General features: G+C 36.1%; 68 protein-coding genes and 1 riboswitch (1 of these 69 running past the window's edge). Of the genes, 62 read left to right on the top strand and 6 right to left on the bottom strand.

Going from position 1 to position 57,671, the window contains the following annotated elements; all coding sequences use genetic code 11:
- The 5 genes from SPK86_RS13430 to SPK86_RS13410 all read left to right on the top strand — a co-directional run.
- A protein-coding gene (locus SPK86_RS13430) for a spore germination protein (RefSeq protein ID WP_284141321.1) crosses the window boundary here: on the top strand, positions 1–618 show its 3' portion. 810 nt of this gene lie to the left of the window's left edge; only the last 618 of its 1,428 coding nucleotides appear in the window; its start codon lies beyond the left edge, outside the window; its stop codon occupies positions 616–618.
- A 131-nt stretch (positions 619–749) separates the two neighbouring features.
- Positions 750–2,057: a diaminopimelate decarboxylase gene (gene lysA, locus SPK86_RS13425; RefSeq protein WP_330949592.1), complete on the top strand. Its 1,308-nt coding sequence runs from the start codon at positions 750–752 to the stop codon at positions 2,055–2,057.
- A 79-nt stretch (positions 2,058–2,136) separates the two neighbouring features.
- On the top strand, positions 2,137–2,571 hold the full coding sequence (locus tag SPK86_RS13420; protein ID WP_330949591.1) for a peptidylprolyl isomerase: 435 nt from the start codon (positions 2,137–2,139) through the stop codon (positions 2,569–2,571).
- Positions 2,572–2,580: 9 nt separating this feature from the next.
- Positions 2,581–3,033 (top strand): site-2 protease family protein, encoded by a 453-nt coding sequence (locus SPK86_RS13415; protein WP_284141243.1) that lies wholly within the window; start codon positions 2,581–2,583, stop codon positions 3,031–3,033.
- A 247-nt stretch (positions 3,034–3,280) separates the two neighbouring features.
- Positions 3,281–3,640 carry a GNAT family N-acetyltransferase gene (locus tag SPK86_RS13410; protein WP_284141244.1) on the top strand — a complete coding sequence of 120 codons (360 nt, stop codon included), beginning with the start codon at positions 3,281–3,283 and terminating at the stop codon, positions 3,638–3,640.
- Between the two features lie 87 nt (positions 3,641–3,727).
- Here SPK86_RS13410 and SPK86_RS13405 read toward each other — a convergent pair whose 3' ends face one another.
- A complete protein-coding gene (locus SPK86_RS13405; protein ID WP_284141245.1) occupies positions 3,728–3,817 on the bottom strand; it encodes a YjcZ family sporulation protein in 90 nt (29 codons plus the stop codon).
- A 142-nt stretch (positions 3,818–3,959) separates the two neighbouring features.
- Between SPK86_RS13405 and SPK86_RS13400 the strand changes: the two genes are divergently transcribed.
- From SPK86_RS13400 to SPK86_RS13340, 13 genes are all read left to right on the top strand, one after another.
- Positions 3,960–4,709, top strand: a complete 750-nt coding sequence (locus SPK86_RS13400) for a segregation/condensation protein A (RefSeq protein WP_284141246.1) — start codon at positions 3,960–3,962, stop codon at positions 4,707–4,709.
- Positions 4,710–4,734: 25 nt separating this feature from the next.
- The gene (gene scpB / locus SPK86_RS13395) at positions 4,735–5,343 is read left to right on the top strand and encodes an SMC-Scp complex subunit ScpB (protein WP_284141247.1); all 609 of its coding nucleotides are present in this window, start codon (positions 4,735–4,737) and stop codon (positions 5,341–5,343) included.
- Between the two features lie 125 nt (positions 5,344–5,468).
- Positions 5,469–6,560, top strand: a complete 1,092-nt coding sequence (locus tag SPK86_RS13390; RefSeq protein ID WP_330949590.1) for a D-alanyl-D-alanine carboxypeptidase family protein — start codon at positions 5,469–5,471, stop codon at positions 6,558–6,560.
- Between the two features lies 1 nt (position 6,561).
- Positions 6,562–7,149: a nucleoside recognition domain-containing protein gene (locus tag SPK86_RS13385; RefSeq protein WP_330949589.1), complete on the top strand. Its 588-nt coding sequence runs from the start codon at positions 6,562–6,564 to the stop codon at positions 7,147–7,149.
- A gap of 1 nt (position 7,150) precedes the next feature.
- Positions 7,151–7,681: a spore maturation protein gene (locus SPK86_RS13380; RefSeq protein WP_284141250.1), complete on the top strand. Its 531-nt coding sequence runs from the start codon at positions 7,151–7,153 to the stop codon at positions 7,679–7,681.
- A gap of 112 nt (positions 7,682–7,793) precedes the next feature.
- Entirely contained in the window at positions 7,794–8,534 is a 741-nt protein-coding gene (locus SPK86_RS13375) for a pseudouridine synthase (protein WP_284141251.1), read from the top strand.
- A 55-nt stretch (positions 8,535–8,589) separates the two neighbouring features.
- Positions 8,590–9,168, top strand: coding sequence for a thiol-disulfide oxidoreductase ResA (gene resA, locus SPK86_RS13370; RefSeq protein WP_330949588.1), 579 nt, complete (start codon positions 8,590–8,592; stop codon positions 9,166–9,168).
- Between the two features lie 19 nt (positions 9,169–9,187).
- Positions 9,188–10,828 (top strand): cytochrome c biogenesis protein ResB, encoded by a 1,641-nt coding sequence (gene resB, locus SPK86_RS13365; protein WP_330949587.1) that lies wholly within the window; start codon positions 9,188–9,190, stop codon positions 10,826–10,828.
- 25 nt (positions 10,829–10,853) lie between these two features.
- Entirely contained in the window at positions 10,854–12,044 is a 1,191-nt protein-coding gene (ccsB, locus tag SPK86_RS13360) for a c-type cytochrome biogenesis protein CcsB (RefSeq protein ID WP_284141254.1), read from the top strand.
- Between the two features lie 143 nt (positions 12,045–12,187).
- Entirely contained in the window at positions 12,188–12,904 is a 717-nt protein-coding gene (locus SPK86_RS13355; RefSeq protein WP_284141255.1) for a response regulator transcription factor, read from the top strand.
- Positions 12,904–14,670, top strand: a complete 1,767-nt coding sequence (locus tag SPK86_RS13350; protein ID WP_330949585.1) for an ATP-binding protein — start codon at positions 12,904–12,906, stop codon at positions 14,668–14,670. Before SPK86_RS13355 ends, SPK86_RS13350 begins: the two co-directional genes overlap by 1 nt.
- A 48-nt stretch (positions 14,671–14,718) precedes the next feature.
- Positions 14,719–14,906, top strand: a riboswitch (cobalamin riboswitch).
- A gap of 150 nt (positions 14,907–15,056) precedes the next feature.
- Positions 15,057–15,503 carry a DUF4430 domain-containing protein gene (locus SPK86_RS13345; protein ID WP_330949584.1) on the top strand — a complete coding sequence of 149 codons (447 nt, stop codon included), beginning with the start codon at positions 15,057–15,059 and terminating at the stop codon, positions 15,501–15,503.
- A 5-nt stretch (positions 15,504–15,508) separates the two neighbouring features.
- The gene (locus SPK86_RS13340; protein WP_284141258.1) at positions 15,509–16,033 is read left to right on the top strand and encodes an ECF transporter S component; all 525 of its coding nucleotides are present in this window, start codon (positions 15,509–15,511) and stop codon (positions 16,031–16,033) included.
- 54 nt (positions 16,034–16,087) lie between these two features.
- Here SPK86_RS13340 and SPK86_RS13335 read toward each other — a convergent pair whose 3' ends face one another.
- Positions 16,088–16,345 carry a ferredoxin gene (locus tag SPK86_RS13335; protein ID WP_284141259.1) on the bottom strand — a complete coding sequence of 86 codons (258 nt, stop codon included), beginning with the start codon at positions 16,343–16,345 and terminating at the stop codon, positions 16,088–16,090.
- Between the two features lie 189 nt (positions 16,346–16,534).
- Between SPK86_RS13335 and SPK86_RS13330 the strand changes: the two genes are divergently transcribed.
- From SPK86_RS13330 to SPK86_RS13315, 4 genes are read left to right on the top strand one after another with little or no spacing between them, the layout of a single operon-like run.
- A complete protein-coding gene (locus tag SPK86_RS13330; RefSeq protein WP_330949583.1) occupies positions 16,535–17,602 on the top strand; it encodes a helix-turn-helix domain-containing protein in 1,068 nt (355 codons plus the stop codon).
- On the top strand, positions 17,580–19,124 hold the full coding sequence (locus SPK86_RS13325; protein ID WP_284141261.1) for a RecQ family ATP-dependent DNA helicase: 1,545 nt from the start codon (positions 17,580–17,582) through the stop codon (positions 19,122–19,124). Before SPK86_RS13330 ends, SPK86_RS13325 begins: the two co-directional genes overlap by 23 nt.
- Positions 19,121–19,696, top strand: coding sequence for a CPBP family intramembrane glutamic endopeptidase (locus tag SPK86_RS13320; RefSeq protein WP_284141262.1), 576 nt, complete (start codon positions 19,121–19,123; stop codon positions 19,694–19,696). Before SPK86_RS13325 ends, SPK86_RS13320 begins: the two co-directional genes overlap by 4 nt.
- 2 nt (positions 19,697–19,698) lie before the next feature.
- Positions 19,699–20,031: a hypothetical protein gene (locus tag SPK86_RS13315; RefSeq protein ID WP_284141263.1), complete on the top strand. Its 333-nt coding sequence runs from the start codon at positions 19,699–19,701 to the stop codon at positions 20,029–20,031.
- Positions 20,032–20,386: 355 nt separating this feature from the next.
- On the opposite strand, the gene SPK86_RS13310 is transcribed toward SPK86_RS13315, so the two are convergent.
- From SPK86_RS13310 to SPK86_RS13300, 3 genes are read right to left on the bottom strand one after another with little or no spacing between them, the layout of a single operon-like run.
- Positions 20,387–20,956: a manganese catalase family protein gene (locus tag SPK86_RS13310; RefSeq protein WP_284141264.1), complete on the bottom strand. Its 570-nt coding sequence runs from the start codon at positions 20,954–20,956 to the stop codon at positions 20,387–20,389.
- Between the two features lie 41 nt (positions 20,957–20,997).
- Positions 20,998–21,261, bottom strand: a complete 264-nt coding sequence (locus SPK86_RS13305) for a spore coat protein CotJB (RefSeq protein WP_284141265.1) — start codon at positions 21,259–21,261, stop codon at positions 20,998–21,000.
- The gene (locus tag SPK86_RS13300; RefSeq protein ID WP_330949582.1) at positions 21,254–21,478 is read right to left on the bottom strand and encodes a spore coat associated protein CotJA; all 225 of its coding nucleotides are present in this window, start codon (positions 21,476–21,478) and stop codon (positions 21,254–21,256) included. Before SPK86_RS13300 ends, SPK86_RS13305 begins: the two co-directional genes overlap by 8 nt.
- Before the next feature lie 124 nt (positions 21,479–21,602).
- Between SPK86_RS13300 and SPK86_RS13295 the strand changes: the two genes are divergently transcribed.
- The 4 genes from SPK86_RS13295 to SPK86_RS13280 all read left to right on the top strand — a co-directional run bounded on the left by SPK86_RS13295 (position 21,603) and on the right by SPK86_RS13280 (position 25,624).
- The gene (locus SPK86_RS13295; protein ID WP_330949581.1) at positions 21,603–22,379 is read left to right on the top strand and encodes a metallophosphoesterase; all 777 of its coding nucleotides are present in this window, start codon (positions 21,603–21,605) and stop codon (positions 22,377–22,379) included.
- Between the two features lie 103 nt (positions 22,380–22,482).
- A complete protein-coding gene (locus tag SPK86_RS13290; RefSeq protein WP_284141268.1) occupies positions 22,483–23,067 on the top strand; it encodes a genetic competence negative regulator in 585 nt (194 codons plus the stop codon).
- 206 nt (positions 23,068–23,273) lie between these two features.
- Positions 23,274–24,554, top strand: coding sequence for a Glu/Leu/Phe/Val family dehydrogenase (locus tag SPK86_RS13285; protein WP_284141269.1), 1,281 nt, complete (start codon positions 23,274–23,276; stop codon positions 24,552–24,554).
- A gap of 92 nt (positions 24,555–24,646) precedes the next feature.
- Entirely contained in the window at positions 24,647–25,624 is a 978-nt protein-coding gene (locus SPK86_RS13280) for a YpdA family putative bacillithiol disulfide reductase (RefSeq protein WP_330949580.1), read from the top strand.
- Positions 25,625–25,685: 61 nt separating this feature from the next.
- Here the strand turns inward: SPK86_RS13280 and SPK86_RS13275 are convergent, their stop codons facing one another.
- Positions 25,686–26,654 (bottom strand): asparaginase, encoded by a 969-nt coding sequence (locus SPK86_RS13275; protein ID WP_330949579.1) that lies wholly within the window; start codon positions 26,652–26,654, stop codon positions 25,686–25,688.
- A 103-nt stretch (positions 26,655–26,757) separates the two neighbouring features.
- Between SPK86_RS13275 and prsW the strand changes: the two genes are divergently transcribed.
- From prsW to SPK86_RS13095, 36 genes are all read left to right on the top strand, one after another.
- Positions 26,758–27,405 (top strand): glutamic-type intramembrane protease PrsW, encoded by a 648-nt coding sequence (gene prsW, locus SPK86_RS13270; protein ID WP_330949578.1) that lies wholly within the window; start codon positions 26,758–26,760, stop codon positions 27,403–27,405.
- Between the two features lie 177 nt (positions 27,406–27,582).
- Positions 27,583–28,416 (top strand): spore cortex-lytic enzyme, encoded by an 834-nt coding sequence (gene sleB, locus SPK86_RS13265; protein ID WP_284141273.1) that lies wholly within the window; start codon positions 27,583–27,585, stop codon positions 28,414–28,416.
- 15 nt (positions 28,417–28,431) lie between these two features.
- Positions 28,432–29,775, top strand: coding sequence for a germination protein YpeB (ypeB, locus tag SPK86_RS13260; protein ID WP_284141274.1), 1,344 nt, complete (start codon positions 28,432–28,434; stop codon positions 29,773–29,775).
- 146 nt (positions 29,776–29,921) lie between these two features.
- Positions 29,922–30,578 (top strand): flagellar brake protein, encoded by a 657-nt coding sequence (locus SPK86_RS13255; RefSeq protein WP_330949577.1) that lies wholly within the window; start codon positions 29,922–29,924, stop codon positions 30,576–30,578.
- A gap of 285 nt (positions 30,579–30,863) precedes the next feature.
- Positions 30,864–31,550 carry a (d)CMP kinase gene (gene cmk, locus SPK86_RS13250; protein WP_330949576.1) on the top strand — a complete coding sequence of 229 codons (687 nt, stop codon included), beginning with the start codon at positions 30,864–30,866 and terminating at the stop codon, positions 31,548–31,550.
- A gap of 12 nt (positions 31,551–31,562) precedes the next feature.
- A complete protein-coding gene (locus SPK86_RS13245) occupies positions 31,563–32,138 on the top strand; it encodes a lysophospholipid acyltransferase family protein (protein ID WP_330949575.1) in 576 nt (191 codons plus the stop codon).
- Positions 32,139–32,263: 125 nt separating this feature from the next.
- The gene (gene rpsA, locus SPK86_RS13240) at positions 32,264–33,394 is read left to right on the top strand and encodes a 30S ribosomal protein S1 (protein ID WP_284141278.1); all 1,131 of its coding nucleotides are present in this window, start codon (positions 32,264–32,266) and stop codon (positions 33,392–33,394) included.
- Positions 33,395–33,508: 114 nt separating this feature from the next.
- Positions 33,509–34,108: a YphA family membrane protein gene (locus tag SPK86_RS13235; RefSeq protein WP_330949574.1), complete on the top strand. Its 600-nt coding sequence runs from the start codon at positions 33,509–33,511 to the stop codon at positions 34,106–34,108.
- Between the two features lie 82 nt (positions 34,109–34,190).
- Positions 34,191–35,501 (top strand): ribosome biogenesis GTPase Der, encoded by a 1,311-nt coding sequence (der, locus tag SPK86_RS13230; protein WP_284141280.1) that lies wholly within the window; start codon positions 34,191–34,193, stop codon positions 35,499–35,501.
- Positions 35,502–35,554: 53 nt separating this feature from the next.
- On the top strand, positions 35,555–36,592 hold the full coding sequence (locus SPK86_RS13225) for an NAD(P)H-dependent glycerol-3-phosphate dehydrogenase (protein WP_330949573.1): 1,038 nt from the start codon (positions 35,555–35,557) through the stop codon (positions 36,590–36,592).
- 59 nt (positions 36,593–36,651) lie between these two features.
- On the top strand, positions 36,652–36,912 hold the full coding sequence (locus SPK86_RS13220) for a stage VI sporulation protein F (protein WP_284141282.1): 261 nt from the start codon (positions 36,652–36,654) through the stop codon (positions 36,910–36,912).
- Positions 36,913–37,140: 228 nt separating this feature from the next.
- The gene (locus SPK86_RS13215; protein ID WP_284141283.1) at positions 37,141–37,338 is read left to right on the top strand and encodes a DUF2768 domain-containing protein; all 198 of its coding nucleotides are present in this window, start codon (positions 37,141–37,143) and stop codon (positions 37,336–37,338) included.
- An 18-nt stretch (positions 37,339–37,356) separates the two neighbouring features.
- Positions 37,357–38,082, top strand: coding sequence for a hypothetical protein (locus tag SPK86_RS13210; protein ID WP_330949600.1), 726 nt, complete (start codon positions 37,357–37,359; stop codon positions 38,080–38,082).
- A gap of 229 nt (positions 38,083–38,311) precedes the next feature.
- Positions 38,312–39,790 carry a stage IV sporulation protein A gene (gene spoIVA / locus SPK86_RS13205; protein WP_284141284.1) on the top strand — a complete coding sequence of 493 codons (1,479 nt, stop codon included), beginning with the start codon at positions 38,312–38,314 and terminating at the stop codon, positions 39,788–39,790.
- 513 nt (positions 39,791–40,303) lie between these two features.
- Positions 40,304–40,576 (top strand): HU family DNA-binding protein, encoded by a 273-nt coding sequence (locus SPK86_RS13200; protein WP_284141285.1) that lies wholly within the window; start codon positions 40,304–40,306, stop codon positions 40,574–40,576.
- Between the two features lie 119 nt (positions 40,577–40,695).
- The gene (gene mtrB / locus SPK86_RS13195) at positions 40,696–40,908 is read left to right on the top strand and encodes a trp RNA-binding attenuation protein MtrB (protein ID WP_284141286.1); all 213 of its coding nucleotides are present in this window, start codon (positions 40,696–40,698) and stop codon (positions 40,906–40,908) included.
- A 93-nt stretch (positions 40,909–41,001) separates the two neighbouring features.
- Entirely contained in the window at positions 41,002–41,793 is a 792-nt protein-coding gene (locus tag SPK86_RS13190; RefSeq protein WP_330949572.1) for a heptaprenyl diphosphate synthase component 1, read from the top strand.
- The gene (gene menG / locus SPK86_RS13185) at positions 41,790–42,491 is read left to right on the top strand and encodes a demethylmenaquinone methyltransferase (RefSeq protein WP_330949571.1); all 702 of its coding nucleotides are present in this window, start codon (positions 41,790–41,792) and stop codon (positions 42,489–42,491) included. Before SPK86_RS13190 ends, menG begins: the two co-directional genes overlap by 4 nt.
- A 20-nt stretch (positions 42,492–42,511) precedes the next feature.
- Entirely contained in the window at positions 42,512–43,483 is a 972-nt protein-coding gene (gene hepT, locus SPK86_RS13180) for a heptaprenyl diphosphate synthase component II (protein ID WP_284141289.1), read from the top strand.
- An 83-nt stretch (positions 43,484–43,566) separates the two neighbouring features.
- Complete coding sequence (gene ndk / locus SPK86_RS13175; protein ID WP_284141290.1) at positions 43,567–44,013, top strand: nucleoside-diphosphate kinase; 447 nt, start codon at positions 43,567–43,569, stop codon at positions 44,011–44,013.
- Positions 44,014–44,088: 75 nt separating this feature from the next.
- Positions 44,089–44,862, top strand: a complete 774-nt coding sequence (locus SPK86_RS13170) for a CheR family methyltransferase (RefSeq protein ID WP_330949570.1) — start codon at positions 44,089–44,091, stop codon at positions 44,860–44,862.
- 154 nt (positions 44,863–45,016) lie between these two features.
- Positions 45,017–46,183, top strand: a complete 1,167-nt coding sequence (aroC, locus tag SPK86_RS13165; RefSeq protein WP_284141292.1) for a chorismate synthase — start codon at positions 45,017–45,019, stop codon at positions 46,181–46,183.
- Positions 46,183–47,256 carry a 3-dehydroquinate synthase gene (gene aroB / locus SPK86_RS13160; protein WP_284141293.1) on the top strand — a complete coding sequence of 358 codons (1,074 nt, stop codon included), beginning with the start codon at positions 46,183–46,185 and terminating at the stop codon, positions 47,254–47,256. Before aroC ends, aroB begins: the two co-directional genes overlap by 1 nt.
- Positions 47,253–47,633, top strand: a complete 381-nt coding sequence (gene aroH / locus SPK86_RS13155) for a chorismate mutase (RefSeq protein ID WP_330949569.1) — start codon at positions 47,253–47,255, stop codon at positions 47,631–47,633. Before aroB ends, aroH begins: the two co-directional genes overlap by 4 nt.
- Complete coding sequence (hisC, locus tag SPK86_RS13150; protein ID WP_330949568.1) at positions 47,633–48,730, top strand: histidinol-phosphate transaminase; 1,098 nt, start codon at positions 47,633–47,635, stop codon at positions 48,728–48,730. Before aroH ends, hisC begins: the two co-directional genes overlap by 1 nt.
- Positions 48,731–48,733: 3 nt before the next feature.
- Positions 48,734–49,834 carry a prephenate dehydrogenase gene (locus SPK86_RS13145; protein WP_284141296.1) on the top strand — a complete coding sequence of 367 codons (1,101 nt, stop codon included), beginning with the start codon at positions 48,734–48,736 and terminating at the stop codon, positions 49,832–49,834.
- 32 nt (positions 49,835–49,866) lie between these two features.
- On the top strand, positions 49,867–51,150 hold the full coding sequence (gene aroA, locus SPK86_RS13140) for a 3-phosphoshikimate 1-carboxyvinyltransferase (protein WP_443089786.1): 1,284 nt from the start codon (positions 49,867–49,869) through the stop codon (positions 51,148–51,150).
- A gap of 105 nt (positions 51,151–51,255) precedes the next feature.
- Entirely contained in the window at positions 51,256–52,503 is a 1,248-nt protein-coding gene (locus SPK86_RS13135) for a tetratricopeptide repeat protein (RefSeq protein WP_284141297.1), read from the top strand.
- Positions 52,504–52,547: 44 nt separating this feature from the next.
- Positions 52,548–53,111, top strand: coding sequence for a ReoY family proteolytic degradation factor (locus tag SPK86_RS13130; RefSeq protein ID WP_284141298.1), 564 nt, complete (start codon positions 52,548–52,550; stop codon positions 53,109–53,111).
- Positions 53,112–53,202: 91 nt separating this feature from the next.
- Positions 53,203–53,664 (top strand): YpiF family protein, encoded by a 462-nt coding sequence (locus SPK86_RS13125; protein ID WP_284141299.1) that lies wholly within the window; start codon positions 53,203–53,205, stop codon positions 53,662–53,664.
- Positions 53,665–53,810: 146 nt separating this feature from the next.
- Positions 53,811–54,323 (top strand): QcrA and Rieske domain-containing protein, encoded by a 513-nt coding sequence (locus tag SPK86_RS13120; RefSeq protein ID WP_284141300.1) that lies wholly within the window; start codon positions 53,811–53,813, stop codon positions 54,321–54,323.
- A 6-nt stretch (positions 54,324–54,329) separates the two neighbouring features.
- A complete protein-coding gene (gene qcrB, locus SPK86_RS13115; protein ID WP_284141301.1) occupies positions 54,330–55,004 on the top strand; it encodes a menaquinol-cytochrome c reductase cytochrome b subunit in 675 nt (224 codons plus the stop codon).
- Between the two features lie 17 nt (positions 55,005–55,021).
- Complete coding sequence (locus SPK86_RS13110) at positions 55,022–55,798, top strand: menaquinol-cytochrome c reductase cytochrome b/c subunit (RefSeq protein ID WP_284141302.1); 777 nt, start codon at positions 55,022–55,024, stop codon at positions 55,796–55,798.
- 142 nt (positions 55,799–55,940) lie between these two features.
- The gene (locus SPK86_RS13105; protein ID WP_284141303.1) at positions 55,941–56,525 is read left to right on the top strand and encodes a DUF1405 domain-containing protein; all 585 of its coding nucleotides are present in this window, start codon (positions 55,941–55,943) and stop codon (positions 56,523–56,525) included.
- Between the two features lie 62 nt (positions 56,526–56,587).
- Complete coding sequence (locus tag SPK86_RS13100) at positions 56,588–56,842, top strand: sporulation protein YpjB (RefSeq protein WP_284141304.1); 255 nt, start codon at positions 56,588–56,590, stop codon at positions 56,840–56,842.
- A gap of 68 nt (positions 56,843–56,910) precedes the next feature.
- Positions 56,911–57,600 (top strand): zinc metallopeptidase, encoded by a 690-nt coding sequence (locus SPK86_RS13095; RefSeq protein ID WP_284141305.1) that lies wholly within the window; start codon positions 56,911–56,913, stop codon positions 57,598–57,600.
- Positions 57,601–57,671 lie beyond the last annotated feature (71 nt).

The following is a 57,671-nucleotide window of genomic DNA, read 5'->3' as shown; positions in this document are numbered from 1 at the left end:
CGATGGATAAGATTATTAGCTGTTTTATCATCGTTATATTTATTACCACTTTGGCTACTTTTTACAATGGATCCTTCCTTACTACCTAAATCATTATCATTCATAGGTCCGAATGAAGAAGGAAATGTGGCTATCTATTTACAAATTATTTTCGCAGAAATAGGAGTAGAATTTCTACGTATGGCCGCAGTCCATACACCTACACCATTAGCTACAGCTTTAGGTCTAGTAGCCGCAGTGCTAATTGGACAAATTGCAGTAGATGTTGGATTATTTAGTCCAGAGGTAATTTTATATGTTGCGATTAGTACGATTGGTTCCTATGTAACGCCAAGCTATGAATTGAGTGTTGCAAACAAAATTATGAAGCTTTTTCTTGTTATAACGACGGCTATATTCGGTGTTCCAGGATTTGTCGTAGGCGTTACGATTAGCCTTTTATTTTTAATCAGCTTAAATGCATTTAAAACACCATATTTATGGCCATTTATTCCATTTAATGCTAATGCTTTATTCCGGTTTATTTTAAGGTTACCGACACCTTTATTAAACAGACGCCCTAGTATAGTTCATCCAAAAGATGAATATAGTCAACCCGTTAAAAGAAATAGAAAATAATAGCTGCAAAACACGGCAAATAAGCCGTGTTTTTGTTTAACTATCTTTTATCCACATAATAAAAATTCTTTTGTTTTAGAATATTGTGTGGTAAAGTGTTTTTATTCAAAAAAGTCATACGGAGGATTGCCATGTCAATAAAAAATTTTCCTTTTGAGATAAATAAAGAAAACCATTTAATGATTGGTGGATTAGATACAATTGAATTAATTAAAGAATTTGGTTCACCGTTGTTTGTCTATGATGTTGGTTTAATTCGGAAGCATTGTCGTTCTTTTGTAAATACATTTAAAAAACATGGTGTAAAAGCAGAAGTTGCATATGCAAGTAAGGCATTTTCTTCGATTGCAATTTTACAAGTAATGAAGCAGGAAGGACTTTCCATTGATGTAGTTTCAGAGGGAGAGCTTTATACAGCTTTACAAGCAGATTTTCCTGTCGAAAAAATTCATTTTCATGGAAATAACAAAAGTGAACGAGAGTTAATCATGGCAATAGAAAACAATATTGGTTGCGTTATTGTAGATAACTTTCATGAAATTGATTTACTCGAACGGCTTCTAAAGGAATACAATAAAGAAATGAATGTATTATTACGCGTTACACCAGGAATTGAATCTGATACACATCAATATATAATGACCGGTAATGAGGATTCAAAATTTGGTTTTAACGTAGGTAATGGACAAGCAGAACAAGCATTTCAGAAAGTACAGGAGCTCAATCACATTAAACTTCAGGGAATTCATTGTCATATTGGTTCACAAATATTTGAAACAGAGCGATTTACTTTTGCTGCTGCTGTATTATTTAAAGAATTAAAATCGTGGCATAAAAAATACGGATACGCACCTAATGTTCTCAATTTAGGCGGTGGATTTGGTATACGTTATACAGAAGCGGATCAACCGACTTCTTTACCTGTCTATGTAGAAGCAATCATAGATACAGTACGTAAACAGGCAGAGCAATTGCAACTACCCATGCCTGAGATTTGGATAGAACCTGGTAGATCAATCGTTGGTGATGCAGGGATTACACTATACACGATTGGTGCAACAAAAGATATCCCTGGAGTCCGAAAGTATATTTCCGTAGATGGAGGAATGACTGATAATTTACGCCCTTCCTTGTATCAAGCGAAATATGAGGCAGTTCTTGCAAATCGAGTAGTAGATGAAAACACAGAAACTGTTTCAGTAGCAGGGAAATGCTGTGAATCAGGAGATATGTTAATATGGGACCTCAGCTTACCAAAGGTTGATTCTGGCGATATTTTAGCTGTTTTTTCTACCGGTGCCTACGGATATTCCATGGCAAATCATTATAATCGATTTGCAAAACCAGCAGTAGTTTTTGTAGAGGAAGGAAAGTCAGCTTTAGTCATTCGTCGTGAATCATACGAAGATGTTGTTCAAAACGATTTGTCTTATATATAAGATTTCATTGTTTAATTTTCAAGCTAATAGTGGTAACATAAACATGATTTATAAATAAACGAAAAAGGAAAGATTGAAGATGAAAAAAGGTTATATTTTAATGGAAACTGGAGAAAAGATAGAATTTGAATTATTTGAAGATGCAGCACCTAATACGGTAAGTAACTTTGAAAAGCTAGCAAATGATAAATTTTATGATGGATTAACTTTTCACCGTGTCATTCCTGGCTTTGTTAGCCAAGGTGGTTGCCCAGTAGGTAATGGGACAGGATCTGCAGGCTATACAATAAATTGTGAAACTTCAGGAAATCCACATAAGCATGTTGCTGGTTCTTTATCTATGGCACATGCTGGCAAGGATACTGGTAGTTGTCAGTTCTTTATTGTGCACGAGCCTCAACCACATCTAGATGGTGTACACACAGTTTTTGGTCAAGTAAATTCAGGAATGGATACAGTAAAGGCAATGAATAATGGTGATGTCATGAAAGAAATACGGGTTGAGGCAGAATAACCCGATGATATGACAACCCTTCTCTTTATTCTTCTTTTCATTCTGCTTATTGCACCTATAAGCAATACAATTCATGAATGTGGACATATGATTGGCGCAAGAATTACTGGAGCTGATCATATGTTGCTTTCGATTGGAATAGGGAAACCCATTGCAACATTTTCTTTAAGAAGGGTAACAGTTACCATTCATCTTTTTTATTTTTTAGGTGGGATGGCAACAAATGTGCGCTCTATACCATATCGACCGTTTGAAATGGCGATTATCACAATTGGTGGTCCGTTTTTTAGCATACTCTGTGCATTCGTTGTCGGTCTATTGATGGGAATCTATCCAAATGAGATCCTCCTGCTTTTTCTTTTGTTTAATCTATGGATTGGGATTATTAATTTGATTCCATTTAAACGAAAGGATAAAAAGTCGGACGGTTATATCTTATTTAAGCTAATATTTAAAGAATAGCAACACAATTTATGAATAGTATGGTATGATAACGATAATTATGGCAATGCTTATAAAGGAATGGTAAAAATTGAATTTGCGAAAAAAGAACATCTTACTGTTAATTATCCTTTTGCTTGTTGCACTTGGATGGGGAATAGCTTATTGGTTCCTATTTGTTCTTTAATGTGGAGATCTGATTGTTTAAGGTTCTCAAGTAATAAAGGCATGGTCAATATCTCTAAGTTATTTATAATGAGGGATAGTTATGTTAATACGCTTTAAAAAAAACTTTGAAAAAATTGCAATGGGGCTACTATCTTTTATGCAAGAAGGAAAAGATATAAAAAAGCTTCAAGAGACAATTAAAGAATATGAGACGAATCCAGATTGGCACCTTTATCTTTGGAAAGAAGATGATGTATTAGGTGCTATCGGGTTGAAAATTGAAGCTGGTGGAAAAGCAATTATCCAGCACATTTCCGTTAATCCATCTCATCGTAATGCCGGAATCGGGAAAAAGATGGTCAATGAAATCCATCAAATGTATCAGGAGAAATATACCGTTTGTGCAAACGAACGTACGAATCAGTTTTATCAAAAATGTGAGACTAATGATGAAATATGAGAAAACCCGGTCCCTATTTTAAGACCGGGTTTTTGCTCCTAATTCATTAATGAGAAAGCAGCAATTCGTTAGCCTGCTTTATTTATATTAAAACCAAGCAGCACCAACGATTACTAAAAGAATAAATAATACAACGATTAACGCAAAACCTCCACCATAACCATATCCTGCACCCATAATGAGATTCCTCCTTTTTCTTCTTAACATAAATGTTTTATGGTAACATTTATCTTACGTTATTAATTTATGTTGGATTTGCTTTTTTTGTATAGGCGTTTATGATAATTAATTACTTTTTTAGAGTGAAGGGGCGTAATCCATGGATCAAGCATATAAGGTTAAGCTGGAGACATTTGAAGGGCCACTCGATTTATTGTTGCATTTAATTAACCGCTATGAAATTGATATTTATGATATACCAGTTGCCCAAATAACAGAGCAATATATGCATTATATACATACGATGCAAAAGCTGGAGTTGAATATTGCTAGTGAGTATCTTGTCATGGCTGCAACTTTACTTGCAATTAAAAGTCAGATGCTATTGCCAAAACAGGAAGTCTTGGATGAGATTGATGAATATGAAGAGGATCCACGCGAAGAACTGATGCAACGATTAATCGAATATCGAAAATTTAAAAATGCAGCAGAAGCATTAAAGGAAAAAGAGATTGATGCAAATCAAATATTTACAAGACCGCCAGTTGTGTTTCAAGATATAGATATTAAACCACCCGTTGAAAAAGGCGATGTATCCGTATACGATTTGATTTCTGCATTAGGGAAAATGTTCGAACGAAAAAAGTGGAATGAGCCACTTGATACAAAGATACAAAGAACTGATATTTCTATTGAACAACGAATGGATGAAGTGCTTACAATTGTTAAACAAACTTCTGAGCCTGTTTTGTTCGATCAGCTATTTCCTTATCATTCTCGGTCGCACATTGTTGTTACTTTCATGGCAATACTTGAGCTGATGAAGAAAAAAGAAGTACATTGTATGCAAGAAAAAAATTTTGATTCCTTATTAATTACATACTACAAAGTAGGTTTAAAGCAATCATAATAAGTAAAGTAGAGGATGATAGTAGGTGGAAGTGACGAATTACAAAGCAATACTAGAAGGGTTATTGTTCGCTAGTGGAGATGATGGTCTTACAATCAAACAAATGGCAACGATTCTAGAAATATCGCAATCATCTGTAGAACATTTAATAGAAGAATTAAAATATGACTACGATCATTCCAATCGAGGTATTATGATAATGGAATCACATCAAGTGTTTCACTTGAGTACAAAACCAGAGCATAGTCTATTTCATAAAAGGTTATTAGAGACGCCTAATACACAGCGAATGTCGCAAGCAGCGTTAGAAACGTTAGCAATTATTGCATATAAGCAGCCGATAACTCGGACAGAAATAGATGAAATTCGCGGAGTGAAAAGTGATCGATCCGTACAAACGTTGCTCGCGAGATCCTTTATCGAAGAAGTTGGAAGAAAAGAAGGAGTCGGACGACCGGTGCTTTTTGGGACGAGTAAAGACTTCTTAACCTTTTTTGGGCTTACATCCATACAGGAATTACCTCCATTACCAGAGCAAGTTGATACAGAGTCTATTGAACAAGAAGCTGATTTATTTTTTGAACGCTTTCAGGAGCAAATCGAAGAAAATGAACTATCATCAAGCTCTTCCTAATTTAGGAAGAGCTTTTTTGTGTGCAGAATGGTTTGGACCTTATTTTGGAAGGAATAATGTTTACGCATATCCTACATATTATTGCATAGAATGTACAGATATATTGATCTGGAGGGACACCGGCTATGCGATATGTTTCGATTTTAATCGTGTTATTTTTTACATTAGTTTCAACTGTTCATGGACAAGCTAGACCAATGGTGTCTGCAAATAACGCCATCCTAATGGAACAATCTAGCGGAAGAGTATTGTATGAAAAAAAAGCGCATGAAAAACAACCAATTGCTAGTATAACGAAAATAATGACAGCAATAGTTGCTATTGAATCTGGAAAAATGGACGAGATAGCAAAGGCTAGCAGGAGAGCAATCTATACGGAAGGCTCATCCATTTATTTAGAGCAAGGAGAGAAAATGTCGATTGAAGATCTTTTGTATGGGTTAATGCTTCGATCTGGTAATGATGCAGCAGTAGCGATTGGAGAACATATCGGCGGTAGTATGGAAGGCTTTGTTTATTTAATGAATGAAAAAGCACGTTGGTTAGGGATGACAAATACACATTTTGAAAATCCCCATGGACTACACTCGAACAATCATTATTCAACAGCCTATGATATGGCCTTACTCATGAAATACGCGATGGACAATAAAACCTTTCGAAAAATTTCAAGCACAGAGAGTTATAAGTCAGAGAAAAGAACTTACGCATGGCGGAACAAAAATAAACTATTAACACGCTATTATGACTTTTGCACCGGAGGAAAAACTGGATATACGAAAATAGCTGGAAGAACATTAGTATCATCTGCGAAAAAGGAAAACATGGATCTTATTGCAGTTACATTTAACGCCCCAGATGATTGGAATGATCACATTTCTTTATACGAGTGGGGATATTCGAATTATGATTTAGAAAAGCTAGATGAAACGGGTTTGCAATTGTACAAGCTAAATAAAGAGATCGTCGAAGGGGCGATTAAAGACGCTATTTTCTATCCACTAGATGAACAAGAAAAGAACAACATCAAAAAGAAATCGTTTCTATTAAGGAAAGAAAACCGGAATCACCAAATAGCGATAGGGAAAACGATTTACTATTTGAATGAAAAAGAAATCGGAGAGGTACCGATTCATGCTTCCATTCGAACAGCAGATGAAGTGACATTTACAAAAACTTTATCTGTCGTTATAAAGCAAATTATGAGGGTTGAGTAATATGGTCAATCTTATTTGGGCGGCAATGGCGATCATAGGCATTCTTTATGCTATGTTCAATGGCACAATGGATGATGTAAATAAAGCGATTTTTACTAGTGCCGAGGATGCCGTTTCCCTATCTATCACATTAATAAGTACACTTGTCTTTTGGTTGGGTATGATGCGCATCGCTGAAAAAGCAGGAATCTTGAACGGGCTCGCTAAATTGTTTCGACCGATTGTACTTAAGATTTTTCCTGATATTCCAAGCGACCATCCTGCAATTGGCTATATTTTATCAAATTTTACGACAAATATGTTTGGTCTCGGAAATGCAGCAACACCAATGGGTATTAAAGCAATGGAACAAATGAAGGAGTTATCCGGTGACTCAGACCACGCTTCAAGATCTATGATTACATTTTTAGCGATGAATACGTCTAGCCTAACGATTATTCCAACTACAGTAATCGCAATTCGAATGCAATATGATTCGATGGCACCAACAGAGATAGTAGGGACAACGATTATAGCAACGGTTATTTCAACAATAAGTGCTTTAATAATTGATCGTATATTCTATTATCGAAGTATACGGAGGAATTAAGATGAGTTTCATAACGACGGTTAGTGCTTGGCTTATTCCCTTTATCCTTTTACTCATTCTACTCACCGCCACGTGGAAAAAAATACCTTCCTATGAACTGTTTGTAGAAGGAGGTAAAGAAGGTATCAAAATGGCAGTATCTTTATTGCCTTTTTTAGTTGGGATGATTGTTTCCATTTCGATACTTAGAAGCTCTGGTGCACTTGAAGCATTCATCGAACTTATTACGCCATTATTAGCTTTAATTGGTATTCCACCAGATATTATCCCATTGGCACTTGTTCGCCCCATTTCAGGAACAGCAGCCCTAGGTATGACAACTGAACTTATTTCTACACATGGGCCCGATTCGTTTATTGGAAGACTAGCATCCACCATGCAAGGAAGTACCGATACAACACTCTATATTTTAACCGTATATTTTGGGGCAATCGGAATCCGAAAAATGGGGTATGCACTTAAGGTTGGACTATTAGCCGATCTCATTGGTATACTAGCATCAGTGGTTATCGTTACACTCATTTTTGGATAGTACGTATAACTAGCGTTAACAATTCGTTAACGCTATTATTTATGTTGACGAATAGTTAACTTCCATTATGGATAAACGATAGGAAACAATCAAAAGGATATTAGGTGATATAATGACAAATACACTAGAAAGACTGCAGAAGGTAATTGCTCAGAGTGGTGTTACTTCTAGAAGAAAAGCAGAAACCTTGATCACGGAAGGAAAAGTAAAAGTTAATGGAAAGGTTGTTACCGAGTTAGGTATAAAAGTTTCACATCAAGATGTGATAGAAGTTAATGGTGTAAAGCTAGAAAAAGAAGCTCCTGTTTATTATTTGCTTTATAAGCCACGGGGTGTGATCTCCAGTGTGAAAGATGATAAGGATCGCAAGGTTGTTACTGATCTACTACCAGAGATTGAAGAAAGAGTTTTTCCAATCGGGAGACTGGATTACGATACTTCAGGAATTTTACTATTAACGAATGATGGCGAATTTGCAAATTTATTAATGCACCCAAAACACGGGGTTGAAAAAGTATATGTAGCTAAAATAAAGGGTATTCCAAGTAAACTTGATTTAGCAAAGCTCCGTAAAGGGGTTCGAGATAAAAAGGATTTATTAAAGATTAAAAATTACACAATTCTTTCTGTTGATAAACGCAAAAATACAATGCTACTTGAATTAACTTTACAAGAAGGAAAAAATCGACATGTTCGAAGGATGATGGAGCAATTGGGCTTTCCAGTTGTTAAACTGCGAAGAGAAAAATATGGTTTATTAAATTTACAAGGCCTTCAACCAGGAGCATATCGCACACTCACTCCTAAAGAAGTAAAACAAATGTATAATCTAGCGGCAAAAAATGTTAAATAATAGTCATAATTAACACTATGGCAAAATGGTATAATGGTGCGAGGAGTGATTTTCAATGAGCTTAGATCAAATAAAGGCTACTAAAAAGGGGAAAAAGAGGAACCGGCTTATTTTCCGGTCAATCATTTTGGTGATCTTGCTTGCCGCAATTGTCTATGCATTGGTCGCTAATTTTCAGAAGGATAAAGCAATTTATGGGGTAGGAGATGAAGCACCAGATTTTAAACTTCAACAAGTCAACCAATTTAATGAGCTTGAATCGGTGCAATTAAGTGATTTTAAAGGAAAAGGGGTCATGTTAAATTTTTGGGGAACTTGGTGTAAGCCGTGTGAAGAGGAAATGCCTTATATGCAAAAACTATATCCAGAATATAAGGATAAAGGGGTAGAAATTATTGCGGTAAGTTTAGATGCAACAGAATTTGTTGTTGAAAAATTTATTGAAAAATATGATCTTACATTTCCAATTCCTTTTGACAACAAAAGCTTAGTCAGAGAATTATATAAAATCGGCCCAATTCCTACTACTTATTTTATCAATCCAGAAGGGGTAATTATTGAGAAGGTGGAGGGTGCCCTAACATTAGAAAAATTAGAAGGGCATTTAAAGGACATCCAACCAGCTTCAAACTGATAAGGATGGAGAGATATAGATGAATAACATTAAGTGTGAATGTGGTCATGTAAATCCAGAGGGGACAGTTCTTTGTGAAGCATGTGGGAAGCCTATTGAGAAAAATCAGCATATCGATGGTAATGATACGAAAAAATTATTAAATATGCGTTATGACGGGACTGCAAGACGATCGCAAACGTACAATAAGTCATTTATCGATAAAACTTGGGCTTTTTTTTCATCAGTTAAAGTTGGTGTATGGTTAATTGTCATCGCTTTAATTGCATCAGCAATAGGAACTATCTATCCACAACAACAATACATACCTACTGATGCGATTTCTCGTGATCCAGCAGTATTCTATGAAGATCGTTATGGCATTTTCGGTAAAATTTTTTATCAGCTAGGTCTTCATAATCTTTATAGTTCATGGTGGTACATGCTTTTAATCGCATTAATTGGCGTTTCACTTGTAATTTGTAGTTTAGATCGATTTGTGCCATTGTATAAGGCACTAAAAAGACAAAAACCCAAGCGTCATAAAACGTTTATTAGTCGTCAACGCTTTTATAGTGAAACAGACAACGTGTCAGATGATGAAGTAGAACAATTAAAAACCGAGCTCCAACGTCAGCGCTATAAAATAAGTGAAGATAATGGCCATATCCTTGCAGAGAAAGGGAGATTCTCTAGGTGGGGGCCATATGTAAACCATATTGGATTAATTATTATTTTAATCGCAGCATTATTAAGAACGACACCACTTTTTTATCTTGATCAATATGTTTGGGTACGTGAAGGAGAGCAAGTAGTCATTCCTGGTACTGACGGGGAATATTTTATTGAAAACAAAAAATTTATATTGGAAACATATGATGAAAACGACGAGAGATTTAAAGAAGCGATCAAGAAACAAGGCGAAATGATTCCGAGTAATTTTCAGACGAATGCTATTATTTACAAAGTGAAAGATGATGGTGTTGTCGGTTCAACAAAGGAATTAGAAAAGGTAAAAGAGGACGAAATTCGCTTAAATCACCCATTGAAGTTTGATGGCTATACGTTGTATCAAGCAGGTTATCAGCTAAATGAATTTACTAGCATGTCTTTTAAGCTTCATAAAACGGATGATCCAGAAGAAAAAGCTATCGATACGTTTCAAATTGACCTTACTAATCCAAAGAATGAGTACAAGCTGGATAATGGATTTGTCGTAAAGATTGATGATTATTTACCAGACTATGAATTGTACAATGGACAGCCAAAATCAAAAACAAATTATCCGCGCAACCCTGCATTTGTTTTTCTTGTTTATCCACCAAACAAAGATGATGTTGAAATCAGCTTTGCAGGTATTGGAAGAAATATCGATGCTACGGGAGAGAATGAATATAAACTAGGAATAACTGATTTTGATGTTCGAAACGCTAGTGGACTAACTGTTCGACGAGATTACACACTACCTTTATTTGGATTAGGTGCACTTATATTTATGATTGGGGTTATACAGGGAATGTATTGGCAGCATCGCCGCATATGGATTCATCCAAATCAAAATATATTGCTATTAGCGGCACATACGAATAAAAATTGGTTTGGACTAAAGAAAGATATTGAAAAAGCAATTGCCAATACATCTGTAAATAATGTAAGAGATCAACAAGAATTAGATAAATAGCACTCACTTTTAAGGAGGAGTTTGGATGGGGAACTTACTAGAAATAAGTAGTACGATGCTCTATACTGCTTTTATTTTATACTTGATTGCAACGGCATTTTTCGGAGCAACGATCAAACAAAACAAAAATAGCAATCAAAAAGGGCTTGCGGAAAAGATTGGTATTTCACTTACAGTGATTGGATTTTTAGCTCAACTCGTTTATTTCGTTACGAGGTGGATGGCTAGTGGACATGCGCCAGTAAGTAATATGTTTGAATTTGTTACATTTTTCGGAATGGCAATGGTGCTCGCGTTTATTATTCTTTATTTTATATATCGATTTACAATTCTTGGATTATTTGCGCTTCCAGTGGCAATGATTGTTATTGCTTATGCAAGTATGTTTCCAAGAGATATTGCACCTCTTGTTCCGTCACTACAAAGTCACTGGTTATATATTCATGTAACAACCGTTGCTTTAGGGAATGGGATATTAGCAATTAGCTTTGTTGCTGGACTCATATATCTCATTCGCCAAATTGACCAATCTGTGTCAAGTAAGCGTACAACCTGGTTAGAGCTAATTCTCTATACGCTAGTATTGTTTATTGGATTTAGCGTCATTACGGTCATCTTTAATATTACAGGCTATGAAGCTAAGTTTAACTATGTTGAAAACGGTAATGAAGTAACTGCTAATTATCATATGCCGCCAATTGTTGGCCCTAAAGAAGCACAAGCAATGACACAAGGTACGATGGAGCCATGGTTTGAAACGCCGGAATGGATGCATGGTAAGGATGCACCTCGTAAATTTAATACACTCATTTGGTCTTTCCTTACAGGAACATTGCTATACCTTTTAACAAGGTTAGCATTAAGAAAACGTATTGGTGCTGCTATTCAACCTATATTAAAAAAAGCGAATCCTGATTTGTTAGATGAAGTAAGCTATCGCGCAGTTGCAATTGGATTTCCGGTATTTACTTTAGGTGGATTGATTTTTGCAGCCATATGGGCACAAATAGCATGGGATCGTTTTTGGGGTTGGGATCCGAAAGAAGTATGGGCATTAATAACCTGGTTCTTCTATGCAGCTTTTTTACATTTACGTCTATCAAGAGGATGGCACGGGGAACGTTCTGCATGGCTTGCAGTAGGTGGATTTGCCATTATCATGTTTAATTTAATAGGAGTGAATCTATTACTTGCTGGATTACACTCCTATGCGTAAGTAATAGCTGTAGGGTTTAAAAAAATGAAAAACATGGTGTCCAGTAGGAAAACAACATGGATATCATGTTTTTTCTTATACATTTTTAACAGTTTCGTTTATACTAAGAAATAGAATGTTTATCGTTAATAGGGGGTCCTCTTATGGAAGCAAAAACGAAAGTGCTTGTAGTTGATGATGAAGAGAGAATTCGCCGCTTAATACGTATGTATTTGGAGCGAGAGGATTTTATCATAGAAGAAGCTGAAAATGGACAAGAAGCACTAGAATTAGCATTAAAAAAGAATTATGATATTATTCTTCTTGATTTGATGATGCCTGAAATGGATGGGATAGAAGTTTGTCAGGAGCTGCGTAAAGAAAAAAACACACCTGTTATCATGTTAACGGCAAAAGGAGAAGAATCAAACAGAGTGCAAGGGTTTGAAGTAGGTACTGACGATTATATCGTAAAACCATTTAGCCCACGTGAAGTTGTGCTTCGCGTAAAAGCACTATTAAGAAGATCCTCTGCATCTAATTATAATGAAACGGAGACACAGGCGAAAGATATTCTTGTTTTTCCGCATTTAACAATTGATCATGATGCACATCGCGTAACTGCTGATGGAAAAGAGGTAAGTTTAACACCAAAGGAATATGAGCTTCTCTGTTTCTTAGCAAAAGCACCTGATAAAGTATTTAATCGCGAGCATCTTTTAAAAGAAGTATGGCAGTATGAATTTTTTGGTGATCTTAGAACCGTCGATACCCATGTAAAAAGGCTTCGTGAAAAACTGAACAATGTTTCAAAAGACGCTGCTAAAATGATTGTAACCGTATGGGGTGTTGGCTATAAATTTGAGGTGGATGAAGAATAATGTTTTGGCGAAGCGTAGTAGGTAAACTAGCAATAACAATTTTATTGCTAGTTTCTTTCGTGTTATTTATTTTAACAATTCTTTTACTGGAATTCTTCGAAAATTTCCATATTGATGAAGCGGAAAAGGATATGCTTCAAACAGCAACCAAGGTATCTGTCATGGTGCAGCAGTATGATGATCATGCTTTGACAATTGAAACAACAGAGCGTGTAAAAGATCCGGCAAGTAGGATTATTATTTATTTCCCTGATCAATCGGTTTGGGTTTCAAATAGCAGCGATCCACATCTTTCTAACATTAGTGAAACATGGCTTCAAAATGAAGCGAACTTGCAGCATGTATTAGCAAATCGGCAAAAGGTTAAAGAACAAATTGACCTTCCAGAAGATGAAATGGGTGCGTTAGTCGTAGGTGTTCCAATTGACGGTGGAAATGGTGCAGTTGTCATTTATCAATCCCTTGGTGTCGTGGATCAAACAAAGGCTGAAACAACGCAAATTATTTTCTTAGCAGCAGGAATTGCCATTATTTTGACGACGATTTTTGCGTTCTTTCTTTCGACCCGGATCACCTCACCACTTATAAAGATGCGTGAAGCCGCCTTTGATCTTACACGGGGAGAGTTTAATACGAAAGTACCCATTTTGACACATGACGAAATCGGTGAATTAGCAATGGCTTTTAACCGTATGGGAAGGCAGCTTAAATTTCATATAAATGCGCTTCGTCAAGAAAAAGAACAGCTTTCAAGTATTGTCAGCTCGATGGCGGATGGTGTGATTACATTGAGTAGAACAGGTGAAATGATTGTGACAAATCCACCAGCCAATCGCTTTATCGAGGATTGGTACTATGAAATGAATATCCCATTTAAAGAAGGTCAAATGAAGCTACCAACGCCATTACAATCGATTTTGAAAGAAGTAATTCAAGGTGAAAATGAAGTACTTGAAGAAATTACATTACAAGGACGAAGCTGGGTTATGATTATGACCCCTTTATATGATCAATCGTACGTTCGAGGAGCAGTTGCGGTTATTCGTGATATGACTGAAGAAAGAAGACTGGACAAGCTCAGAAAGGATTTTATTGCGAACGTTTCGCATGAATTAAGAACACCTATTTCTATGCTACAAGGGTATAGCGAAGCGATTGTTGATGATATTGCAGAATCGAAAGAGGAAAAAAACGAGCTTGCACAAATCATTTATGAAGAATCGCTACGCTTAAGCAGACTTGTAAATGAGCTACTCGATCTTGCACGCATGGAAGCAGGGCATATTCAATTGCATAAAGAGCAGGTGGAGCTAGAGCCGTATATTAAACGGATTGTGCGTAAATTTAAAGGGATTTCAGACGATAATCACATTGATCTTAGGTTGAAAACATCATTACAGCAGGACATAGGTTGTTTTGATCCTGATCGCATTGAACAAGTCTTTACGAACTTAATTGATAATGCCATTCGACATACGAGTGAAAATGGATTTGTGAGCCTATTTGTGCGCTATGATGGAAACAATTTTCACGCAGAAGTAGAGGATAGTGGAAGTGGAATTCCAGAAGAAGACCTTCCGTTTGTTTTTGAACGCTTTTATAAAGCGGATAAGTCTCGCACAAGAAACAAAAAGAAGAAAGGTACTGGATTAGGTCTGGCGATTGCTAAAAATATTATTGATGCACATCAAGGCACAATATCTGTTAAAAGTAAGCTAGAACATGGTACAACCTTTACCTTTAAGATTCCGGCAAAAACAGAGTAGAGAATCTGTTCATTTTTCAAAAAGTCTGTTATGATTAAAATTGAATTGAATACAATGTTTGGAATTGGTGTACAGTAATGTACTTAATAGGGAATTCAGTGAAAAGCTGAAGCTGTCCTCGCAACTGTAAGTGATAATCGAAACAAGCATTACCACTGTATGAACATTCATATGGGAAGGGCTTGGAGTAGGCTTTAGTCACAAGTCAGTAGACCTGCCATTTCAATTGTGTCAATGCTTCGAGGGAAAAGCGATTGAGACAGCCGAACGGACAATAAAGTATCATTGTGTAGTTAGGTATGTCGTTAAAAGCTGACTCTTTTGGAGTCAGCTTTTTTAAGTAACGCTCTTCTCCTCAATAATTTTATTATGGAGGATGAGAAACAATGAAGGTACAAAAGTGGATTTATCGTTTACTTCCATTACTGCTTGTAGCAAGTTTATTAGCTGGTTGCGGGTCGACTGACGAGGAAAAATCAAATAAACCTGCTTCCAATCAAACAGAACAGCAAGCATCGGGGAATGAAAGTGACAGCAAAGAAAAAGAAGAAACAGTTGTTATTACAATTTCTAAGGACAAGGGAAAAGAGCAAATAACAGAAAAGGAAGTCCCAATTAAAGAAGATGCTATTTTAATGGATGTCTTAAAGGAAAACTTCCAAATTGAAGAAGAAGGCGGATTTATTAACGCTGTTGAAGGAATCGCCCCAAAAAAAGATGAGAAAAAAGCTTGGATGTATTCCGTAAATGGAGAAGTGGCTAATGTTGGTGCTGCTGAGTATAAGCTTAAACCAGGTGACAAAGTAACGCTTGATTTACAATCATGGGAATGATTTAGGTGAACATTTATAAACTTACATTATTAGCAATTTTAGCTGCATTGGCTATTGTAGGGCGAATCGTATTTACTTTTCTGCCGAATATCCAGCCTGCTACTGCAATTATTATTATATGTGGAATGCTTTTAGGACCTTTTTCCGCACTTCTCATGGCGTTTCTCGTTACATTTTTGTCTAATATGATTCTCGGTACAGGCATTTGGACGATTTGGCAAATCGTTTCTTGGGGGATAATTGGCATACTTAGTGGATTGCTCGGTAAGTTCCCGAAACGCATCCCTTTATTTGTCATCGTGTTATTCGCAGTTTTTAGTGGATATTTGTATGGATTTATCATTTCCTTAACAAATTATCAAATCTCTGGTCAGATGTTTTGGGCTTACTATATCGTAGGACTTCCATTTGATACAAACCATGCAATCGGGAATGCAATATTCATTGTTTTATTTTATCCAATGCTTGCTTATTTGATAAAAAAATATGCAAATGGGCATTTCCCCATTTATAATGCACATCAATTATAAGGATAAAAAAGTGCTTTCCGCCGAATTAGGAAAGCACTTTTTTCATAGCATGATTTAACGAGACTCATTTTTCAGCGGATCACCTTTAAAAGGAGTTTCTCCAATTTTTATCGAATCACTCGGGCAGCCGTCACGGGCATCAAATAAATCGTCCTCTAATTCATTCGGAATTTGCTTTACTCCTTTATTATCATCAAGGACTACATAAGCTAGTCCCTCGTCATCATAGTCAAAGATATCTGGTGCAGTTATGCCACAGGCTCCACATGCTATGCATGTCTCTTTATCAACAATTGAAAATCGTTTTTCCATGAGGAGTCCTCCTAAAAAAATAGAAATCTATATGCTTGATCGGTTAATAATTTAAAATTAATAAAAAATCACCCAAGAAGGATGCAATTGGTTGATCATCTCCTCTATAATAGATTGTAAGCTTGTTTAAACTTCATTTCAATAATTGACATTACAAAATAAAGAGAAATAGTGATTGGAGATTTGAAAATGTACCTAGAAAAGGTGATAGATTATGCGTTATCGCAAATAAAAGATCGTCGATCAATTAACTCCATTTTCTATCTTCTAAAGGGAAAGAAATCCATTCAAACAATCCATGATGCTGAAATATTCCAATTAGAACGGTTCTTTGGTATTCATAAAACGTTACATATAGACACTTTCGAAGCTGTCATCCAACAGATGCGAAGCGATGGACTGATAATGAAAGGAGCTATAAAAGATAGTTTTTTATCCGTTACTGAAATAGAGAAAGTACCAACGGACTTTCGCGCTTATTTTAACGGACTTAAATTTGAATCCATTGCGCCTACATTTATGAATCGTTTGCTATTACTAATTCAAACGTATACTAATAGTCAAATGAAAAATAAATCCTTTATTCCGATTATAGATATCCCTGATATTATAGCCTGGGTAAAGTATTTTTATCGTCAGAATAAGAATCGCGAGGCCGATATTCTACCGGAGATGTATCATGAGTTACATTGTCTATTACAGTATGTGGATGACATGGAGGCATCTCTTTTTGTTGATCGGTTAACAGGCTATCAGCATTACGGCATGAGTACGGGGCAATTAAAAGAAAAGTACAAGATCAGCAAAGACGATGTGATTCTCCTCCATACAGCCGTTGTTCATAAAATGATCTCGCTGATACACCAGGAGAAGAAGGACTATCCTCTGTTACAAGGGTTAGTAGATTACGAAGAATATACTTCTATATTAACAGCCTCTGCACAAAAAACGTTTCGTTTCTTTAAGATGGGGTTAACCGTAGAAGAAATTAGTCGAAAACGCGGATTAAAGAAAAATACGATCTATGATCATATGGTAGAAATTGCATTGCATGAACAAGAATTTCCATTTCATCAATTTGTGGATGAACAAGCACAACCATTAATATTACAAGCAATAAAGACGAATCCCTCGCATCGGTTACGGGATATTAGAAGTACAGTAGGAGATTCGATTTCATATTTTCAAATTCGATTAATGTTAACAAAATTTACACGTTTAACGAGGGATAAACATGGTAAGCAACAAACAACTTGAAGTTCATTTAGAACGAATATTCGGTTATCATTCCTTTCGTCCTGGCCAACGAGAAATCATAGAAGATGTTATGAAAGGAGAGCATGTATTAGGGGTGTTACCTACAGGGACCGGAAAATCAATCTGCTATCAGCTTCCAGCAATGCTTTTGTCGGGTACAACGGTAGTCGTTTCTCCACTAATTTCGTTAATGATGGATCAGGTCAAACAGTTAAAGGCGACAAATTTTAAAAAAGTTGTTGCCATCAATAGCTTTCTTGATTCTAAACAAAGAAATGAAATATACCGGCAATTACATGAGTATAAACTTATTTACGTTTCTCCAGAATTATTACAACAGGATGCTTTTATGCATAGATTAGATAAGCTCCATATCAGCTTATTTGTAATTGATGAAGCACATTGTATTTCTCAATGGGGCCATGAATTCAGACCAGACTATTTACGTTTAAAGGACGTTATTAAAACGTTAGCCTATCCTCCTGTACTAGCTTTAAGTGCTACCGCTACCCCAAAGGTTCAAAAAGATATTATGAAGGCATTGGATGTTGGTGAAATGAAGAAGCATATTAATCCAATAGACCGCGAAAATATCATTTTGACCATTCGCAAGGTAACAAATAAACAGGAAAAGCTAGAAGAAATCGATGGTCTATTAAAAAAATATAATGTACCTACACTTATCTATTTTTCGAGTAGACATGCTTGTGAGAACATAGCTCAACTGCTTTCAGGAAAATGGCAGGATCGGCGAATTGCTTTTTATCATGGTGGAATGGAGCAATTAGATCGTGTTATTGTTCAACAACAATTTATGAATAATCAACTAGATATTATATGTTGCACAAGTGCGTTCGGAATGGGAATAAATAAAAGTAATATTCGACTGGTTATTCATTATCATTTTCCCGCTGAAATGGAAGCGTATATTCAAGAAGTGGGCAGAGCAGGTAGGGATGGTTTATCCAGCTTAAGTGTATTATTGTTTGCTGCGAATGATTTATATTTACCAAAACAAATAGTGGAAAATGAGCTACCATCTTCTGCTTCCATTCATCAGTCATTTGAAGTGCTTTCCCATTTAGCAAATAAAGGGCAGCCGCTTCCGATAAATCAAAAAGAAATAGGACAATTGTTTTCATTAACTGAAACACAATGGAATTTTCTACAGTATCAATTTGAAAAACATGGTATTATTAAAGAACGAAAGATCAACTTTAACGAGAATAAATGGCAGCACGCGTTTTCAACGATTCAATTGTATCGTGATGAACGGTTAATACAAAAAGAAGCAAAGCTGATGGAAATGGTGAAATGGATCCAATGTACATCATGCTTACGAGAAGAATTGTTTATCCAATTCCAAGATGCTTTTACAAAACCTAACAACCATTGTTGCTCTAATTGTGGCTTTGTATTAGATGACTGGACGCCAATAGAATCAAAGTCGTCTCTGAAAAAAGATGCTGAATCCTGGCAAACGAAGCTCGAATCGTTACTGCTATTAGGAGATAAAAAATGAAACAAGAAGAAGCTATAAAAAATATGACACGTTCAGATATTAAGCGACTTCTATTAATCAATCAATTATTATTTATTGCTTTAGCCTTCGGGTTAAGTTTCCTATTTTTTACGGACTTTTCCGTTTGGTTTGATTTATTTGATTGGAGTATCAAGGAAATAATGGTATACAGTATCATTCCGAGTATACTCATTATTAGTATCGATTTAGTTCTCACTTATTTGTTACCGAAACATTACTATGATGACGGCGGGATTAACGAAAGAATATTTCAATCCTTAACACAGGTAGAAATATTTTTTGCGGCAGTGTTCATTGCTATTTCAGAAGAGCTTTTATTTAGAGGTGTACTGCAAACAACAATTGGATTTGTTCCTGCGAGTATTCTATTTGCTCTCATACATATACGGTATTTAAAAAAGCCTATATTATTAGGCTATGTACTTATTGTCAGTTTTTGCTTAGGGTATTTATTTGAGCTTACGAACAATTTGCTGGTAACAATTACCATACACTTTTTGATAGATTTTATAATGGGTTTAATAATTCGATCGCAAAAGCGGGGTGCATAAAGATGAACACAAAAATGGAAGCGAATGAAGATCAGGCAAAAGAGCTGCGGAAGCTTTTTGAGGAAGTACAGACAAATGAGAGTACAAGCAGCGAAACGAATATTGAAGTACCAACCGACGAAAATACGATTGATATTCCAAATCAGCAAGAGAACAGAGAAATTGACATTTTAAATCTACCGCCAAGAAGCACGGTTCATGGACAAAAGAATACGCGTGTTCACTTTCGTATTCATGGACCAATTGTTCGATTCTTAATTGTCATCATTATGCTATGTGCAATCTTAGTAGGGGCATATTATATGTTAGGGAACGATTTTCTTGGATTTTTTTAATAACCTCCTGATGAAGTAATAGTAAATATAGGATAAGTCAAAATAATAACATTTATATCAATATGATTCATATCGACGCAATTTTAAATGGAGTCGCTTTCAGCATAGGAAACCTTACGGAAAATGTTTTTCGGAGTTAGGCACGGCCTCAACTTACTCGGAAAAGATAGCCACTTTTCCGAGTAGATTTTCGGCTCGCGCTATTCCCGAATGACAAAGGGAAATGATTAATCCAATGTAGAAAAAACTCCTTTTTTTCTAGTGGAAACACGCATTTTAACTGCTCGATAAATGCATGTTTAAAATAATATAGTTAAGCATACTCTGTCACTTCTAATCTCATCCTTCTATTTGTTTAAAAAAAGTGTTTCTTATCACGCTCTTCTTTAATAATCTCTACTGCTTCACGAAAACGTTGCGAATGAACAACCTCACGCTCACGTAAAAACTTTAAACTGTCATTTAATTCAGGGTCGTCGGATAGATTAATAATCCATTGATAGGTCGCTCGTGCTTTTTCTTCTGCAGCAATATCCTCGTATAAGTCTGCAATTGGATCTCCTTTTGCCTGAATATACGTTGCGGTCCAAGGATCACCTGCAGCATTTTCATAAAACAATGCTCGATCATGATTGGCATAGTGCGCTCCTAAGCCAGCTTCCTTTAACTGATCAGGTGTAGCATCTTTGGTTAATTTATATACCATAGTTGCAATCATTTCCAAGTGTGCAAATTCTTCGGTACCAATATCTGTTAACAGACCGATTACTTTGTCCGGTATCGAATAACGTTGGTTTAAATAACGAAGGGCTGCAGCTAGTTCACCATCGGCACCACCATATTGCTCGATTAGAAATTTAGCAAGCATTGGATTGCATTCCCTTACTTTAACAGGGTATTGCAATTTTTTTTCATAATACCACACAAACAATCTCCTCCTAAACATCCATCATTTTTGTTCACTTATTAAACCTGCCATGGCCATGGTGTCTGTCCCCAATCCCAAGGATAATTTGAATAGCTTCTACCATATTGCATCAGTGGACCGAACTGTTTTTCAAAATGGTTTTTTAAAGTTCTGCTTTCTTTTGCACAATAATTAAATTGCTCGATTGCATCATAATCATTTGGATGTGTATCAAGATAAAGGGTTAATTCAACGAGAACAAAGTCGACTGCTTGGATGTCTTCGAGGAGCTGATAATATTCAGGAGGTAGGGTTTTACTCATCTAGATCACCTCTTTTGTGTGGGTCTGGATATGGGCTGAATAAGGCAGGCCATAATGTTCCATGATAAAGGGCTTCTTTCGGTTTAAATTGTGGAAGTCCTGGTGGCTGGAAATGAAGATATAAATTTGGAGGGGTCGAATAGCTCTTTACTCGAATTGGTGGACAAGGGTCGTATGGACTAATATATGGCTTCCAATATTTATATTGCGTAAACATCAAATCCTCCTTTCAAACACATTGATATCATTTCATATGTATGAATAAAGAGCTTATCCTATTCAAATATTCATGTTAAGCATCATATATGATATGATCATGATAAAATGAAAGGGATAATCCAATGGGCCTGTTACTATTTCTAACGATTGGTTTCACATTCGGTCTCGTGCTTTACATGTTATATCTGGCTCATCATGATATATATGATGTAATCAAGATCCAAGATGATCGATTTCCGTCAGCACTTTCAGGTTACGGTATTTTCTTTATTTCTGATATCCATCGTAGATTGATAAAGCTTTCAACATTGAAGCAAGTTGATTCAACACGTGTAGACTGCATTTTTATCGGCGGGGATGTGATGGAAAAAGGTGTTTCTATTCATAAAGTGCAGGAAAACATTCGTAGATTAAAGCAATTACAGGCGCCCATTTATTTTGTTTGGGGTAATAATGACAATGAAGCGGCACCAGATAAGTTCGAAAAATTAGTTATCGATGAAGGGGTGACCATTTTAAAAAACGCGGCGAAGACGGTAGAAAAAAATGGGGAGTCTATTCATTTTATCGGATTAGATTGTAAAAAATATGGAAAACCTAACTTCTCAGAAGCCATGAAGTCAATAGTAGACGGATATTGGATATTAATTACTCATGATCCAAACGGCTTCTTTTCTTTAAGTAAACGGGAAAAAAGTAGGGTTGATACCGTTCTTGCCGGGCATACACATGGTGGTCAAATACGTTTCTTTGGAATTGGCCCATATCAACGAGGGGGCTTAAATAAATACGGGCAAACCAATGTATTTATTAGCGAAGGATATGGATATACCGGTGTTCCATTTCGATTGGGAACTAAAGCTGAATGTCACCTTTTGCAATTTAAATCCATGAAATGAACGCTAGCCGTTCAACAAAAAGTATACTGACATATACTATTAACATCACCCCACATTTATAAGGGGGTATAGACGCATTTCATGATGAAGAGGAGGATGCTATGTGCGGATTGAGAGGGTAACCATAAATAAGTTTAAAATCTTTTTGACATTTGATGATTTAGTGGAACGAGGCTTTACAAAAGAAGATTTATGGTATGACGCGGATGGTGTTCAAAATCTATTTAGTGACATGATGTATGAGGCAAGTAAAGAGCTTGGATTTGAACTTGAAGGCAGATTATTTGTGCAGGTGCATTTGATGCAAGCACAAGGAATGCATGTTACGGTTACTCAAAAAGTTGAGAATTTGGATTGGGAAGAGGAATTCATTGAAATGAAAGTCACATTAGATGAAAGTAATGAACTAATCTTTTCTTTTGGAGAATTTGAGGATATTATTCGTGTGTCAGCTTATTTGAATGCTCTATCAATAAAAGGTGGAAAAGTGTACTTTATGGATGAACGTTATTATATGCTATTAGAAGAAAAGGATATCAACCATTTAACGAAAAAAGAAGATGTAATTGCTGTTATGTCGGAGTTTTCTTCACCGAGTATTGTCACTTCCTATCGCTTACGTGAATATGGAAAAACGATACTTAGTAATAATGCTGCAGATGAAATCTTTCGAATCTTTCATTCGTAAATTTTAGTTATAATTTTGGTTTTATTTATCGTCTATTTTGGATACATTCGTATCCAATAATCGTCTTTTTCGTAATCGCTTACATTTATTTATTTTTTTATATAGAAATTTGAATTAATATTATTGCATATTTATTATGAAAGTGTATACTAATCTCTGAGTACAGCATTTAATAATTTTTATAAGGATATTTAGGAGGTAAATTCATGGTAGCCGATAAAGCAGCAGATTCTACCGAAGAAGCAATTAATGAAACAGATGTGTTAAGTTCAACTCGAACCGTTGTTAAAACGGCATTGGAAAAGTTGGGTTACCCTGAGGAAGTATTCGAATTATTAAAAGAGCCTATTCGAATGATGACCGTTCGCATTCCAGTCCGAATGGATGATGGATCAGTTAAAGTTTTTACTGGTTATCGCGCGCAACATAATGATGCTGTAGGACCTACAAAGGGTGGCGTTCGATTTCATCCCGATGTAACGGAAGATGAAGTAAAGGCGCTTTCTATTTGGATGAGTCTGAAAGCAGGTATTGTTGATCTCCCTTATGGTGGCGGAAAAGGCGGTATTATTTGCGATCCTCGTGAAATGTCATTTCGTGAATTAGAAGGTCTAAGTAGAGGCTATGTTCGTGCAATCAGTCAGATTGTAGGTCCAACAAAGGATATACCTGCTCCAGACGTTTTTACAAATTCACAAATTATGGCATGGATGATGGATGAATACAGCCGCATTGATGAATTTAACAGTCCAGGCTTTATTACGGGTAAACCAATCGTATTAGGCGGATCACATGGTAGAGAATCTGCAACTGCAAAAGGTGTAACAATCGTTATTAATGAAGCTGCAAAGAAAAAAGGGATAGATGTAAAAGGAGCACGAGTTGTTGTTCAAGGGTTTGGGAATGCCGGTAGCTTCTTATCCAAGTTCTTATATGATGCAGGCGCAAAAGTAGTTGGAATATCCGATGCATATGGTGCATTATATGATCCAGAGGGATTAGATATCGATTATTTATTAGATCGAAGAGATAGCTTTGGAACCGTAACCAAATTGTTTGATAATACGATATCAAATCAAGATTTATTAGAACTTGATTGTGATATTCTAGTCCCAGCTGCAGTCGAAAATCAAATTACAGAACATAATGCTCATAAAATTAAAGCAAGCATCGTTGTTGAAGCTGCTAATGGACCTACTACCATGAAGGCAACTAAAATACTTACCGAAAGAGGAATTTTACTCGTTCCAGATGTGTTAGCGTCAGCAGGTGGAGTAACCGTGTCCTATTTCGAGTGGGTACAAAATAATCAAGGTTACTATTGGACGGAAGAAGAAATTGATGAAAAACTTCATGCAACGATGATTAAATCTTTTAATTCGATTTACAATACAGCTGAAACAAGACGAGTTGATATGCGTTTAGCAGCTTATATGATTGGTGTTCGAAAAATGGCTGAAGCCGCTCGTTTCCGTGGATGGGTTTAAATTAATATAGCAATTGAATGACGAAAGAACTCTTATCATGTATAGTTGAGTAAGAGTTCTTTTGTTTATTTTTATAAAGGAAGTGCATGATCGTGAGTAAAGAAAAGGTTATTATAGTTGGAGCTGGACCATGTGGGATGTCCTGTGCCATTGAATTGAAAAAGAAGGGCATAGACCCGTTACTAATTGAAAAAGGGAATGTAGCTAACTCTATTTATCATTATCCGACGCATCAAACATTTTTTAGCTCAAGTGACAAGCTTGAAATTGGTGGCATTCCATTTATTACCGAAAAGCAGAAGCCTGTAAGAATGCAAGCGTTAACCTACTATCGAACCGTTGCTGAAAGAACAGCACTTCGGGTACAAGCATATGAGCAAGTAATTAAAGTGGAAAAAGAAGGCAATCATTTTCAACTTCATACAATCAAGCAAAGCGGCAAGAAAGACAGCTATCAAGCAGACAAGGTTGTAATTGCAACTGGTTACTATGACCACCCGAACTTACTTCATATTCCGGGAGAATCGCTACCAAAGGTAATGCACTATTTCAAAGAAGGTCATCCATATTACAAAAAAAATGTTGTCATTATTGGAGGAAAAAACTCTGCTGTAGACGCTGCTTTAGAATTGCATAAAGCTGGGGCGAATATTACAGTGATTTATCGTGGATCTACTTATTCGAAAAGTATTAAGCCGTGGATTCTTCCTGACTTTGATTCCCTCGTTGAAAAAGGCATTATTACGATGGAATTTGGATCACATGTAACGAAGATTACTGAAGATCACGTTTATTTTGAAACAAAAGGAACAACAAAATCAATTCCAAATGATTTTGTGTTCGCAATGACTGGATATCGTCCAGATGTAGATTTTTTGCGAGCTGCTGGTGTACAAATCAACCCTGAAAATGGAAAGCCTTATTATGATGATGAATCATATGAAACAAATGTGTCGGGGTTATATATTGCTGGCGTAATTGCAGCTGGATTTAATAATAATAAGATATTTATCGAAAATGGAAGATTTCATGGGGAAGCAATTGCTAAAGCAATCGAACATAGAGAGTAGAAAACACGGTCTAAAAAATAAGGTTGCCCAACGTCCTGTAAGACGTTGGGCAACCTTATTATTAATCAATTTGAAACATCATGTGTAGCTTTTGTAAATCATTCGTTTGTTCTAGTGCAAGTAATAATTTTATTCGCGCTTTTGGTCCTGTTAATCCATTGGTAAAAATAATACCCATATCTTTTAAGTGCTTTCCACCTCCATCATAGCTATAGGTGGGCTGCACAATACCTTGAAAGCATCTTGAAACCAAAACAATTGGAATATTGTTCGCAATCATTTTTTTAAGCGGGGGAATAACATCCTTCGGTAAGTTTCCTTGACCAAACCCCTCAACAACTAATCCATCAATTGATCTCTCATTTATCGCCTCAAATATTTCTCCATCCATTCCAGCAAAAGCGCGTAAGAGAAGTACTTTTTTTGTAATGCTTGAAACGACGTATTTTTTTCTTTTTAAGATTTGATGATGAAAAAGGAGTGAATCTTTTGTAATAATACCGATTGGGCCATATTGTGGACTTTTAAATGTCGCAACATTACTTGTTGAAGTCTTCGTTACATTTGCTGCGGTATGAATTTCATCATTCATAACGACTAGTACACCTTGTTCAATCGCTCGCTCATCTGATGCGACACGGATCGAACTGATTAAATTATAGAGTGCATCTGAGCCTATTTCATTACTAGAACGCATTGCACCAGTAATTATAACGGGCTTTTTAGTAACTAACATTAAATCCAAAAAATAAGCAGTTTCTTCAAGTGTATCTGTTCCATGTGTCACGACAAAACCATCATAATTATCCATTTCACTATTAATGAGTTTTCCAAGCTCAAGCATATGGTCTGGAGTTATATGGGGAGACGGTAAAGAGAAAATTATCTTTTCTTCTACATCCGCAAATTCTTGCAAAATATAGGTAGCTTCAGATAAAGGGTGTTTATTTGTTGTATATACTTCTCCTGTTTCTTTGTTTTCTAACATCGAAATGGTTCCACCCGTATGAATAAGTAAAATCTTTTTCAAAATCATCACCTGCATTTTTTATAATTTATAGTAGAATGTATTTTCAATCGAATGCCATCATGGTAACATGGGATTAGCATGTTTGAGAAAGAGGTCTAATTCCATGTTCGCCATCCTATCTGCCGGAATAGCACCGGCTTTTGCTTTACTATCTTTTTTTTATTTAAAAGATCGTTTTACTGAACCACTATCATTAATTGTACGAACGTTTATTTTTGGGATGCTACTCGTTTTTCCGATTATGTTCGTTCAATATGCGATAGCAAATGAAATAAATGCAAACCTATTTGTTGAATTGTTTTTTCTTCCTGCTTTGTTAGAGGAATTCTTTAAATGGTTCATCTTTTTTTATGTGATCTACGGTCATACAGAGTTTGATGCACATTATGACGGCATCGTATACGCAGTGTCCATTAGCCTAGGGTTTGCAACGCTAGAAAATATTCTGTTTTTATTTGTAAATGGTATTGAATATGCTTTTACGCGTGCTATTTTTCCTGTATCCTCCCATGCATTATTCGCCGTTATTATGGGGTATCACTTTGGTAAAGCGAAAATGTATAAACACCATCAAAAGCGTAATCTTTTGTTCGCTTTCTTATTTCCGTTTTTTTTACATGGAATATATAATTATATTTTAAATACTACTTCAAGTAAATGGCTGTTTATCATGGTTCCATTCATGATTATTTTATGGATGCTAGCTTTACATCGAATGAAATCAGCCAATAAAACAATGCAATCGAATTAATCTAAATAAATTAATATTATCACTTCTGCCACTGTCCTTTTAACAGTGGTTTTTTTGTATGGACTATTAAAGCTATTTTTCTACATTTTTATACTTCGTAAACAAATCATGAATAAAAACTAGGATTCGTTTAAAAATAATGACACGAATCCATGTTACGAAGTGGGAGGAAATAGAATGTCACATAAAAAAAGGCTCATGTTAATTATAATTATATGTTTTTTCGCACTAGCACATCAAGCAACTTATCCAAAAACAGATCAGGTTAAAGCATTTAGCCCGCAAGTAATTCAACACGGTGCTGTTGGAGATGATGTGATTGAGTTACAGGCAAGATTACAATATCTTGGATTTTTCAACGGACAAATTGATGGTGTTTTCGGGTGGAGAACCTATTGGGCACTACGAAATTTTCAATACGAATTTGGCTTAGATATTGATGGGATTGCAGGTGCAAAAACAAAGCAGAAATTAGTCAAAGCTAGTAAATATAATGAAAAATATGTAAAAGAACATATCAATAAAGGATATAAATTCACCCATTATGGTGGGGTGGAAAATAAAAAGCAAGCACCACAGAAAGTGCCGAATAAAACTGCTCCAAAAAAACAAACTCCGACCGCGCCAACTAAAACCGTTAACACACCACCTGGGTATTCGCAAAATGATATAAATTTACTAGCGAATGCAGTACACGGTGAAGCTCGCGGAGAACCATATGAGGGACAGGTTGCAGTAGCAGCAGTAATTTTGAATCGCGTACAAAGTCCAACATTCCCAAATAGTGTCGCTGGTGTTATTTTTGAACCCCGTGCATTTACAGCGGTTGCAGATGGTCAAATTTGGTTAACACCAAATGAAACATCAAAAAAAGCTGTGATTGATGCAATAAATGGCTGGGACCCATCAGGAAATGCTTTATATTATTTTAATCCACAAACAGCTACATCGAGTTGGATCTGGACAAGACCACAAATAAAACAAATTGGAAAGCATATTTTTTGCAAATAGAAGGGGTGAATAAAGATGGTTCGATGGATCTTAATTGCAGTATTATCAATTGGATTAGTAGGTGCAGGAATTTGGGGTTATAAAGAGCATGAAGAAAAAAATGCAGTCCTCATACAAGCAGAAAATACGTACCAGCGCTCTTTTCATGAGCTTACGTACCATCTCGATGTGTTGCATGATAAAATTGGCACCGCATTAGCTATGAATTCCAATACAAGTCTTTCACCACAGCTCGTTGACATTTGGCGTTTAACTTCTGATGCACTATCAAATGTTGGCCAACTTCCGTTAACACTTCTCCCATTTAACAAGACGGAAGAATTTCTATCTAATATCGGAGACTTTACGTATCGTACAGCTGTTAGAGATTTGAAAAATAAACCACTATCTGACAAGGAAATGAAAGCACTAAACGAGCTGTACAAGCAATCTGGAGAAATAAAAAATGAATTAAGACAGGTTCAGAGTCTGGTACTAGAAGAAAATCTTCGTTGGATGGACGTACAGCTTGCACTTGCTACCCAAGATGAGCAATCGGACAATACAATCATTGATGGATTGAAAACAGTTGAGAAAAAAGTAGAGGGATATGCTGAAACTAATATAGACTCTCCGCTTTCAGAGCAAACAACGAAAGAACATAAATTTAACAATTTAAAGGGTAATGATGTATCAAAGCAAGAAGTGTTAAACCAAAGTAAAGTTTTATTTAAGCTTCAAAATAAAGCAAACGTTAAAATAACAAAAACGGGTGATGGAGCAGATATCCCTTTATTTAGCGCTTCATACGAAGACGGGGATAAGCGTGCATATATGGATGTTTCTAAAAAGGGAGGGCATCCACTCTCCTTATTAATTGAACGCCCGATTAAAGAGCAAAAACTAAGTCTTAATGGTGGGCTTGAAAAGGCGGAAAAATTTCTTGAAAATAATGGTTTTAATGATATGACTTTATTTCAAAGTGCCGAATATGATAAAGTTGGTGTTTATTCTTTCTTATACAATGATAATGGAATTCGTGTATATTCCGATTCAATTGAAGTAAAGGTTGCATTAGACAACGGTGATGTTCTTGGATTAACAGCACGAAACTATTTTATGAATCATAAGAAGCGAGATATTCCAAAGCCAACTTTAGCAGAAAAAGATGCAAGAAAAAGTGTAAACGAGAAAGTGGATATCAAAGAACAATTTTTGGCCATTATTGATAATGACCTTGGTGAAGAAGTATTAACATATGAATACCTTGGCGTATTAGGAAATGATACGTACCGAATTTTTATCAATGCAATGGATGGAACAGAAGAGAAGGTTCAAAAATTAGGAAATAGTGAGCTTAATTATGCATTAGCACGATAAAGCAAACCTTACATCAATGGGCATAGAATTAACAATAAAGGCTGTTATATACAAGATTAAAGGGATTGGTCAAGAAGCCTTTCCCTTTTTCACATTTTCTGTGATAATAGAAATAGTTCCATAATGAACGGAGATGGAGGGGGATTATGAATTTCTTGAATATCGGTGAATTTGTAACGATTCATGACATATCAAATGATCGAAGACTTCGCAGTAAAGTAGTTGACAAAGATGACCAGTATTTTTATATTGATTTTCCCGTTTGTTTAGCAAGTCAAAAATCGGTGTTTTTTAACGTGGGAGACCAACTATCATTTTCCTATGTAAGTTCAGATCAAACCGTATATGAATTTTTTAGTGTTGTAAAAAAGAAAGTACAATTACCTATTCAAGCCCTTGCCATGGATTATCCAGATGAGGATAGGATAAAAACAATTCAACGGAGAAATTTTGTTCGAATTGAAACTGCGATAGATGTAGCGGTGCACCCAAATGATACAATGATTTTCCCGTTTACAACGGTATCGACGGATATTAGTGGTGGTGGCATATCGATAATTATTCCCACGGACACATCAATAAAAGAAGGGGAAAAGGTTGATCTTACCTTAGTTCTATCATGGACTTCTGGATTAATTGATTACGTACAAGTTACAGCTGAAGTAATTCGATTCATACAGCTCGAAAACAAAAAACAAACTGCTTCTTTAAAATTCATCTATATTTCCAATGATACGCGTCAGCAAATTATTCGTTATTGCTTTGAAAAACAACGCGAAGCAAGAAAAAAGGAATTATCGTGAACTATTTTTGAATAGGGAAACTTCTGTATCTATAATAAAAAAAGAGAACACATAGACCATTAATTTAAGAGTATGTTATTATTTAAAAAGAGACTATTTACTTGGCTGTCCTATTTTTACAGGTCCATTTCATTAGAATTGATATCCTTTTCTAAGTGGTTACCTTTAAATAGGACAGCCCATTTTAAGAAACGGTTTGTTTTAAATAAGAAACAATGATTCCGATTTAAAACAATCTAAATGATGAAATATACACCGTACATAAGAGAGGAAGAGGAATGATTTATGGTGGCTAATAATAAGAAGCTAGCAATTGCTATTGACGGTCCAGCAGCTGCGGGTAAAAGTACCGTAGCAAAAATCGTCGCCCACAAATTAACGTATATTTATATTGATACTGGTGCTATGTATCGTGCACTGACGCTCAAAGCATTGCAGGAGCATTTGTCGGTTGAAGAAGAAGAAGCTCTTTCAGTGCTATTAAGTAAAAGCAACATAACGCTTGAGCAAGGAGAAGCTGGACAACGTGTATTCTTAGATGGAAAGGACGTTACAGAAGCTATCCGAACAAATGAAGTAACGAACAATGTTTCTTTTGTGGCAAAGCACCGTGCCATTCGTGAAGAGATGGTAAAACGCCAGCAAAAGCTCGCGACTAATAGGGGGGTAGTCATGGACGGGAGAGATATCGGAACACATGTTATCCCAGATGCAGAAGTGAAAATTTTTCTTTTGGCAACTGCAGAGGAAAGAGCGAGAAGAAGACATGAAGAAAATATAAAAAAAGGATTTCCCTCTAATTTACAACAATTAAAAGCAGAAATTGAAAAACGCGATCAAATCGACTCAAAGCGAGAAGTTGCACCACTTATTAAAGCAACCGATGCCATTGAGATAGATACTACTTCATTAACAATTCAAGAAGTAGCAGATCGAATATTACAAGAAGTAAGCAAAAAGTTAGCAGTTTAAAGGAGCTTAAGGATGAACTTATATAAATTTGCAAAATTTATTGTTCTCATTATCTTTTACCCTTTATATCGTATAAAAGTTATTGGCAAAGAAAACATCCCGAAAAAAGGGCCAGTCATTATTTGCTCAAACCATATATCTAATTTAGATCCTCCTGTTGTTGGAATTACATCCTCAAGAGATATTCACTTTATGGCAAAAGAAGAGCTATTTAACAATTTCTTTTTAGGTAAGCTATTAAAAGGGATACAAGCCTTTCCAGTAAAAAGAGGAATGGGAGATCGCAATGCGTTAAGAAAAGGATTAGATATCTTAAATAATGGAGAAGCATTAGGACTTTTTCCAGAAGGAACAAGAAGTAAAACGGGTGAACTTGGCAAACCTCTTGCAGGAGTCGGTTTTTTTGCATTACGTTCTGATGCACAGGTAGTTCCATGTTTGATTAAAGGCCCATATAAACCATTTAAAAGACTAATCGTTACATACGGTCCGCCAATGAATATGGAGCAATTACGTGCAAACAAAACGAACGCAAAGGAAACATCAGAAGCAATTATGAACGAAATCAAAAAATTGCAGGACAATTAATATAATATACTTGACAAATAATTGTAATTGTTAGAAGTTATAGGATAGAAGCAATTATAAATAAGAACAAAAACAAGCATTTTTCGGTTTGTTCGTTTGTTAATGTAGTTGAAGGAGGATTATTTATGGGAGAAACAAACAAAGATTTATCAAACATGAATGTCGGTGATGTCGTTACAGGAACAGTCGTTAAAATCGAGGATAAACAGGTTCTTGTCGATATAGGGTATAAAACAGAAGGAATTATCCCAATCAGTGAATTAGCAAGTCTTCACATAGAAACAGCAGGAGAAGTTGTAAAAGAAGGAGATTCTTTAACCTTAAAAATTAAAAAAATCGAAGATGATGAAGTCGTTCTATCAAAAAAAGCTGTTGATAGTGAACAAGCGTGGAAAGATTTAGAAGATAAATTTAATTCGAAGGAAATATTCGAAACCGTTATTAAAGAAGTGGTTAAAGGCGGTCTTGTTGCGGATGTCGGTGTAAGAGGATTTATTCCTGCATCACTCGTTGAAAAACACTTTGTAGAAGATTTTTCTGATTATCAAGGGCGTTCTTTACTAGTTAAAGTGGTTGAATTAGATCAAGAACAGAATCGCGTTATTTTATCCCATCGAGCTGTAATTGAAGAAGAAGAAACAGCTAAAAAGAATGCACTTTTAAACTCCATCGAAGAAGGGCAAGTAATCGAAGGAACTGTACAACGATTAACCAACTTCGGTGCTTTTGTTGACATTGGTGGTATTGATGGACTTGTCCATGTATCGCAATTAGCACACGAACATGTAGAGAAAGCTTCTGATGTTGTAACAGAAGGAGAAACGATTAAAGTTGAAGTGCTTTCGATTGATCGAGACAATGAACGTATATCGTTATCACGTAAAAAAGTACTTCCAGGACCTTGGGAAGATGTTGAGCAGCGTGTTAAAGCTGGAGATGTTGTACAAGGTACAGTAAAACGCTTAGTGAATTTCGGTGCATTTGTCGAAATTTTACCAGGAGTAGAAGGTCTTGTGCATATTTCTCAAATTGCGAATCGTCATATCGGCACACCACAGGAAGTCCTTGAAGTTGGTCAACAAGTTCAAGTTAAAGTCCTTGATGTAAACGAAAAAGAAGAAAGAATGTCTTTGAGTATTCGTGAATTAGAACAAGAACAAGCAGAAAAAGAATATAAGCAATATGAAAAAAATGAAGATCAATCTGGTTTTCAATTCGGCGATATAATTGGTGACAAACTAAATAAATATAAGTAAAAGCCTTTTCGAACGCTTTCCCGAGTAATAGGTGTTAGATTCGCCTTATTACTCGGGTTTTTGTTTAAATCAATCCCTTTCCTGTCATACTGTATGAATAGGAGGGTAAGAAAGATGGATGGCTTATTATTTCTATGGATTAGTTGGATGCTTTGGGTTATGGTCACATTTTTTATAAGAAGAAATCAAGGAAGATATAAACTATCGATATGGATCTTAACAACAATTATTTGCTCAAACATTTACGTAATGATTCCATCACTTGATATATCGCTTTCTTTTATTTCTCTTATTGTTGGGGGTTTTGTTCTTTTTGTCATGACCAACCAACGAGTGTATCATTTCATTTGTTCGTTTACTGTTATGATTGGTTATGTGAGTTTTTTAATATGGGAACAGCAAGCACCAGTTTGGGTGTTGCTTCCTAGGGATGTTCTATTACCATTCTTTATGCTTATTATGTGTACATTTATTGCTCAAGGTTTACTTAGTAGAACTGCAATCGTACTCATTGGAATGTGTTGTGGCGATCTTTTGTATAGCTTGATGTTATTACAGTATTCCTTTGAACGTGCCGTTGGAACGCTGATATTTTTAGATAGTCTTTTTGTTGTCATATTTATACTTTTTATTATAGAAGGACTTCGTGTATGTACATCCTATGTTAAAGTTCGCATTCATCATATGAAATTGCCCCTGCAAGCAAAGCCATAAGAATCACTAAAAAATTGTGTATATGAATGACTTTTGCTAGAATATATAAAGTTAAAGTTTAAAAAGAAAGGATGTTCCTTTCATGAGGAAATCTGTTGTAGCGATAGTAGGAAGACCGAATGTGGGTAAATCTACCATATTCAATAGATTAGTTGGAGAAAGAATATCAATTGTTGAAGATATTCCCGGAGTCACGAGGGATCGTATATATGCGCAGGCTGAATGGCTCACTACCACCTTCAATATTATTGACACTGGAGGAATCGACCTTGGTGACGAACCTATACTCGTTCAAGTGCGTCAACAAGCTGAAATAGCGATTGATGAAGCGGATGTTATTATTTTTATCGTCAATGGTAAAGAAGGGATAACAGGTGCTGATGAAGAAGTTGCCAAGCTGCTTTATAAGTCAAATAAACCAGTTGTATTAGCTGTAAATAAGATGGACAATCCGGAGCTACGCGCTCAAATTTATGAATATTATGCATTAGGGTTTGGAGAGCCATTCCCTATATCTGGTGCTCATGGGCTTGGACTCGGCGATTTGCTGGATGAAGTTGTAAAGCATTTTCCACAGGAACTAAAACAAGAAAACGAAGAAGATATCATTCACTTTAGTTTAATTGGCCGTCCGAATGTCGGAAAATCATCTTTAGTAAATGCATTGCTTAACGAAGAACGAGTTATTGTAAGTGATATCGAAGGTACGACCCGTGATGCAATTGATACGTATTTAAATCGAGAAGGACAGGATTATGTTATTATTGACACTGCTGGGATGCGGAAACGTGGAAAAGTCTATGAAACGACTGAAAAGTATAGCGTGCTCCGGGCATTAAAAGCGATCGAACGTTCAGATGTAGTTCTTGTTTTGATTGATGCAGAAACTGGCATTCGGGAACAAGATAAAAAAATTGCTGGCTATGCACACGAGGCCGGAAGAGCGATTGTCATCGTCGTGAATAAATGGGATACCGTTGAGTCCAATGAACAAGCAATGAAAGAGTTTGAAAAGAAAGTCCGGGCACACTTTCAATATCTTGATTATGCCCCAATTGTCTTTTTATCAGCAAAAACGAAAAAACGTATTCACACCTTACTTCCAGCGATTAAGGTTGCGAGTGAAAATCATTCGAAACGAGTACCAACAAACGTATTAAATGATGTCATTATGGATGCAATAGCTATGAATCCGACACCGACCGTTAAAGGAAGACGTTTAAAAGTGCTTTATGCAACACAAGTAGCTGTTAAGCCTCCTGCTTTTGTTGTATTCGTGAATGAACCTGAATTAATGCACTTTTCGTATGAGCGATTTTTAGAAAACAAAATAAGAGATGCTTTTGGATTTATTGGAACGCCAATTAAGCTATTCGCTAGAAAGCGCCAATAATGCCGAAAACAAAACAGGATATCTAAACATTTGTTTACGAGGAGGAGACTAAATTGAATAAAGTAGCTGTATTAGGTGCCGGAAGCTGGGGAACCGCTCTTAGCATCGTGTTAGCAGACAACGGAAATGATGTTCGCTTGTGGAGTCATAACGAAGAACAAGTGAATACTATTAATGAAACCCATAAAAACGAAAAATATTTGGAAATTATGATTCCTGAACATATAAAAGCGTATGCTGATTTAGAGGAAGCGGTACAAGATGTATCGACGATTGTACTTGTCGTACCAACTAAAGCAATACGAGAAGTATGTCAACAATTAAATCAGGTTTTAAAGCACCGTGTAACAATTGTTCACGCATCAAAAGGAATTGAGCCTGGTACATTAAAGCGGGTTTCTCAACTTATCGATGAAGAAATGAATGATTATAATTATGAGGATATTGTAGTTTTATCTGGTCCAAGTCATGCAGAAGAAGTAGCAATGCGACAACCAACTACAGTAACTGTGGCATCATTAAATGAAGCCAATGCAAAGCAGATGCAAGATTTATTTTTTAATGAAACATTCCGAGTGTACCGAAGCAATGATATGATCGGAATTGAACTTGGTGGGGCTTTAAAAAATATCATCGCATTAGGAGCAGGGATTTCTGATGGACTTGGCTATGGTGATAATGCAAAAGCTGCATTAATCACAAGAGGACTTGCTGAAATTACTCGTCTTGGAACGTCACTTGGTGCAAATCCATTATCATTTTTAGGATTACCTGGAGTCGGAGACCTTATTGTTACTTGTACAAGTGTCCATAGTAGAAATTGGCGCGCAGGAAATTTATTAGGCAAAGGAAAAAAACTCGAAGAAATCCTTGATCAAATGGGCATGGTCGTAGAAGGGGTTCGTACAACAAAAGCAACCTATGAATTTGCGAAAAGTGAAGATGTGGAAATGCCAATCACTTCAGGGATTTATCAAATATTATTTGAAAATAAAAGCCCGAAAGAAATTGTAGAAAAGCTGATGAATCGTGATAAACGTGAAGAAATGGATGATTTGGCATCCTTATTAAGTAAGAAAGAAGCCCGCTAACAATGAATGCTCTCCTTGCATATACTATCTGTGAAGTACCATTGCAAGGAGGCGAGCATGTGAGCAAAAAAAATAATAATATATTTGATAAGTTGCAACAAACAGCCAATATCAATCCATCAGAGATTTACAAAGTAGCAGATTCTGTGAAAAACGCTGATTTTTCTGATGAAAAAACAGTTCGAAAGCTTGTTCGAAGGCTAGCAAAGATGGCTAATAAACCTATTTCACGAGAAAAAGAAGACAAAATTGTACAATCCATTACGAAAAAAAATGTGCCAATGGATATGCAGTCATTAAACCAGCTTTTTAAGAAATAGCTTTTATCTGGGCAGTTGAGTATACGTTACGACGTTTGCTCGCATAAAATAAAACGCACAAGCATTCATAGATAGGGTTGCTGTGGGTATTATTTAGTCAAACCGGGATGGAGTTAGCCCCACTTCATCCCGGAATTCATGTTATTCGCTATTTAAAATTTTAGACTAGAATACATAATTATGAAATAATAGGTAAATGTAACCGTTTATACAATAGAGGTGATAATTATGTCCGCAGCAGGGATGAAGGAAATAATTTCATTTGCTGGAATTGCACTACTTATTATAGCGATTATTCTTATCCAGCTCAGTAGAACAAAATTAAATGGTTGGCTGGCAGGAATTACTTCTGTGCTTGCTTACCTGTCCTTAATATTCGGTGGATTGATTGTTGTTTACATCGTATTTAGTGGTCCAACACAGTAAAGCACAGGAGGATATATGATGAAGCGTATGTACATGAATTTGCTTATGCTGCTAGTAATGATCCTTTTTCTAAGTGGTTGTATGTATCCGAAAAATGAGCTAGCAAAAAATAAAATTCCTAATGAAGCACAGTTGGAAACGGTTCAGCATGCAGTGGAGCAGTATCAAAAGGAAACAGGTGGCCTCGTTCCGATTAAAACAAAGCCTAGTGAAACACCAATATTTGAAAAATATTTAATTGATTTCTCCTTATTAAAGGAGAAAAACGTGCTCACTGAGCTACCTGGTAATGCATTTGAAAATGGGGGCGTATACCAGTACACCTTATTATATCCTGATAACTCCCCAAAAGTTAAACTTATCGATCTAAGAATTACCGAAGCAATACGGAATGTTAATGTAAAATTGGAAGCGTATCGGAACAAGCACCTATATCCACCTTTTGGACAAGAAATTACGAAAGGCCTTTATACGATTGATTATAAAAAATTAGGATTGGATAGAGCACCACACGTAAGGAGTCCTTTTTCTTCAGAAAATCTACCGATTATTATGGATGTTGATGGAGAATTGTATGTTGACTACCGCATTGATTTAAATCAGGCATTACAAACGTATACTCATCAATATAAAGAAGGAGACGATATTCGTTTTATTCTCCCTGATAATTCGCCATTTGTACCAGCTTACTCCTTACCATACACTTTAAAAGATGGGGAGCCTGTATTTGCTCCACGTAAATAATTGGCATATCAAACCTTTTGCAACATATATATTGTTGCAAGGGTTTTTTTTATTTCATTTTACAAGTAAATACTTTCAGCGTTCACACAAAAATAAAAGAGTTGGATTATTTTTACTCTTTTACACATAATGAGTCATATTATGATAGGACAACATCATAGACTTGTAATGTCAATTATACGTTGTAAACTAATTTTACTATTTGTCAGTGAGATCGGGAGGGGATCGTTTGGAAAAGGTTGATATTTTTAAAGATATTTCAAAACGAACGAACGGCGACATTTATCTCGGAATTGTAGGAGCAGTCCGAACCGGGAAATCGACATTTATTAAGAAATTTATGGAGTTGGTTGTATTACCAAATATTGAAGATGAAAGTGAAAGAGTTCGTGCTCATGACGAACTCCCACAAAGTGCTGCTGGAAAAACAATTATGACAACAGAACCAAAGTTCATCCCGAACCAAGCCGTATCCGTAAATGTAGAAGATGGGCTCCAAGTAAATGTACGATTAGTAGATTGTGTAGGGTATGCAGTAGACGGAGCAAAAGGATTCGAGGATGAAAATGGTCCACGAATGATCCATACACCATGGTACGAGGATCCGATTCCATTCCATGATGCAGCAGAAATTGGAACAAGAAAGGTAATCCAAGAGCATTCTACTATTGGTGTAGTTGTAACAACAGATGGAACAATTGGAGAAATTCCTCGTTCAGATTATCGAGAAGCAGAAGCAAAGGTAGTGGAAGAGCTTAAAGAAGTAGGTAAGCCTTTTATAATGGTAGTAAACTCAGCTCGACCAACAAGTCATGAAACGGAATTATTAAGACAAGATCTTGCAGAAGAATATGATATCCCTGTGTTATCCATGAGCATTGAATCAATGACTGAACATGATGTATACAATGTGTTACGTGAAGCATTGTATGAATTCCCAGTACTTGAAGTGAATGTGAATCTCCCTAGCTGGGTCATGGTATTACGAGAAAATCATTGGCTACGAGAGAATTATCAAGAAGCCATTCAATCTACCGTACGTAACATTAAACGATTACGAGATGTCGATCAAATCGTAAGAGACTTCTCCGATTACGATTATATCGATAATGCAAATATCGCCGGCATGGAAATGGGCGAAGGTGTAGCTGAGATTGATCTACATGCTCCAGATTATTTATATGATGAAGTATTAAAGGAAATCGTTGGTGTAGAAATTAGAGGAAAAGATCATTTACTTGAATTAATGCAAGAATTTGCATTAGCTAAACGAGAATATGATCAAGTATCAGCTGCCTTACAAATGGTGAAGCAAACCGGGTATGGAATTGCTGCACCTACACTTGAAGACATGCAGCTTGATGAACCAGAAATTATCAGACAAGGATCACGATACGGTGTTCGTCTAAAAGCTGTTGCTCCATCTATTCACATGATAAAAGTTGAAGTAGAGTCGGAGTTCGCACCAATTATTGGAACAGAAAAACAAAGTGAAGAACTAGTCCGTTATTTAATGCAGGATTTCGAGGAAGATCCTCTATCCATTTGGGAATCGGATATTTTCGGAAGATCACTAAGTTCAATTGTTCGAGAGGGAATCCAAGCAAAAATTGCACTGATGCCAGAAAATGCCCGTTATAAGCTAAAAGACACGTTAGAAAGAATTATTAATGAAGGTAGTGGTGGATTAATCGCCATTATACTATAGAATAGTTTAGCAGCAACTCACAACGGTTGCTGTTTTTTATTTTTGTGCTCAACTGAGAGTTTTAGCCCTATGCCAATAACAGAAAGTATCTTATTTTATTCTTTTTGTCCATGCCGGTATGAAAGAAGCGCGCCAATTAAATAAAGATTATCTAAATACAAACACTATATAAAAATACATCATTTTAAAAAAATTTAACTAATGACAGCAGGAATTTAAAGACAAGTGTCGTATATTCTTATATAAACCCACTTATAACGCTACCGTAAAAGCATTATACAACTTATGTAATTTATTTACATTTATTGTATTTTTTATGGTAAAATATAGCCGAAAATGATTTATTTTGCAGGAAAATGCGATTAACTGTTGAATTTTACTGCTATCTCGGTTATTATAAGCCTTGTCACCGACGAAATGGTGGTGCCTTTGTATAATAAAAGGCTAATTGGTGAACAAATGATGATAGAAAATTATTTTGTTCCTAACTTATTTTGGGAGGAGGTGAATATCATGAACAAAACTGATTTAGTAAATGTTGTAGCTGAAAAAAGCGAACTTTCTAAAAAAGATGCAGCTAAAGCTGTTGACGCTGTATTCGAAGCTGTCATGGATTCACTTAAAAAAGGTGAAAAAGTACAGTTAATCGGTTTCGGTAACTTCGAAGTACGTGAGCGTTCTGCTCGTAAAGGGCGTAACCCACAAACTGGAGAAGAAATCGAAATTCCAGCAAGTAAAGTTCCTGCTTTCAAACCAGGAAAGGCCCTAAAAGATAGCGTTAAATAATAATACATAGGGCTAAAGGGTGCGATAATCGCACCCTTTTATTTTTGTTTTGATTTCATTTATAGTATCTTTTACATAGAGTAATAAGTCATGAGCATTTCATGTTGAGGAGGTAGAGGATGGATAAATCAGATTTTTTCGTCATTAAAGCTCTTGAGGACGGGGTAAATGTTATTGGTTTAACACGAGGCTCAGATACGCGTTTTCATCATTCTGAAAAGCTGGACAAAGGTGAGATAATGATCGCGCAATTTACAGATCATACTTCAGCAGTGAAGGTTCGTGGGAAAGCAGTTGTTCAAACAAGTCATGGAGAGATGACAAACGAATAGAGCACGGTTTCTCTGCTATATACCTTTTCCTTATATATGTTATAATAGCAAAAGTCGAATGAATGGAACACGGAAAAGGCCAAGGTGATTTCTTTGCATACAGATATAAACAGAATAGATTATTTAAAATCTTTAATTACGAATAAAAGTCGTTTTGATTATTTAGACAAGTACATTCAGGATCCTGCAATAATAAATGAAGAGAAGCTCTATATGCTTCATATTTTAATGGATGATACAGACTTGACTAGTTCACATCAAGAGTCGATTATTATAACGACAATGCTAATTCAAATCGCATTAGATACACATGATCTCATATTGGATGCTGAAGAAGCACCAGTTAATTCAACAAATAAAATATCCCAGCAATTAACTGTGTTAGCTGGAGATTATTATAGTGGTCTTTACTATTTGATTCTTTCTGAAACAAATGATTTTCGACTTATCAAGTACCTAGCAAGAGCTATTAAAGAAATAAATGAAGAAAAAATGAAATTATATTATCGTGAATTTCAGTCTGTTTCTCAGTTTTTTGCCATTATAAAACAAATTGAATCCCTATTATTTACACATGTTGCTCAATACTGTGGTGCACCAACATTTATTCCAATTATTGAAAAATGGTTGTTACTCCAATCTATTCATATGGAAATGACATCCTACAATCGTGGCGAAAAACAGCTCTATAACCACTGGTTTAAAGGGGCAGATTTGGACATTGCTAATGAAATAAAAGACATAGCACTACAAGAATATGCTGAATTACAGCAAGCAATTAGTCAGCTTCCTTCTACGTATGAAAAACAAAGAAAACTACTTTTAAAGAAGCTTCACGCACAAATGTTTACCGAAGCTCAATATTGGAAGAAGGTTGAAAAATGAGTCAAACAAAAGAAGAACGCGTACACCATGTATTCGAAACAATTTCAAAACGCTACGACAAGATGAATTCAATTATTTCCTTTAAAAGGCATAAAGCTTGGAGAAGGGATGTTATGAAGCGGATGTCTGTTGAAAGCGGGGCAACTGCTCTTGATGTTTGTTGTGGAACGGGAGATTGGTCTTTATCCCTTGCAGAGAAAGTTGGCGAGCAAGGTAAGGTCATTGGACTTGATTTCAGTAAAAATATGTTACAGGTTGCGGATGAAAAAGGAGCTTTAGCAAATATGCCACAGCTTGCATTTGTTCACGGAAATGCAATGGAGCTTCCTTATGAAGATAATACATTTGATTACGTTACCATTGGCTTTGGTTTACGTAACGTACCTGATTATATGACCGTATTAAAGGAAATGTATCGTGTAGTCAAACCAGGTGGTAAAGTGGTCTGTTTGGAAACATCGCAACCAACGATGCCAGGATTTAGACAATTATATTATTTTTATTTTAAATTTATTATGCCATTATTCGGAAAGCTATTTGCTAAAAGCTACAATGAATACGCTTGGCTACATGAATCTGCGAAAGATTTTCCAGATAAGGAGAAGTTGAAAGAAATGTTTTTAGACGCTGGATTCTCTAGAGTAGAAGTAAAAAGCTACACAGGCGGCGTATCTGCTATGCATATGGGATATAAATGATTTCACAAAAGGTGACAAGCATGAAATTAACCAAAACATATAGTTATTTAAATAAAGACTTGGATGGAATTGAAGCTTCTCTAAATGCCGTTATTCAAGCGGAACACCAAGTCTTAAGAGAGGCATCTACACGACTCTTAAATGCAGGTGGAAAACGAATTCGTCCTGTCTTTGTTCTCTTATCAGGTCAAGTGGGGAAATACAACGCGGAGATAATTAAGACGATCGCTGTTTCATTAGAATTAATTCATATGGCTACACTAGTTCATGATGATGTTATCGATGATGCAAAATTACGTCGTGGAAAACCTACAATCAAGCATGAATACAGCAATCGTGTTGCCATGTATACAGGTGATTATATTTTAGCTCGCGCATTAGAAAGTATCACGACTATTGAAATGCCTGCCATACATCAGACACTGGCTAAAACTATTGTCGAAGTATGTGTCGGTGAAATTGAACAAATGAAAGATAAATTTGATTGGGAACAAAATTTAAGGAATTATCTTCGAAGAATAAAACGAAAAACAGCCTTATTAATTGCAACGAGCTGTAAACTTGGTGCCATTGCTTCAGAATTACAGCCAAAAGAAATAGCAGCTTTATATAAATATGGCTATTATATTGGAATGTCTTATCAGATAATTGATGATATTCTCGATTTTACTTCTTCTGAAAAACAGCTGGGTAAGCCAGCTGGAAATGATCTAATGCAAGGCAATATAACATTACCCGTTCTTTTAGCAATGAAAGATGAATCATTTAAAAAAGATTTGCAAACTACATTTAAACGACCAGAAATGGTAACAACAGAAGAGATGCGAGTGCTTATCCAGCACATAAAAGAAACAGGAGCGATTACTGAAGCCTATCGTGTTAGTGATCTTTATTTAAAAAAAGCGTTAACGTCCTTACAGTTTGTTCCTGATGGACAATCGAAACAAACATTAATTAAAATTGCCCGATTTATTGGTAAAAGACGATCTTAGTCATTGTTATTTCGGCAATTATTTGATAGAATTTTAAACGGTTGTATTTTAATACAATATACATAATGAATGAGGTGTTAAATGTGGAAAAAACTTTTTTAATGATTAAACCAGATGGTGTACAGCGTAATTTAATCGGAGATATCGTAGCTCGTTTTGAAAAAAAGGGCTTTCAATTAGTTGCAGGTAAATTAATGCAAATTTCCGACGAACTAGCGAAAGAGCATTATGGCGAACATAAAGAGCGTCCATTCTTTGGCGAGCTTGTTGATTTCATAACATCGGGTCCTGTATTTGCAATGGTATGGGAAGGTGAAAATGTTATTACAACTGCACGCGAAATGATGGGCAAAACGAATCCAGCTGAAGCAGCACCAGGAACCATTCGTGGAGATTACGGCGTTACAGTTGGTAAAAACGTTATTCATGGTTCTGATTCTCCAGAAAGTGCTGAAAGAGAAATCAACCTCTTCTTCAAGGGAGAAGAAGTGTTAGCTTATACAAAACAAGATCATAAATGGATTTACTAATTAATTAATTAATTTTCGCCCCCGTCTTTGCGGGGGTTCTTTTTAAAAATAGAAGCAATATAAAGAGGCTATGATATGGGAGACTATGAAAAGTTTATTTCGTTAATAAATTCCAAACTTGGCATTGATTTAGCTTTGTATAAAGAAGCGCAAATGAAACGAAGGTTAACATCATTAAGAAGTAAACGCGGGTACAATGATTTTGAATCGTATTTTCGTGCATTAGATAAAGATGATGAACTTTTAAAGGAGTTTGTTGATCGAATTACGATAAATGTGTCTGAATTTTACCGTAATCCGAAACGGTGGGACGTATTACGCGATACAATACTACCGATGATTACAAAAGAAAATTCCTCTATAACTATTTGGAGTGCAGCATGCTCTACTGGGGAAGAACCTTATACACTTGCAATGCTAATGAAAGAGTACTTTCCTCAAGTAAGCGCAAAAATTATTGCAACAGATATCGATATTAATGCGTTGTCAAAGGCAAAAGAAGGCGTATATAATGAACAAGCATTAAAGGATTTACCTACGCCACTTAAGAAAAAATATTTTACTTTTGAAAATATGCTCTATAAAGTTTCACCGTCTTTAAAGAGTGGGATTATATTTAAACAGCATAATCTATTGAAAGATGCCTATCCGAAAGATGTACATCTCATTGTATGTCGAAATGTACTTATTTACTTTACAGATACTGCGAAGAATGAAATTTACCAAAACTTTAGTAAATCCTTACATAAAGATGGTGTATTATTTGTTGGTAGTACAGAGCAAATTTTTAATCCCGATAGATATGATTTTAAATTACTTGATACATTTTTTTATGGAAAACAAAACTAATGCTTACCCCTATTTTAGAATAGGGGTATTTTAAATTAGTAGGGTTCAAAACAAGACCAAAATAACAGGCAAGCTTCAATTTTTATTAAAATATGTCCAAAGTGAACGTGAATGTGATATAGTAATACAAAAATCTTTACCAAGGGGGATGACCATGCGATACTTAACTGCTGGAGAATCACACGGAAAACAATTAACAACAATCATCGAAGGCATACCTGCACAAATGCCTTTATTAAAGGATGAAATTAATCATTCTCTATTACGCAGACAAAAAGGTTATGGACGCGGAAAAAGAATGCAAATAGAAAAAGATTTAGTAGACATTACAAGTGGTGTACGACATGGGTATACACTAGGTTCACCTATCGCACTTGTTATACATAATGATGATTTTAAGCATTGGACGGACATCATGGGAGAAGACCCCATTGAAGACGGCACTAAAATAAGACGTGTTGTAACAAAACCAAGACCAGGTCATGCTGATTTAAATGGTGCGTTGAAATATGGTCATCGCGATATGCGAAACATCCTGGAACGTTCCTCAGCTCGAGAAACTGCAGCTCGAGTTGCTGCTGGAGCGGTTGCTAAAATTATGCTAAAGCATTTAGGAATTGAAGTTTGTGGCTATGTAAAAGAAATTGGTGGTATTCAAGCAACGGATGATGAAACGTTATCGATAGCTAAAAAACAAGAAATATCTGAGCTTTCTCCTGTTCGGACATTGGATGCATCTGTAGAACAACAAATGATGGACGCGATCGATCAAGCAAAGAAGGATGGAGATTCTATTGGTGGTGTAACAGAGGTATATGTAGAAGGCGTACCAGCTGGAATAGGATCCTATGTTCATTATGACCGGAAGCTTGATGCAAGAATTGCAGGTAGTGTTATGAGTATTAATGCATTCAAAGGCGTAGAGTTCGGAATCGGGTTTGAAGCAGCAAAGAAAAATGGCAGTGAAGTCCATGATGAAATTGCATGGACGAAGGAAAGAGGATATTATCGAACATCGAACCGTCTTGGTGGTTTCGAAGGCGGAATGACGACAGGAATGCCGATTGTGGTAAAAGGGGTTATGAAGCCGATTCCGACTTTATATAAGCCACTAAAAAGTGTTGATATTGAGACAAAGGAAACGTTTCATGCAAGTATCGAACGCTCCGATTCTTGTGCAGTTCCTGCTGCCGCTGTTGTGATGGAGCATATTGTTGCTTTTGAAATTGCAAAAGCAATTACAGAACAATTTTCAAGTGATCGATTTGATCAATTAAAGCAAGCATTAAATGATTATCGAGAAGATTTAAGGTGTATGTAATGAAAGCCATTCACATTCATTCGAGTAGTCATTCATATTCCATTTTTATGGAAGAAAAAATTCGTTTCCAAATCGCTGAACTGCTCGACAAAAAATACTCTTCCGTATTCATAATAACCGATAGCAATGTTGCTCCCTTGTATTTAGACGATGTGAAGCAATGCTTTCATTCTATTAAAACTTATACTGAAGTCATTCCAGCAGGTGAGCAGTCTAAAAGTATGGCTTCTTTTTACCAATTGCACACAAAAGCACTTCAATTTGGACTAGACCGCAATGCATTAATAATCGCGTTGGGCGGAGGTGTCGTTGGCGATTTAGCTGGATTTGTTGCAGCTACATTTATGCGTGGAATTGAATATATTCAAATCCCAACTACGATATTAGCACACGATAGCAGTGTAGGTGGAAAAGTAGCAATCAATCATGAACTAGGCAAAAATTTGATTGGTAGCTTCTACCCACCTGCAATGGTGATATATGATGTAGAAACATTACACACACTATCCCCAAAAGAGATTCGTTCAGGATATGCTGAATTATTAAAGGAAGCTTTGCTAGGAGATGCTCATTTTTTAAAAGATATTTTGCAAACGAACTTATCAGTCCTTGATAACGAAACGCTCCGTCAGCATTTATATAAGGGCGTTAACATTAAAGCATCGATTGTTGAACAAGACGAAAGGGAAAATAACGTTCGAAAATATCTTAATCTCGGACATACATTAGGACATGCATTAGAAACAACTCTCGGATATGGGAAAATGACACACGGTGAGGCAGTAGCAATTGGATTGCTTTTTGCGATATATGTCAGTGAAAAATGGTTGAACGCTTCACTTCCTCAAAAAGAAATCTTCACTTGGTTGACCTTGCAAGCATATCCTATGAAGGAATTAGAAGTTGATATTGACTCTATTCTACAAGCAATGAAAACTGATAAAAAAGTTACCAACCAAACGATTCACATGATTTTATTAGAAAAGGTTGAGAAGCCTGTATTAAAAGAAATTGATGATACAAATTTAAAGCAATATTTACTTGCTTTTTTCGGGGAGCTGAATATATTATGATTCGTGGAATTCGCGGAGCAACTACTGTTATAAAAAATGTAGAGTCTGAAATATTGCAAAATACAAAACAATTAATCGAAGAAATGGTTACATTGAATCAAGTCCATCCAACTTCTATTTCTCATGTTTTAATTTCAGTTACACCAGATTTAAACGCGACATTCCCTGCAAAAGCACTCCGTTTACTTGAGGGTTGGACATTTGTTCCAGTGATGTGTATGACAGAAATTAATGTACCAACCGGGTTACCAAAGTGCATTCGAATTATGATGGTAGCAAATACAGATATTTCTCAAGATAAAGTCCAGCATGTATTTCACAATGATGCTATCTATTTACGTCCGGATTTACAGAAAGAAGTGGAGGAGAGTCAGTAATGAAATGGAAACCTATCATTGATCAGTTAGCTCCCTATAAGCAAGGGATGCAAATGGAGGATGTAAAGAAAAAGTATGGATTGCAACAAATCGTAAAACTTGCCTCCAATGAAAATCCATATGGATTCTCCCCAAAAGTACCAGATGTCTTTCAACAACAGCAACAATTCGCACTATATCCGGACGGTCATGCAACTGAATTGCGTCAAGTGCTAGCTGAAAAACTCCACGTTGAAGAAGATCAACTCTTGTTTGGAAGTGGCACAGATGAGATTGTTCAAATGATTTGTCGAGCTTTTCTTTATCCGAATACGAATACGGTAATGGCAACTCCTACTTTTCCACAATACAAGCACCACGCATCCATAGAAGGAGCAACTGTAGTAGAAGTTCCAACAAACTTTGAAGGCTATCATAATCTACAAGGAATGCTTGAAGCGATTGACGAGTATACAAATGTTGTGTGGCTTTGTTCACCGAATAACCCAACTGGAACAAATATCCCTCCAGATGATTTCGATATGTTTCTTGAACAATGTCCAAAAGATACATTAATTGTACTTGATGAAGCTTACTATGAATATCTCAATGAAGAGAAGGATATTCATGCAATAATCAAATTAAAGTGCTATAACAATCTTATAATTTTACGGACCTTCTCTAAAGCATATGGGCTTGCAAGCTTACGCATTGGCTATGCGATTACGAGCCGTGAAATTGCAAGTAAACTGAATGTCGTAAGAGCCCCATTCAACACCACTTCTATCGCTCAAAAGGCAGCAATAGCAGCTTTATCTGATGATGATTTCATCCAACAGACAGTAAGTGAAAACAGACGGGTGAAAACAGAATTTATGCTTTTTCTTCATAAAATTGGCTGGCGTTATTATGATTCGGAAGCGAATTTTTTACTCGTCCAAACGCCTGTAGAGGGAGAGACAGTTTTTGCGTTTTTGTTAAAGCATGGATTTATTGTTCGTCCGGGTGAAGGGATTGGAGTAGCCAATGCCATTCGAGTTACGATTGGAAAAGCGCATGACATGCAAAAACTTCAAGCATTACTATTACAATTTAATACGACATTAAAGGACGGCTGACCTATGAAAACAAAAGTGCTTATTGTAGGACTGGGCCTAATTGGTGGGTCAATCGCCAAAAACTTAGCTCAATCAGATGTTAACCATGTTATTGGTTTTGATGTTCATAAAGCATCTTTAACCTATGCGAAGGAGCATAATATAATTAACGAAATTACAGAAGATCTATTAAACGCATGTCGTTATGTAGACTTTATTATTCTTGCTACACCAATAACGGAAACAATTGCTTACTTAAAGAAATTTAACGAAGTTCCATTTCATAAAGATGTTGTGATCATGGATGTAAGTTCTGTAAAAGGAAAAATAATGAAAACTGCAGCTGAGCTTCATAATGAGCACATCACCTTTATTGGTGGGCATCCAATGGCTGGTTCACATAAAAGAGGCGTACAAGCAGCAAAAGCGCATTTATTTGAAAATGCAATATTTGTATTAACGCCACTACCAAATACGAGACAAGCGCCATTATCAAATTTAAAGCTTCTGTTACAATCATTAAAAAGCAAATTTGTTATTATGCAACCGAATGAACATGATGAAATGACCGGAGTTGTATCACATTTTCCACATTTAATCGCCTCTTCACTTGTGCATCAAGCTAAAAAATGGGAACAGACACATACATATCTTCCCAAGCTTGCTGCAGGTGGATTTCGTGACATTACAAGGATTGCATCAAGTAATCCCGCTTTATGGCAAGATATCTTCTCGCATAACCGAGAAAAAATGTCAGTATTATTAGAAGACTGGATCATGGAAATGAAAGCATTAAAGAATTTATTAGATTATAATAAAACAGATCAAATCATTTCCTATCTAGAGGTAGCCAAAAATTATCGCGATGGGCTTGGTTATAAAGAAAAAGGAGCAGTTCCATCCTTTTATGATCTTTATGTAGATATTCGTGATCAACCAGGCGCCCTTGCCAACGTTGTACAGCTATTAGCAGCGCACGCAATTAGCATAGCAAATATACAAATACTCGAAATACGCGAAGGACTAACAGGAGCGCTTTGCATATCATTTGCAAGTGAAAATGGATTTACACAAAGTGCAAAAATATTACAACAATCAGGTTTTGAAGTAACGATTGCAAATTAACAAGAAGCTCTACGACGAAAGGAGTGTCTCTATTGGATAATAAAGTGCTAATGCGTGCTTCACGTCCACTTACAGGTGAGGTATATGTACCTGGAGATAAATCGATTTCACACCGAGCGGTTATACTTGGCTCTTTAGCGGAAGGTACTACAGAAATAACTAATTTTTTACATGGTGAAGATTGCCTTCGAACGATCACCGCTTTCCAAGCAATGGGGGTAACCATACATAATCGTAATGACAAAGTGATTATCGAAGGAAGGGGAAAAGACAGCCTATGTGAACCAGTAGTGCCATTGTACTTTGGTAATTCAGGTACAACAGCAAGACTCATGCTAGGGCTTTTAGCTGGGATGTCATTTTTTACGGTTGCTTTTGGTGATGAGTCATTAACAAAACGACCGATGGATCGAGTCGTAGAGCCATTAAGGAAAATGGGGGCAGCTATTTCCGGGAGAAATAACGGACGTTTACTTCCATTATCTATCAATGGGAAACAGCTAAAGGGAATTGAATACACGATGCCTGTGCAAAGCGCACAAGTAAAATCAGCGTTATTACTTGCTGGATTATTTGCCGAAGGAAAGACGACCATTACAGAAGATGTTTCAACTCGAAACCATACAGAAAATATGTTACAGGCATTTGGAGCAACTATTTCTGTGGAAGAAAAAACGATTACACTCATCCCTAACAGGAAATTAAAAGCTACGAATGTATTTGTCCCTGGGGATATTTCATCTGCTGCCTTTTTTATGGCAGCTGCAATAATCGTACCTGAAAGTAATGTAACATTAAAAAATGTAGGTATCAATCCTACCCGTGCAGGAATTCTAGATGTTTTAGACAAAATGGGAGCAGCATATTCTATTCAAAATAAACAGGAAGTTGCTGGAGAAGCTTTGGGAGACATATCGATAGCTTATAGCAAATTAAAAGGCACTACGGTTGAAGGTCCACTTATTCCTAGGCTTATCGATGAAATTCCTGTTATCGCCTTAATCGCAACCCAAGCAGAAGGTACTACTATAATTAAGGATGCGAGCGAGTTACGAGTAAAAGAAACGGATCGAATTCAGGCGGTAGTCGATGTTTTATCAAAACTTGGCGCAGACATAACCGCTACAGAGGATGGGATGATAATTCATGGAAAAACAGTCTTAAGCGGCGCTCCTGTTTCATCTTATTATGATCATCGCATTGCAATGATGGCTGCAATCGCATCACTTATTGCACAGGGCAAGGTTGAGATTGATGATGTCTCACCAATCGCTATTTCTTATCCGACATTTTTTGAAGAATTAAATCGGATATGATCGTACGTGAGAGAATCTAGAGTTACTCAGATTCTCTCATTTTACATTTTCATATTATCCATTTACTATGGAAATTAGAATGGTTTTAAGAAAGGAAGTTTCTTTATGAATCTAATCGAAGAAGCTAGTCGTTTATTTGAAAACGAGCAAACAGAAGAAGCACTTCAATTAATTAATAATTATATACCTAATCTAGATGACGAAGAGAAATATACGATTGCACAGTTGTTCATGCAATGGGGATTCTTACAAAATGCATTAGAGCTGTTAAGCGTACTACGAGAAAAATATCCGAACGAAAGCAATATTAAGCTCGAGTTAGCAGATATTTATATTGAGTTAGACGAGGATGAACATGCAATTGATTTACTACATCAAATTGAGCTAGAGGATGAGGCTTATATTCCGTCACTTATGCTGCTTGCAGATCTCTACCAAGTTCAAGGGCTTTACGAAGTAGCGGAGCAAAAACTATTGCAAGCGAAACAACTTGCACCACAAGAAGAAGTGATTGATTTCGCTTTAGGAGAATTGTTATTTTCGATAGGCGAATATAAGCGTGCGATTGTTTATTACGAGCGCATGAACCAAGAAGAAATGGTACATGTTTCTATCAATGAACGATTAGCAGAAGCATATGCTGCAACTGGAGAATACGAGAAAGCATTAACACTGTATGCTAAATTGGATTCTGAAAACGCAGATACGTTATTTAAATATGGGACAACTGCTCATCAAGCAGGGAGAAATGATATTGCGATCCATGCTTGGAAGAAAGTAATGGAGTTAGATCCACTATATACCTCCGTTTATCTTTTGTTAGCCACTGCATATGAAGAGGAGAATTTAATCAAAGAAGGATATGAAACGGCGAAAAAAGGAATTGAAAAGGACGAGTTTAACAAAGAACTGTTTTTCCTTGCTGGGTCATTGGCTCACCAACTAAATGATAACGACACAAGTGAACAACTCGTGCGCGAAGCAATCGCACTTGATCCAGATTATAAGGAAGCCGTGTTATTCTTAATCGAATTCTTTAAAGAAAAAGAAGAATATGAATCCATCATTGAACTAATTCAAGAAATTCAACAGCTTGGAGCAAGTGACCCGCTTTATGAGTGGGAGCTTGCACGAGCATATGTAGAAATGGAATTTTTTGATGATGCATTAAATAGCTATTCTGAAGCATATAATAATTTAAATGAAGACAGTGACTTTTTAAAGGAGTATGGTTACTTTTTAATTGAAGAAGGGAGGACAGAACAAGCAATTTCTGTACTTCGAATGTATTTAAAGGAACAGCCCTTAGATACGGAAACGGAGGAATATGTTCACCGGTTAAAAGATGCTTAGTCATATTTATTGTTATGTGTGAATTGTAAGAGGGGGGAATAGTCATGCAAACTCCAGTCTCCGTAAAAGACAAGAAAAGCTTTATTGAATGGTTTTTAAATAACCATCAGTTAAAAAAGCGAGAGAGTGTGTGGATATTAAACTACATTATTAATCATGATATCATTTTAGAAAATATCCATTTTGTTCGTGATGCAAAATTTTGCCCCAGAAGTATAATTATTTCAACGCAATGCTCCAATGAGATTCCCTTTCGGTTTTATAAGAACCACGTCGTTACGAATGATGCGGAGAAATCATTCCATGATATTCGATTAAATCAACAGGAAGCATTGTATATTCAATTGAACTTTAAAAACGTAAAGCAAAATCCTTTATACGTTACTGTATTAGAGGAAAACCCATATATCCCAGATGAATTTCTAATAACAAAGCAGGATCAGGAATTTGCAGCACAAATCTTAGATCAAACTGTATATGAATTTAGAAAGAAGCATATCATCAAAGCAATTGATTTAGCGTTAGATAATCGGGACAAAGAACAATTTCAGCTTTTAACAGAGTCATTACGTCAATTAGAGTCGAGATATTCAAATCAACCTTTTTAAAGGTTGATTTTTTTTGCTTAAATAGATAGAATTCATACGAAGTCATTATTTACAAAATTATTATTCAACGATACAGAGGGGTGTAATTCAATTGAAATGGAAGAAAGCTGATGTTGAAAAATATGTTCAAGCAAAAGAATATATCGATACGATTCTGTTACCATTAATCCCTTTTCAATTTTCCCAGGATAAGGATATAGAATTGGTTGCTTCACAAAATGATCTGTTACATATTTTTGCTTCTGAAATTGAAAAAGAGCTTGCAGGGAGAGTCATGCTACTTCCAAGCTATCATTATATTAGTAGCGCAGCTAAAAGTGAAGAATATCTCCGGCTAAATTCATGGATTCAAGAAACGGAGAAACAGCCTTTTGAGCACGCTATTCTGCTTACTTTTGATGCAAGCTGGAAAAAATATGAAAAGGAAATAACAGGTAACTTGATTTGGTTACCAATGATTCAAAGTGAGTCATTTGATTCAAAGCAAATAAAAGGACTTATAAAAAATCAGGTTGAACAAATATGTGAGATGATTCGTGCATATTGGCAGTAATTCCCTCTGTTTCTCAGGAAAGGATTGCAACCCAATCTTTTGCAGTTTTTATATTGACCGTCCTTATAGTTTACGCTATCATGGTAATGTCCTAGTAATATATTTTAGTAGTGATTGTCCGTGATTATAATAAAGGGGGGAAAATCATGAGTGATTACAAGCAACAAGTATCCCGTCGACAGTTTTTGAACTATACATTGACTGGCGTTGGTGGTTTTATGGCTGCTGGAATGCTTGCATCACCACTGCGCATGGCAATCGATCCAGTGTTACAGCCATCACGCTCTGGGGATTTAGCGAATGTTGGACTAGCTGAAGAAGACATAACGACAGAACCCCAACGTGTAGAGTGGAAGGTTGAACAAGTAGACGGTTGGTATGAATCCGAGGTTACAAAATCTGCATGGGTATTTAAAAATGACAAAGGGGAAATTGTTGCCCTATCACCAGTATGTAAGCACCTTGGATGCATGGTTTCTTGGGAAGGAAGCGAAAAGTATCCGAATGAGTTCTTTTGTCCTTGTCATGATGGTAGGTATTATAAGGACGGTACAAACGTACCAGGAACACCACCACCAGAACCACTTGATGTTTTTGAACAAAAAGTTGAAAATGGTATGTTATTTCTTGGAAAAGCACATCCCAGAAAGGGGGCGTAATCATTTATGTTACAAAAAGTTTATGATTGGATAGATGAACGCGTAGATATTACGCCAATTTGGCGGGATATTGCCGATCATGAAGTACCTGAGCATGTTAACCCTGCTCACCACTTCTCAGCCTTTGTATATTGTTTTGGAGGACTAACCTTCTTTGTAGTGGTAATTCAGATTTTATCTGGTATGTTTTTAACGATGTATTATGTTCCAGACATTGAAAATGCATGGAAATCAGTTTATTATTTGCAAACCCAGGTAGCACATGGACAAATCGTTCGTGGAATGCACCATTGGGGAGCGAGTGTTGTTATTGTAATGCTTTTATTACATACACTCCGAGTATTCTTCCAAGGAGCATATAAAAAACCACGTGAATTGAACTGGATCGTAGGGGTTTTGCTTTTCTTTATTATGCTCGGTTTAGGCTTTACAGGCTACTTATTACCTTGGGATAATAAAGCCTATTTCGCGACAGAGGTTGGATTAAATATTGCTGGTGAAGTTCCTTTCATTGGTGATTATCTTAAAACACTTTTAGCTGGAGATGTAGAGATTGTTGGTGCACAAACATTGACGCGATTCTTCGCGATTCATGTATTCTTCTTACCAGGAGCTCTCTTTGCATTAATGGCTGTTCACTTTATATTAATTCGTAGACAAGGGATATCTGGACCACTATAAAAAGGGGAGGGAATACTGTGCATAAAGGAAAAGGAATGAAATTTGTTGGCGATTCACGTGTGTCTGCTGAACGCAAATCAACAATTCCAAAAGACTACTCGGAATATCCGGGAAGAACAGAAGCCTTTTGGCCAAACTTTTTATTAAAGGAATGGTTAGTTGGATCTGTATTTTTAGTTGGATTTCTTAGCTTAACATTAGCACACCCATCTCCTTTAGAAGGAGTGGCAGATCCGACAACTCCAGGGTATATTCCATTACCCGATTGGTATTTCTTATTTTTATACCAATTACTGAAATATAAATTCGCAAGTCAAGCCTATGTGTTATTAGGTGTAATTGTTATTCCAGGTTTAGCATTTGGAGCTCTATTATTAGCACCATTTCTAGACAATGGGCCAGGACGTAGACCACATCAACGTCCAATTGCCGTAGGGATGATGATCCTTGGATTAGCATCTGTTATTTGGCTCACATATGAGTCTGCTGCAGCTGTTGATTGGGAGCAAAGAGCAGAGGCTAACAAGCCAATTCCTGCCTCAAGTGTAGAAATAGATAAAGAAGATCCAGGATATGCTGTTTTTGAATCGAATTGTTTGGCATGTCATGGAGAGGATCTTTCTGGTGGAGCTGCAGGACCTTCCTTAATCGGGACGGAATATTCAGCAGAGGAAATTGCTGATATTGCAAAAAACGGTATCGGTTCTATGCCTGCAGATCAATTTAAAGGTACAGAAGAAGAATTACAGCAGCTTGTTGACTTTATTATGTCTGTAAACGAACAAGCAAAATAAACTATATTAGCACCTTTGTCAATTCATTGACGAAGGTGCTTTTTACAATTAAATAATAGTTACTTATTGAAATATACTGCTACAATAGATAAGCTAAGCATATTAACTTTCAGAAAAACTAAGCAAAGAGAGGATCTTCCTCATGTTAAAGTACTTACTTTTAGACAAACGTTTTTTAATTTTATTATTTATCGTTAATTTAGCGGGGACAATTTATGGGTTTTATTGGTATAAATATCAACTAGCGATGACGCCAAATATTTTTCTTTTATTTGTTCCAGATAGTCCCACAGCAAGTTTGTTTTTTACCATATTTTTGTTGTTTTTTATTTTTGGTAGAAACACGCCATACATAGAAGCACTTGGAATGATCACGCTATTCAAATACGGGGTATGGGCAGTAGTGATGAATGTATTAACATTAATTGTAGATGGTTCATTAAGTCCAGCCGGATATATGCTTATTGCCTCACATGGAGCAATGGCTATTCAAGGATTGTTATACGCCCCATATTACAAGATAAAAACTCGCCATATTGTCGTCGCTGCTATTTGGACATTACATAATGATGTTATTGATTACGTATTTGGAATGATGCCAATGTATGGCTCATTAAATAATTTCATGGATAAAATTGGTTATTTTACATTTTGGCTAAGCATCCTATCAATTAGCATCGCTTATTGGCTCACAAAAGAAAAAAGTACAAAGCCTCTTCGTCTGTAAACGTTATATCTACCTTTTGGTACACATACATTAGTATAAAAGTGTATCAAAGGAGGATCTCTATGCTAAAAAAGCAATTAAATAAGATAACCAGCCTCAGTTGGTTTATCATAGGGATTTTCACCATTGTCATCTCAGAAAATAAACTTTACGCTCAATCGATTGAAGAAGATACAAAAGAAAGTAGCGGAATGATTCCGCTTTTTTGGATCATTATCATTGTCGGTGGATGTATTGCCCTTACATTATCTTACGTTAGTTGGAGAAAATATAAAGGTGAAAAAAATAAACAAAAACAAGATCAAATAGTTGACTGATGCACTTAATTTGACTAAAATTGACCTTATCACTAAAAATTTTTCTACACACTAATGGAGGAATGAACATGCCAGGATCTTTTGGTGGCTATATCATTTATATGGCGCTATTGTTGATAATCCCACTTTGGGCACAATCAAAAGTTAAATCCACTTATAATAAATTTTCACGGGTACCTACATCATCAGCGATGACTGGTGCTGAAGTAGCGCGAAAGATTTTAAATGATAATGGAATATATGATGTACAAATTGAAGAAACAAGAGGAGTACTTTCAGATCATTATGATCCAAGAAAGAAAGTAGTTCGTCTATCCAGCTCTAATTTTCACGGACATTCCATGGCTGCTTCTGCGGTAGCCGCACATGAAGTAGGACATGCTATCCAGCATGCAGAAGGGTATGCATTCTTGAGATTTCGCAGTGCACTAGCTCCTGCTGCAAACCTAGGATCAAATTTATCATTTTTCCTAATTATTGCCGGTTTCATCTTTGGAATGCTCCAATTAGCCGTTGTTGGGGTTGCGTTTATGTCTGTTGCTGTCTTATTCCAACTTGTAACACTTCCGGTTGAATTTGATGCTTCTAATCGAGCGATGGCGCAGTTAGTTTCAACGGGGATAATTCGAAACAATGAAGAGCGCGATACAAAAAAAGTATTAAATGCAGCAGCAATGACATATGTTGCAGCAGCATTAGTAGCTGTAGCTGAGTTAATCCGTTTTATATTAATTATTGTTGCAAATAATAGAGATTAAAAAAAGGGATGATGCGTGATGTGAACCCCTAGAGTTAGACCAAAAAATCTAACTCTAGGGGGGTTTTAGTA

Origin of the sequence: Virgibacillus sp. MG-45 (genome assembly GCF_036409425.1) — a bacterium.
Taxonomy (GTDB): domain Bacteria; phylum Bacillota; class Bacilli; order Bacillales; family Amphibacillaceae; genus LDC-1.
The sequence above is the reverse complement of the archived record's forward strand: the minus strand, read 5'-3'. Positions and strand labels throughout refer to the sequence as shown.

Bases quoted from the DNA above. Each gene is read 5' to 3' on its own strand.
- SPK86_RS13350 (WP_330949585.1), top strand. From the start codon at position 12,904: ATGTTTTGGCGAAGCGTAGTAGGTAAACTAGCAATAACAATTTTATTG.
- SPK86_RS13325 (WP_284141261.1), top strand. From the start codon at position 17,580: ATGGTAAGCAACAAACAACTTGAAGTTCATTTAGAACGAATATTCGGT.
- SPK86_RS13130 (WP_284141298.1), top strand. From the start codon at position 52,548: ATGCAAACTCCAGTCTCCGTAAAAGACAAGAAAAGCTTTATTGAATGG.
- SPK86_RS13390 (WP_330949590.1), top strand. From the start codon at position 5,469: ATGCGATATGTTTCGATTTTAATCGTGTTATTTTTTACATTAGTTTCA.
- SPK86_RS13375 (WP_284141251.1), top strand. From the start codon at position 7,794: ATGACAAATACACTAGAAAGACTGCAGAAGGTAATTGCTCAGAGTGGT.
- aroB (WP_284141293.1), top strand. From the start codon at position 46,183: ATGAAAGCCATTCACATTCATTCGAGTAGTCATTCATATTCCATTTTT.
- SPK86_RS13285 (WP_284141269.1), top strand. From the start codon at position 23,274: ATGGTAGCCGATAAAGCAGCAGATTCTACCGAAGAAGCAATTAATGAA.
- resA (WP_330949588.1), top strand. From the start codon at position 8,590: ATGAGCTTAGATCAAATAAAGGCTACTAAAAAGGGGAAAAAGAGGAAC.
- mtrB (WP_284141286.1), top strand. From the start codon at position 40,696: ATGGATAAATCAGATTTTTTCGTCATTAAAGCTCTTGAGGACGGGGTA.
- SPK86_RS13170 (WP_330949570.1), top strand. From the start codon at position 44,089: ATGGGAGACTATGAAAAGTTTATTTCGTTAATAAATTCCAAACTTGGC.
- SPK86_RS13335 (WP_284141259.1), bottom strand. From the start codon at position 16,345: ATGGAAAAACGATTTTCAATTGTTGATAAAGAGACATGCATAGCATGT.
- SPK86_RS13385 (WP_330949589.1), top strand. From the start codon at position 6,562: ATGGTCAATCTTATTTGGGCGGCAATGGCGATCATAGGCATTCTTTAT.
- SPK86_RS13135 (WP_284141297.1), top strand. From the start codon at position 51,256: ATGAATCTAATCGAAGAAGCTAGTCGTTTATTTGAAAACGAGCAAACA.
- SPK86_RS13120 (WP_284141300.1), top strand. From the start codon at position 53,811: ATGAGTGATTACAAGCAACAAGTATCCCGTCGACAGTTTTTGAACTAT.
- hepT (WP_284141289.1), top strand. From the start codon at position 42,512: ATGAAATTAACCAAAACATATAGTTATTTAAATAAAGACTTGGATGGA.
- SPK86_RS13235 (WP_330949574.1), top strand. From the start codon at position 33,509: ATGGATGGCTTATTATTTCTATGGATTAGTTGGATGCTTTGGGTTATG.
- aroH (WP_330949569.1), top strand. From the start codon at position 47,253: ATGATTCGTGGAATTCGCGGAGCAACTACTGTTATAAAAAATGTAGAG.
- SPK86_RS13330 (WP_330949583.1), top strand. From the start codon at position 16,535: ATGTACCTAGAAAAGGTGATAGATTATGCGTTATCGCAAATAAAAGAT.
- SPK86_RS13255 (WP_330949577.1), top strand. From the start codon at position 29,922: ATGAATTTCTTGAATATCGGTGAATTTGTAACGATTCATGACATATCA.
- SPK86_RS13095 (WP_284141305.1), top strand. From the start codon at position 56,911: ATGCCAGGATCTTTTGGTGGCTATATCATTTATATGGCGCTATTGTTG.
- prsW (WP_330949578.1), top strand. From the start codon at position 26,758: ATGTTCGCCATCCTATCTGCCGGAATAGCACCGGCTTTTGCTTTACTA.
- sleB (WP_284141273.1), top strand. From the start codon at position 27,583: ATGTCACATAAAAAAAGGCTCATGTTAATTATAATTATATGTTTTTTC.
- SPK86_RS13215 (WP_284141283.1), top strand. From the start codon at position 37,141: ATGTCCGCAGCAGGGATGAAGGAAATAATTTCATTTGCTGGAATTGCA.
- qcrB (WP_284141301.1), top strand. From the start codon at position 54,330: ATGTTACAAAAAGTTTATGATTGGATAGATGAACGCGTAGATATTACG.
- ccsB (WP_284141254.1), top strand. From the start codon at position 10,854: ATGGGGAACTTACTAGAAATAAGTAGTACGATGCTCTATACTGCTTTT.
- SPK86_RS13345 (WP_330949584.1), top strand. From the start codon at position 15,057: ATGAAGGTACAAAAGTGGATTTATCGTTTACTTCCATTACTGCTTGTA.
- SPK86_RS13300 (WP_330949582.1), bottom strand. From the start codon at position 21,478: ATGTTTACGCAATATAAATATTGGAAGCCATATATTAGTCCATACGAC.
- hisC (WP_330949568.1), top strand. From the start codon at position 47,633: ATGAAATGGAAACCTATCATTGATCAGTTAGCTCCCTATAAGCAAGGG.
- SPK86_RS13210 (WP_330949600.1), top strand. From the start codon at position 37,357: ATGAAGCGTATGTACATGAATTTGCTTATGCTGCTAGTAATGATCCTT.
- SPK86_RS13105 (WP_284141303.1), top strand. From the start codon at position 55,941: ATGTTAAAGTACTTACTTTTAGACAAACGTTTTTTAATTTTATTATTT.
- cmk (WP_330949576.1), top strand. From the start codon at position 30,864: ATGGTGGCTAATAATAAGAAGCTAGCAATTGCTATTGACGGTCCAGCA.
- rpsA (WP_284141278.1), top strand. From the start codon at position 32,264: ATGGGAGAAACAAACAAAGATTTATCAAACATGAATGTCGGTGATGTC.
- SPK86_RS13100 (WP_284141304.1), top strand. From the start codon at position 56,588: ATGCTAAAAAAGCAATTAAATAAGATAACCAGCCTCAGTTGGTTTATC.
- lysA (WP_330949592.1), top strand. From the start codon at position 750: ATGTCAATAAAAAATTTTCCTTTTGAGATAAATAAAGAAAACCATTTA.
- SPK86_RS13200 (WP_284141285.1), top strand. From the start codon at position 40,304: ATGAACAAAACTGATTTAGTAAATGTTGTAGCTGAAAAAAGCGAACTT.
- SPK86_RS13320 (WP_284141262.1), top strand. From the start codon at position 19,121: ATGAAACAAGAAGAAGCTATAAAAAATATGACACGTTCAGATATTAAG.
- SPK86_RS13405 (WP_284141245.1), bottom strand. From the start codon at position 3,817: ATGGGTGCAGGATATGGTTATGGTGGAGGTTTTGCGTTAATCGTTGTA.
- SPK86_RS13295 (WP_330949581.1), top strand. From the start codon at position 21,603: ATGGGCCTGTTACTATTTCTAACGATTGGTTTCACATTCGGTCTCGTG.
- SPK86_RS13305 (WP_284141265.1), bottom strand. From the start codon at position 21,261: ATGAGTAAAACCCTACCTCCTGAATATTATCAGCTCCTCGAAGACATC.
- SPK86_RS13245 (WP_330949575.1), top strand. From the start codon at position 31,563: ATGAACTTATATAAATTTGCAAAATTTATTGTTCTCATTATCTTTTAC.
- SPK86_RS13400 (WP_284141246.1), top strand. From the start codon at position 3,960: ATGGATCAAGCATATAAGGTTAAGCTGGAGACATTTGAAGGGCCACTC.
- SPK86_RS13315 (WP_284141263.1), top strand. From the start codon at position 19,699: ATGAACACAAAAATGGAAGCGAATGAAGATCAGGCAAAAGAGCTGCGG.
- SPK86_RS13380 (WP_284141250.1), top strand. From the start codon at position 7,151: ATGAGTTTCATAACGACGGTTAGTGCTTGGCTTATTCCCTTTATCCTT.
- SPK86_RS13415 (WP_284141243.1), top strand. From the start codon at position 2,581: ATGACAACCCTTCTCTTTATTCTTCTTTTCATTCTGCTTATTGCACCT.
- SPK86_RS13410 (WP_284141244.1), top strand. From the start codon at position 3,281: ATGTTAATACGCTTTAAAAAAAACTTTGAAAAAATTGCAATGGGGCTA.
- resB (WP_330949587.1), top strand. From the start codon at position 9,188: ATGAATAACATTAAGTGTGAATGTGGTCATGTAAATCCAGAGGGGACA.
- SPK86_RS13145 (WP_284141296.1), top strand. From the start codon at position 48,734: ATGAAAACAAAAGTGCTTATTGTAGGACTGGGCCTAATTGGTGGGTCA.
- der (WP_284141280.1), top strand. From the start codon at position 34,191: ATGAGGAAATCTGTTGTAGCGATAGTAGGAAGACCGAATGTGGGTAAA.
- SPK86_RS13355 (WP_284141255.1), top strand. From the start codon at position 12,188: ATGGAAGCAAAAACGAAAGTGCTTGTAGTTGATGATGAAGAGAGAATT.
- menG (WP_330949571.1), top strand. From the start codon at position 41,790: ATGAGTCAAACAAAAGAAGAACGCGTACACCATGTATTCGAAACAATT.
- ypeB (WP_284141274.1), top strand. From the start codon at position 28,432: ATGGTTCGATGGATCTTAATTGCAGTATTATCAATTGGATTAGTAGGT.
- aroC (WP_284141292.1), top strand. From the start codon at position 45,017: ATGCGATACTTAACTGCTGGAGAATCACACGGAAAACAATTAACAACA.
- SPK86_RS13420 (WP_330949591.1), top strand. From the start codon at position 2,137: ATGAAAAAAGGTTATATTTTAATGGAAACTGGAGAAAAGATAGAATTT.